Raw genomic sequence first — 41,298 nt, forward strand, 5'->3', positions numbered from 1 at the left:
ATCCGGCCTAGTTTCTACGTTTTTATTACTCTTTCGGATCTTTGCCCGCCAGCAGCTTATCCAGTTCATCTCCACCTACGTGACGGAAATCTTGTCCCTTCACGAAGTAGAAGATGTATTCGCAGATATTCTGGCAACGGTCACCGATACGCTCGATGGAACGGGCGCAAAACAGCGCGGTCAGCACGCTTGGGATAGTACGCGGATCTTCCATCATATAAGTCATCAGCTGACGCACGATGCCTTCATATTCCTGGTCAACTTTCTTATCTTCACGATAAATACGTACCGCTTCGTCCAGATCCATACGCGCAAACGCATCCAGCACGTCATGCAGCATCTGCACAGTGTGGCGGCCCAGTGATTCCAGGCTGACCAGCAGCGGCTGATGCTGATGCGAGAATTTCTCCAGCGCGGTGCGACAAATTTTGTCCGCCACGTCGCCAATACGCTCCAGCTCGGCGATGGTTTTGATAATCGCCATCACCAGGCGCAGGTCGCTGGCGGTCGGCTGACGTTTGGCAATGATACGCACACAGGCTTCGTCGATCGCCACTTCCATCATGTTGACGTTCTTATCGCCTTCAATGACGCGCTTCGCCAGTTCGCTGTCCTGGTTATGCATGGCGGTAATCGCATCAGAAAGCTGCTGCTCGACCATGCCGCCCATGGTCATCACCTGGGTACGGATGCTTTCCAGTTCGGCATTGAACTGGCCGGAAATATGTTTATTTAGGTTAAGGTTATCCACAACAAGCTCCTGAATCAGCCGTAACGACCGGTGATGTAGTCTTCAGTTTGTTTCTTCGCGGGCTTGGTGAACAGATCGTCCGTGTTGCTGAACTCAATCAACTCGCCCAGGTACATAAATGCCGTGTGATCGGAACAACGTGCCGCCTGCTGCATGTTGTGGGTCACGATAACAACGGTGTAATCCTCTTTCAGTTCCGTGATCAGCTCTTCGATACGCCCGGTAGAGATCGGGTCGAGCGCTGAACATGGCTCATCCAGCAGAAGCACTTCCGGGCGAATGGCGATGCCACGCGCAATGCACAGACGCTGCTGCTGACCACCAGAGAGAGAGTACCCACTCTGATGTAATTTATCTTTGGTTTCGTTCCACAATGCGGCCTTGGTCAATGCCCACTGCACACGCTCGTCCATATCCGCACGAGAGAGCTTCTCAAACAGACGCACGCCAAACGCGATGTTGTCGTAGATGGACATCGGGAACGGCGTCGGCTTCTGGAATACCATCCCCACTTTGGCACGAAGCAGCGCGATATCCTGGGTATTGGTGAGAATATTGTCGCCATCCAGCAGGATTTCACCTTCCGCACGTTGTTCCGGGTACAGCTCAAACATTTTGTTGAACGTACGAAGCAGCGTCGATTTACCACAGCCTGACGGCCCGATAAACGCCGTAACCTGGTTTTTAGCAATATCCAGGTTGATGTTCTTCAGGGCATGGAATTTGCCATAGTAGAAGTTCAAATCACGAACCTGAATCTTACCCGGAGCAGTATCAACCATACTCATTTCAATCTATTCCTCATCCGGCGCCGCATCAGCCACGCCGTAAAAATTAACCGTGTTTCTTCTTCGCGAAAATGACGCGCGCCAGAATGTTCAGCAGCAGTACGCACAGGGTAATAATCAGTACCCCAGCCCAGGCCAGTTGCTGCCACTCAGCAAACGGGCTCATCGCAAACTTAAAGATAGTGACCGGCAGGTTGGCGATAGGCTGCATCATGTCGGTGCTCCAGAACTGATTGGAGAGCGATGTAAACAGCAGCGGAGCAGTTTCACCGGCAATACGCGCAATGGCCAGCAGGACACCTGTAATAATGCCCGAGACAGATGCCTTCAGGGTGATCGCAGAAATCATCTTCCACTTCGGTGTACCCAGCGCATAGGCAGCTTCACGCAAGCTGTCCGGCACCAGTTTGAGCATGTTCTCCGTGGTACGAATCACAATGGGCACCTGCAGCAGCGCCAGCGCGATAACGCCCGCCCAGCCGGAGAAGTGTTCCATTTTTGCGACCACAATGGTGTAAACGAACAGACCGACCACAATTGATGGCGCAGAAAGCAGGATGTCATTGATAAAGCGGATGACCTCAGCCAGCCAGGACTTACGCCCGTACTCAGCCAGGTAGATGCCCGCCATAATACCCAGCGGGGTGCCAAACACGGTCGCCCACAGGATCAACAGTCCGCTACCGGCCAGAGCGTTCGCCAGACCACCACCAGCCGTATTCGGCGGCGGCGTCATTTCGGTGAACAGCGCCAGAGACATACCGTCAATACCACGGGTAATCGTGGACATCAGGATCCAGATCAGCCAGAACAGACCGAACGCCATGGTCGCCATAGAGAGCGTCAGGGCGATACGGTTCTTCAGGCGGCGACGCGCCTGCATTTTACGGCGGGATTCCGCAAGCGCAGTGGTGTTTTGCATTTCAAGCGTAGCCATTAGCGTGCCCCCTCGTTCTTCGCAAGGCGCATGATCATGAACTTAGACGCAGCCAGTACGATGAAGGTGATCACAAACAGAATCAGCCCCAACTCCATCAACGCAGCAACGTGCAGCCCTGATTCCGCTTCGGCAAATTCATTCGCCAACGCAGAGGTAATACTGTTGCCCGGCATATACAGCGATGCACTGTCGAGCTGATAGGTGTTACCGATGATAAAGGTCACCGCCATGGTCTCACCAAGTGCGCGGCCCAGACCCAACATCACGCCGCCGATCACGCCATTTTTGGTGAACGGGAGGACGATGCGCCAGATAACTTCCCAGGTGGTACAACCGATGCCGTAGGCTGACTCTTTCATCAACACTGGCGTTTGTTCGAACACATCGCGCATAACCGCCGCAATGTAAGGAATAATCATGATGGCGAGGATCACACCCGCAGCCAGAATCCCAATACCAAACGCCGGACCAGCAAACAGCGCGCCAACAAACGGAATGTTGGAAAGGATGTTCCCGACCGGCTCCTGGAAATAAGTCGCAAACAACGGAGCAAAGATAAACAGGCCCCACATGCCGTACACGATACTTGGAATTGCCGCCAGCAGCTCAATGGCGATCCCCAGCGGGCGACGCAGCCAGCCGGGCGCAAGTTCAGTCAGGAACAAGGCAATGCCGAAACTCACCGGAACGGCAATCAGCAGTGCGATAAGCGAGGTGACCAGCGTACCGTAAATCGGTACTAATGCACCGTAGATATCATTTGGCGCATCCCATTCTTTGGTCCACAGGAAGGAGAAACCAAATTTCTGAATGCTTGGCCAGGAGGAGATAACCAGAGAGACAATAATGCCACCCAACATCAATAGCACAATCAGCGCAGCCAGTTTTACCAGCGCACTGAATATCATGTCACCCTTTTTACCCGGTGGGTTAAAAGCAGGCTTTGTTGCAGCCATAAATCACTCTTTAAGTTTGGGCCAGGAAGCACGCATTTTATCGTGCTTCCCCGCTAACGTAATGCCATACCCTAAATAATCCGAGTTGCAGCAAGGCGGCAAGCTTGTGAATCCCCAGGAACATAGGTTCACTATGTGACTGGGGTGAACAAGCACAGCCAACACAGCTGCGGCTTGAAGTATGACGGGTATTTAGTACAGCGCTTTACCGCTGCTGTCTTTCACGTTGGTTTTCCATGCGGCACGAACCTGCTCAACCACGCTGTCCGGCAGGCTGGCATAATCCAGGTCATTAGCCTGTTTGCCGCCATTTTTGTACGCCCAGTCGAAGAACTTCAGCACTTCAGCACCCTGCTCAGGTTTCTTCTGCTCTTTATGCACCAGGATGAAGGTGGTGGAAGTGATTGGCCACGCATCGTCACCTTTCTGGTTGGTTAGATCCTGAGCGAAGGTTTTGCTCCAGTCAGCACCTTTCGCAGCGTTAGCAAAGTTCTCTTCGGTCGGGCTTACCGGTTTGCCATCGGCAGAAACCAGTTTGGTGTAAGCCAGGTTGTTCTGCTTAGCGTAAGCGTACTCAACGTAGCCGATAGAGCCAGGCAGACGTTGTACGAATGCGGCGATACCGTCATTCCCTTTACCGCCCAGGCCGGTCGGCCAGTTAACGGTAGAACCGGAACCAATTTTCGATTTCCACTCTTCATTCACTTTTGCCAGGTAGCTGGTGAAAACGAAGGAAGTACCTGAACCGTCAGCACGGCGCACAACGGCGATATTCTGCGAAGGCAGCTTCAGACCCGGGTTCAGTTTGGTGATGGCTTCATCATCCCACTTCTTAATTTTGCCGAGGTAGATGTCACCCAGCGTTTTGCCGTCAAGCACCAGCTCGCCGGATTTCAGGCCAGGGATATTCACCGCCAGCACTACACCGCCGATCACGGTCGGGAACTGGAACAGGCCTTCTTGATTGAGTTTTTCGTCAGACAGCGGCGCATCTGAGGCACCAAAATCAACGGTATTCGCAGTGATTTGTTTTACACCACCGGAGGAGCCGATACCCTGGTAGTTTACTTTGCTACCGGTCTCTTTCTGATAGGTATCTGCCCATTTGGCATACACTGGCGCAGGAAAAGTTGCACCTGCACCCGTCAGGCTCGCTGCGGCAAAGGCAGAGAACGCGCTCATGGATAAGGTCGCGGCGACAACAGTTGCGACAGTGGTACGCATAACTTTCATAATGTCTCCTGCACGGTTTTCGTAAATTGTTGTTTGAGTTGCTACTGTGAGCAAAATAGGACAAACAGGTGACAGTTAAATGTACGAAATATGACAGTTTTATGACAGATAAAATTAACTTACAACCATTTGAATTTTAAAGATATTTTTAAACATGAAAAACAGAGATGTTAAAGACGTATGACAGCGACTGTCACAAAACAGTCGCCAGGAGATCGGTGTGTGAACGCAATTGTTATTTTGTATATTCAATCGTAAATTCGGAGTCAGCGTTGGCGGTGCCCGGCATGATGGTATCGCTGATAGCAATGTAGCGAGCCATAAATTGCATATCTGCCGTTCCGGCAACAGGATCAATATCAGCGCTCTTAGACGTTGTGTACAATGGCACCTGTGAACCATCGCCCAGATTATAAATGCGGATAGCCACCCCCGACGCGGCAACGGCCTGGCCAGTCCCCGTATAATCGCCAGGGCTTGCCCCAGCAACCGGAGTACCAATCGCCAGATCGCCATTACCGTTAGCCGCTTCTGTACCGTCAAAACGAACCGCCGCTTTACTATAGGTATCAGGGCATTTCTCAAGACGGATATGAAATTCGGTCTGCATCGCGGTAGAACCTATACCTGAAAATGCGGTTCTGTTGACTTTACCTAATGCCACATTCTGATTAGCGGTATCTGCAGTTACTTCACAGGCGCTGTCAATAACTTCACCGAGAAAATGTACGGTGCCATCAGAAGCCAGCGTATTTCCTGCCATAAAAAATGAAGATACCACTAGCGTCGTTTTTAGTATTCCTTTCATCATGTTGATTCCCGTTATTAATAAAATAGGATTAGATTAGTTCGTTATTTCCAGCGTGATCGTTGCGTAGGCTTCAAATGTACCAGGTTGAGGCCGTGCTCCCGTCGCGCTGGCAGGCGCGGCAGAAAAAGTCAAAGAGTTAGTCTCGGCGCCGGCATTATTGACGCCCATATCCATATCCATTTTTCCGCCTGTCACCTTAACCATCTGATCCCATTTGTCATAAATCATAATTCCGACATCATCATTACCCAGGACTTTCATCATATTTGCGCTGGAATCAACGGGATCCGCATTAAATGTTGAATAGACGATATTCTCATCCAACATTCCGGTACATTTCACCTGAACCGTTTTGGTCACTTTATGGCCTGCAGCAGCGGTGCCTTGCGTTGTCGAAAAATCCGCTACGGGGATCTTACCGAAATTCACCTCTATCACCTGGCCGGAATCAATTTCACAACTCTGCGGCGCCACGATATCGCCAACAATTCTGATTTCTGCCAGTTTGTCGGTGCTGGCAACGGAGGAGCTAGCATCAAGCCCCCCGTATAAATCAGCCACAATAGAGCCAGGAATGGCGACCTGACCAACAAACGGTTTATTAATAAGGAAAGAGACTTTGACTTCAGACCCGGTATCCAGCGTTGCAGCATCGCCCTCAACGGTATCGGTATAACAACCGGTCCCCTCGATGACCACATTAGGTTCAGCCTCAAAGGGAACCGCAATAAGGCCTCGCCCATGAACCTTAATCGACGTTGCAATACTCAGGTTATCGTTGAGCGTATAGTACGTGTAACCGTTTTTAGTGGTATCAATACTCAAAGGCGAACGGGCGGTATAATAAATATTACGAAATATCGATGAAAAGTGGGTCAGACAGCTACAGCTAACCAAATACGATTGTGACGATGTTAATGTCTCCAGATCCCTGACTTCTGTTCCGGCTTTATTTTTTTCTGCAGGAATCTTGGCGTTATTGAGATTAAGGTCATAAATATAAGTCCCTTTGTCCGTATGACAAATACCATCGCCAGCCCGGCAAACAGGTGAAATCAGAACCATAAAGCAAGAAGATAATATTATTGTCCATAAACGCATAATTAAATTCCTTATTGGCAAGTGACGGCTTGCTGCACCAGTTCAGCATTCTCTGGTTTATTACCCAGCGTATAATTAACAGCACATGTTGTTGCTTTATCACCGCCCCAGCTTAGGGTGAAACGACCGTTTTCCGGCATCCCCGACAAATAGAGTTCGCCGTTATCGCCGACAATCCCGGTTACCGTTCCAGAATCCAGCTCCGCCGACGCCATCGCGCCAAACGGCGCAGGTTTGCCATTCGACTGCATCACATTAAACAACACGCGATAACCGACATGCGTTACAAACGCTGCTTTCACCACGGCGCCGCGCGTTGGCACCAGATTGACTACAGTGCTATCCAGCTCAATATTGGCTTTGGCAAAATAGTTGCTGTCAATTGCCACGCGGTTTTCGTCGTACGGGTTAAGCTGCGTTTTCACCGTATAGCCCCGCCAGTCTGTAGCAACCCCGGTCGTGTTTTCTACGGTAAGGCCATCAGCGCCCGGCGCTTCCACCAGCGCGACGGTTTCCCCCAACTCCTGCGAGAAGGTCACACCGCCGCTGTGAACCAGGATGCCGCCGCGCGCACCATAGTTCAGCGTCTGTGAATCACGGCTCCAGGCATAACCGCCGTTTACTGAACCATAAGTACCGTCATATCCCATGCTGGCATTCCCGCCATAGGTATCTTCCGGTGAGCTGGTCCAGGATTCCTGCACGTTATAGGAAAGATTGTGGCCCTCCAGCAATGTGCCGCCAACGCCAGCCTGCATTGTGCTGTCGTTATGATTATTTTGCGTCATCGAGTAGTTAACGTAGCTGCTCTCCATCGCCCCTGAAAGCGGGATGGAAACCGTCAGCATGAATATCTGTTCGTGATCGCTGTCATCGTTGTCGTTTTTATTATTGCTACCGGAAGAACGATTCGCAGAGTCGGTATAGTTCCACGACGCGTTCCACGAAATTCGCCGCCAGCTGTTGCTATAGCCAAACTGCACCAGGCGCTCGACTTCATCCGTTTGCCAGTATTGCTGACGGCTTAATGTCAGATAAATATTGCCAAAACCGGGGCCAAATGATTGCGTCCAGGTTCCTTCCACGCGGCTACGGCGGTTGCCCGTCTCCCAGAAATCAGAGCTGTTGTCCTGCCGCGATGCCCACTCGCCGAGGGTGTAATAGCCTTCCGTGGAATAACGGTACCCCACCAGACGGAAACTGGTGTCGGTATCATCAAAACGTTTGGAGTAGAGAAAACGCCAGGACTGGCCGCTTTCATTATCACCATCGTCAAAGTGTGAACGGGCGTGGGTCACATCAAACGATACGGCCCCGATCGACCCCATATCTTTACCCATACCAAGCGCGGCGGAAGCATAATCTTCCGCAACCTGCGTGCCGCCATAGAGCGTTAATCCCCATGGCAGGCCATGCAACACCTGCGCCTGAACGACGTTAGGGGTAAATCCGCTTTCATCGCGCATTTCACCGACGCTAATATCAAAATCGGTCTGGCCTTCACGCTTCAGTATCGCCAGCGACGCGTACGGCTGGGTAAAGTGCTGCTCGCTACCGTCTTCTTCTTTTATGGTGACATCAAGATCGCCGCCGCCGCTGGTGGTGTTCAGGTCGGTGATCTCGAAAGCGCCCTGCGGCACGGCTGACTGATAAATGACATATTTATTCTGCCGGATGATAACAGTGGCGTTACTTTTCGCCACCCCGCGAACCACTGGCGCAAACCCGTTCTGGCTCGACGGTAGCATGTCATCGTCGGTATAGAGTCTGACCCCGCGGATCTGGGCGCTGTCAAAGACATCACTCGCCGTCCAGGTGTCGCCGACCATAATCTGGCTGCGCAGCGCGGCGATATCGCGCTGGACATAGCTACTGATGGAGTGATATTCCGTGTCGCTGCCAGTAGCGCTTAGCGTACTGTAGTTACGCAACCGCCATGCCCCCAGGTTAATCCCATTACGCAGGTTCAGATAATAAGAGTCATCGTTCCCATTGTCGTAATTAGACTTTACCGTGTGCGATCCGGAAAAATCATAATTGACCATCATCGCATTGATGCCCTCATCCCAGCGTGATGGGCTGATATAGTCATAGGCCGCCGTGTTCAGATAGATCTGTGGAACAGATATATTTAACGCCAGCTTATTTGCATCTAATAACCAGGTAGAGCCACCAATTAACGGAACGGGATTCACGCAGGCTGTATTATCGACATCCTGCAAACCTTTCACTGCGTCTACCTTGACACCATACGACGACAATACCTCCTTAACCGCGACAAAGCAGGGATGCAGGTCTGCATCCGGTTGATCCTGCACAAAGGTCACATCCCGTCGTTCAAACAGTTTCCCGTTAATGACGATATCGACCTTATAATCGCCCGGCGGCAACGCGTTGGAACGGTTAAACTGATGAATATCCACGTCCACGGGGTGATCTATTTCCAGCAAACCAGGGTTAAACAGCGTTTCACTGGCCATTGTCGGGAAAGCGATACTTATATATGCACCTGAAATCAAGACGAGGCAAAGACGAGGGTGAATCATCAAGATATCCTTATCGCAAAACTAAAGCGCTTGCTTAACAGGGCTACTAATCGCGCCATAATCATTAATAAAACGCCAGACTAAAGAGTGACCCGCAACACCAGCAGGTAAATCCAGCGTTAATTTTTCAAAAGGCTTTATCATATTCAATGGAATATCTTTACCATCTACAGAGACATCCATGATATTCATATGAATAGGACTATTATTTTCTACAACCAGTTTACTTCCCTGCCGATACCATTTGACTTTAGCTACCGCTTTTTCAGGGATAAGCGTAATAGAGGCCGGGCGCCAGAATAACTTGATACGCGTTTTAATTGCGATCTCAAGCGTACTGCTATCTTTATTTTTACTGGATGGCGGAATGTTTTTCACGTTAAACCAAAAAACAGATTCACGATCCTTTGGCAACTCACCTGCTGTTTTAATAATGCGCAGCACTTTTTCCTGACTCGGCTCAAGACGAGAAACAGGCGGAATTACGGTAAAAGGTGGTTTGCTCTTATCATCCTTACTGAAAGGATCAACCCATACTTGTATTAGATAAGGCAAATCAACTTCTTTATTGTAAATAGAAATAGTAGAGTCAGGCTCGCTGCCATGAAAGATGACGCGAGTTCCACCGACAACAATACCTGCCAAAGCAGAGGGAAGATTAAGGCACAGGAGTGCCAGAATAAATATTTTTATTCCACGAGCAAACATAAACATACTCATCCCTGGATAAAAAAGACGCCAGACATTTATACAACCACAGTTGTTCATAATGACAGGCGTCAATAAATTAATAAAAGACGATTAAAAAGAACGAATCTTATTTTTGATATTCAACCGTAAACTGAGAATCTGCGTTAGCAGTACCCGCTGTGACGGTTGCGTTAGTGGCAATATAACGAGCGATAAACTTCATGGAAGCCGTACCCGCTGTGGTATCAATCGTGCTGTATGCAGAATCGTTGTACAGTTTAACCTGAGAGTTATCCGCGCGGTTGTAAATACGGATCGCTACGCCAGATGCCGCGATGGCTGCGCCAGTACCTGTGTAATCACCAGGGGTAGAGCCATTAGCTGGGTTACCGATAGCCAGGTCGCCATTACCGTCAGAAGCTTCATTACCATCAAAACGAACGGCAGCCTTGGTATACGTGGCCGGGCACCCGGTCAGATCGATATGGAATTCGGTAGGTGCAGCGGTACTTCCCACGCCAGCAAATGCCGTTTTGTTAACTTTGCCTAAATTAACGTTTTGATCAGCAGTTTGTGGCGTGACCTGACAGGTGCTGTCAACTACTTCGCCAAGGAAGTGAACGGTACCGTCAGATGCAAGAACATTACCAGCAAATACTGTGGAAGACAGAACCAGCGCACCTGCAATTAAATTAAGTTTCATTATAACCCCATTAACAATATTATATCCCTGTGCTTTACTTATATTTCAATAATAAAACACACCATCCTTACGGCGGCGAAGATTACACTTAAGAATAAGGATTACAATAAATTTATTATCAATCCGGGCTGTTATAAATCAATAAATAAATATAAACAATACATCATTTATTAAATATTATTTTTCATGATATACAAAAATGGCTATTTTAAATACATCAGTCTATAAAATTAAGAATTCATCAATATCATTATTCTGCAACAACCTAAAAATGATTATTTCTTGCGCACTTTAACAAATAAAATACATTCACCAGATAAACGCAATTAAGTATAAAGTTATCTAGGCAAATAAATATAAAAAACAGGATGTTTGTAACAAAAAATGACAGGGGAGACAAAGAAATATGACAGACAGATATAAAAAAAGCTGCTGATTTCTCAGCAGCTTTTGTTGGTGAACAATTACTCTACGGTAACCGACTTCGCCAGGTTACGCGGCTGGTCCACATCTGTACCTTTAATCAGCGCCACGTGATACGCCAGCAGTTGCAGTGGAACGGTGTAGAAGATCGGCGCAATTACCTCTTCCACATGCGGCATCTCGATGATGTGCATGTTTTCGCTACTGGTAAAGCCAGCATCCTGATCGGCAAAGACGTACAGCTGACCGCCGCGGGCACGAACTTCTTCAATGTTGGATTTCAGTTTTTCCAGCAGTTCGTTGTTCGGCGCGACCACGATAACCGGCATATCTGCATCGATCAGCGCCAGCGGACCATGCTTCAGTTCGCCTGCGGCATAAGCTTCAGCGTGAATATAAGAGATCTCTTTCAGCTTCAGCGCGCCTTCCAGCGCAATCGGATACTGATCGCCACGGCCCAGGAACAGCGCATGGTGTTTGTCAGAGAAACCTTCCGCCAGAGCGGCAATGCGTTTGTCCTGGGACAGCATCTGCTCAATACGGCTCGGCAGCGCCTGCAGACCGTGAACAATCTCCTGCTCAATAGACGCATCCAGGCCTTTCAGACGAGACAGTTTCGCCACCAGCATCAGCAGAACGGTCAACTGTGTGGTAAAGGCTTTCGTGGAGGCCACACCGATTTCGGTACCGGCATTGGTCATCATCGCCAGGTCGGATTCGCGCACCAGAGAAGATCCCGGTACGTTACAGATTGCCAGCGAGCCCAGATAGCCCAGCTCTTTAGACAAACGCAGACCCGCCAGGGTATCCGCCGTTTCACCAGACTGGGAAAGGGTGATCATCAGGCTGTTACGACGCACGGCAGATTTGCGATAGCGGAATTCAGAGGCGATTTCGACATCACAAGGAATACCCGCCAGCGATTCAAACCAATAGCGGGACACCATACCGGAGTTGTATGACGTACCACAGGCGATAATCTGGATATGCTCAACCTGAGACAGCAGCTCATTAGCACGCGAACCCAGCTCGCTTAAATCCACTTCACCGTGGCTAATGCGCCCGGTCAGCGTATTTTTAATCGCGTTCGGCTGTTCGTAGATCTCTTTCTGCATGTAGTGGCGATAAATACCTTTTTCGCCCGCGTCATATTGCAGGTTCGATTCGATATCCTGACGTTTCACTTCCGCGCCAGACTTGTCGAAAATAGAAACCGAACGACGGGTCACTTCCGCGATGTCACCCTCTTCCAGGAAGATAAAGCGACGGGTTACCGGCAGCAGCGCCAGCTGATCGGAAGCGATAAAGTTTTCACCCATACCCAGACCAATCACCAGCGGGCTACCTGAACGGGCCGCCAGCAGCGTTTCCGGGCTACGGGTATCCATGATCACCGTGCCGTAGGCACCACGCAGTTGCGGAATAGTACGCAGTACGGCTTCACGCAGCGTACCACCCTGTTCCAGCTCCCAGTGCACCAGGTGAGCAATCACTTCGGTGTCGGTTTCAGAAACAAAGGTGTAACCACGCGTTTTCAGCAGTTCACGCAGCGGTTCATGGTTTTCAATGATGCCGTTATGCACCACGACAATGTGTTCAGAAACATGGGGATGCGCGTTCGCTTCTGAAGGTTCTCCGTGGGTCGCCCAACGGGTATGAGCGATACCGGTACCGCCATGCAGCGGATGTTCTTCCGCCGCTGCAGTCAGCATCTGCACTTTACCCAGACGACGCAGGCGAGTCATATTGCCTTCAGCATCGACAACGGCCAGACCAGCAGAGTCATAACCACGATATTCCAGACGACGTAAACCTTCGAGAAGGATTTCAGCTACATCACGCTGCGCGATAGCGCCAACAATTCCACACATATTTTTTGATTCCGAATTTAGGCATTAGCCTGTCGTTGTCGCTGACCTGTTTCCCCTTCGTCTTTCACTCCGTAGCTACGTTGGCTACGCTTGCTCACTACGGTCACTTACTTTAGTAAGCTCCCGTAGATTCCCAAGCTTGCCGCCTTGCTACAGCGCGAAATACTTTGGGTAATACCCGTATTCCGGGCGCCCCGAGCCTTGTAGAGAGTGGGGTTATTTTTATGGTACTGCTTGTTGAGCGGAGGATTATGTTATCCCCTCGTCTCTTGTCTGCCTGATGGCGCTCACGCTTATCAGGCCTACAGAACGTCACCGCACGCAGGCCACCATCCGGCAAAAACTGAATTACTTTTTCTTCACCGGGCGCTGCCAGCCTTGTTTATGAACCTGAGGCACACGGCTTAATACCAGTTCGTTATCGGCAACATCGCGCGTTACGGTCGTCCCCGCCGCGATGGTGGCACCTTTACCCACGGTGACAGGTGCCACCAGCTGAGTATCGGAACCGACAAACACATCATCGCCAATAATGGTTTTAAATTTATTCGCGCCATCGTAATTGCAGGTGATCGTACCCGCGCCGATGTTCACGTTATCGCCAATTTCCGCATCGCCCAGATAGGTCAGGTGACCTGCTTTAGAGCCTTTACCCAGACGCGCTTTTTTCATTTCGACGAAGTTACCCACGTGTGCGCCTTCCTGCAGCTCTGCACCAGGGCGCAGACGCGCGAAAGGACCGATGGTGCATGCTGCTTCCAGATGCGCATCTTCCACCACGCTGTACGGACTTAGCTCACAACCATCACCAATCACGCTGTTTTTGATGATGCAGCCAGCGCCAATCTTGACGCGATCCCCAACGGTTACGTTACCTTCAATGATAACGTTAGTATCAATTTCGACATCGCGCCCGTGAATAAGCGTACCGCGAAGATCAAAACGTGCCGGATCGCGCAGCATCACGCCCGCCAGCAGCAGTTTTTCTGCCTGCTCGGATTGATAAACACGCTCCAGACGAGAGAGCTGAAGACGGTTGTTCACCCCTTCCGTTTCACTGATTCGTGCCGGATGTACCGCAGCAATTTCGCGCCCTTCCTGATACGCCATCGCAATGATATCGGTGATGTAGTATTCACCCTGTACGTTGTTGTTGGTCAGTTTGGACAGCCAGCGCTTCAGGTCTGCGCCGTTGGCAATCAGGATGCCGGTGTTGATTTCCTGGATTTGACGCTGCTCGTCAGTGGCATCCTTATGTTCAACAATGCCTGTGACTTTACCGTTATCACGCGTAATTCGCCCATAACCCGATGGGTCGTCCAGGTTTACCGTTAACAAGCCGATTCCCCCCTGCGGTTTAGCATCACGCAGGCGACGTAGTGTTTCGGTGGAGATCAGCGGCACATCGCCATAGAGCATTAAAATGTCTTCGTCATCACTAAAGAATGGTGCCGCCTGTTGCATAGCATGACCGGTACCCAACTGCTCGGCCTGCAGGACCCAGTTCAGGTTGCCATCTTTCAGCGTCTGCTTAAGCAAATCACCACCGTGTCCGTAGACCAGATGTACGTGAGTCGCGCCTAATTCATTAGCGGCATCAATGACATGCTGCACCATCGGTTTTCCTGCGAGGGTATGCAGCACTTTAGGGAGATCGGAATACATACGCGTGCCTTTGCCTGCGGCAAGGATCACGACGCTCATAGCATTATTCAACATACACGTCCTGACTGTAATTTGAGAACGAATTTATACCGTTTCACATTGAAAATACTACATTTTTTTCATCGTGAAATGGACCGAAGATAAAACGTTCAATCGAGGAAATTCCCCATCTGATAACTGTCTATTTTCGTCTATATCTACGTCTTTTGTCTCCCCAAAACCAGCAGTCTGCTCTTATTAAAGCCTTAGGTGGATGTTTTTGCTATTTTTTTGCCGCATAAATAAAGAATGACATTAGCGAAGGTATGATTTTAGGCATGCGATTCAGTGGGAAGCACAAAAGGCAAACACGACAATAACGATGTGAGAGAAAAGAGCAGGGGGGGAAATTTAACAAATGGCGCTAGCTGATAAACTGCATTACGCATCGCGCCACAGAGCAGGCAGGGAAAGACTAAAAACTCATATTGCTGAACAGGGCGATGATTTTGTTGATCAATTTCATATTGGTATCTCTTTTTTATCTGATTTTATTATGTGATATACATCACAAAAAAAAGAGTCTACGCCTCATTTTTTAACCAATCAATATTTTTTTGATCTAAATCACGAAATAATAAAACTGCTTTTTATTTTCATTTTTGCTGAAACAAAGCCATAAAAAAAGCCAGCCTGGAAACCAGACTGGCCTTGTGTTTTTCAAGCCGGTGTTACATCGCTTTTTTGGTCAACTCGATAACGCGCAGTTTCGCGATCGCTTTGGCCAGTTCCGCAGATGCCTGAGCGTAATCCACGTCACCATGAGAGCTCTTGATATGCTCTTCAGCCTTACGCTTCGCTTCCAGGGCTCTCGCTTCATCGAGATCCTGTCCGCGAATCGCGGTATCAGCCAGTACGGTCACGCTGCCAGGCTGCACTTCGAGAATGCCGCCGGACAGATAGATAAACTCTTCATGACCGAACTGTTTAACGATGCGGATCATACCAGGCTTAATGGCGGTGAGCAGCGGAGCGTGACCCGGGAAAATACCCAGTTCACCTTCACTACCCGTTACCTGGATTTTTTCGACCAGACCAGAGAACATTTGTTGCTCTGCGCTGACGACGTCCAGGTGGTAAGTCATTGCCATATCACCCTCCGATTAAGGCGTTAAAGTTTTTTGGCTTTTTCCACAGCTTCTTCGATGGAACCAACCATGTAGAACGCCTGCTCTGGCAGGTGGTCGTATTCGCCTTCCATGATGCCTTTAAAGCCACGGATGGTGTCTTTCAGGGAAACGTATTTACCTGGAGAACCGGTGAATACTTCCGCAACGAAGAACGGCTGGGACAGGAAGCGCTGGATCTTACGCGCACGTGCTACCACCAGTTTATCTTCTTCAGACAGTTCATCCATACCCAGGATGGCGATGATGTCTTTCAGTTCCTGATAACGCTGCAGCAGGGACTGTACGCCACGCGCGGTGTCGTAGTGTTCCTGACCAACAACCAGCGGATCCAGCTGACGGCTGGTGGAATCCAGCGGGTCAACGGCCGGGTAGATACCCAGGGATGCGATCTGACGGCTCAGTACCACGGTTGCATCTAAGTGCGCAAAGGTGGTTGCTGGCGATGGGTCAGTCAAGTCATCCGCAGGTACGTATACCGCCTGAACGGAAGTGATAGAACCGGTTTTGGTAGAGGTGATACGTTCCTGCAGAACACCCATCTCTTCCGCCAGGGTTGGCTGGTAGCCTACCGCTGATGGCATACGACCCAGCAGTGCAGATACTTCAGTACCGGCCAGGGTGTAACGGTAGATGTTGTCAACGAACAGCAGAACGTCACGACCTTCGTCACGGAACTTCTCAGCCATGGTCAGACCGGTCAGCGCAACGCGCAGACGGTTTCCCGGCGGCTCGTTCATCTGGCCATATACCAGGGATACTTTGTCCAGAACGTTGGAGTCGGTCATTTCGTGGTAGAAGTCGTTACCCTCACGAGTACGTTCACCAACGCCCGCAAACACTGAGTAACCGGAGTGTTCGATCGCGATGTTACGGATCAGCTCCATCATGTTTACGGTTTTACCTACACCCGCACCACCGAACAGACCAACTTTACCGCCCTTCGCGAACGGACACATCAGGTCGATAACTTTGATGCCGGTTTCCAGCAGTTCCTGAGAACTGGACAGTTCTTCATAGGTAGGTGCTGCGCGGTGGATAGCCCAACGCTCTTCTTCACCGATATCGCCTTTCATGTCGATCGGGTGACCCAGGACGTTCATGATACGCCCCAGGGTTGCTTTACCTACCGGGACTTCGATCGGGTGCTCAAGGTCTTTAACTTCCAGACCACGACGCAGACCGTCGGAAGAACCCATGGCGATGGTACGTACGATACCGCCGCCGAGCTGCTGCTGAACTTCCAGCACCAGGCTCTCTTTACCATTCATAACCTCAAGAGCATCGTACACGCGCGGTACGGCATCCTGAGGGAATTCGACGTCAACCACGGCGCCGATTACCTGGACAATTTTTCCAGTAGCCATCTTGAATCCTCTACGAATTAACCTGGTTATACCGCGGATGCACCACCGACGATCTCGGTGAGTTCCTGAGTAATGCTGGCCTGACGAGCTTTGTTGTATACCAACTGCAGCTCTTTAATCAGGCTGCCGCCATTGTCGGTCGCGGCTTTCATCGCCACCATACGTGCGGCCTGCTCGCTGGCCAGGTTTTCTACCACGCCCTGATAAACCTGAGACTCGACATAACGACGCAGCAAGGTATCCAGCAGCGCTTTCGGGTCTGGCTCATACAGGTAATCCCAGGATTTACGCTTCAATTCATCATCATCTGATGCCGGCAGAGGCAGCAGTTGAGTGATGGTTGGCGTCTGAGACATGGTGTTAATAAATTTGTTGCTGACAACGTACAGTTTGTCCAGACGACCTTCGTCGTAGGCCTGCAGCATCACTTTAACCGGACCGATCAGTTCGGACAGGGAAGGGTTATCCCCCATACCGGTTACCTGAGCAATCACGTTACCACCGACGGAATTAAAGAAAGACACGCCCTTAGAGCCGATCATTGCGATATCGCACTGAACGCCTTTATCGGACCATGTTTTCATATCCGCCAGCAGCTTTTTGAACAGGTTAATGTTCAAGCCGCCGCACAGACCACGGTCGGTCGACACCACCAGGTAGCCCACGCGCTTAACGTCGCGTTCTTCCAGGTAAGGGTGCTTATATTCCAGATTACCGTTCGCAAGGTGACCAATCACTTTGCGCATGGTCTCTGCATAAGGACGGCTGGCCGCCATGCGATCCTGCGATTTACGCATTTTGGAAGCGGCGACCATCTCCATCGCTTTAGTGATCTTCTGCGTGTTCTGGACGCTTGCGATCTTACTACGTATCTCTTTTGCGCCGGCCATGAGCTTCTCCTCAATGCCTTGCGGTCCGCCCTAGGACAGACCGCCAGACGTTACCAGGACTGGGTTGCCTTGAAGGAATCGAGGATAGCTTTCAGCTTGCCTTCGATTTCATCGTTATAGCCACCGGACTGGTTGATCTCTTGCATCAGCGGAGCGTGGTCACGGTCGACGTAAGCCAGCAGAGCGGCTTCGAAGCTACCGATTTTCGCCAGTTCCACATCTTCGAGGTAACCGCGTTCAGCCGCAAACAGCACCACACCCTGCTGTGCAACAGACATTGGCGCATACTGTTTCTGCTTCAGCAGTTCAGTTACTTTCTGACCGTGGCTCAGCTGCTTACGCGTAGCTTCATCCAGGTCGGAAGCGAACTGAGAAAACGCTGCCAGTTCACGATACTGCGCCAGCGCGGTACGAATACCACCGGACAGTTTCTTGATGATCTTGGTCTGCGCTGCGCCACCTACACGAGATACGGAGATACCCGGGTTAACTGCCGGACGAATACCGGAGTTAAACAGGTTGGTTTCCAGGAAGATCTGACCATCGGTAATGGAGATTACGTTGGTCGGAACGAACGCAGAAACGTCACCCGCCTGGGTTTCGATAATCGGCAGAGCGGTCAGGGAGCCGGTTTTACCTTTAACTTCACCGTTGGTGAACTTCTCTACGTATTCCGCGTTTACGCGGGATGCGCGTTCCAGCAGACGGGAGTGGAGGTAAAATACGTCGCCCGGGAATGCTTCACGTCCTGGCGGACGACGGAGCAGCAGGGAAACCTGACGATAAGCAACAGCCTGTTTAGACAGGTCATCGTAAACAATCAGTGCATCTTCACCGCGGTCACGGAAGTATTCGCCCATTGCGCAACCAGCATATGGCGCCAGGTATTGCAGTGCAGCAGATTCAGACGCGGTCGCCACAACAACGATGGTGTTGGACAGTGCGCCGTGTTCTTCCAGTTTACGAACCACGTTAGAAATGGTGGACGCTTTCTGGCCGATAGCCACGTACACACATTTGATGCCGGAATCACGCTGGTTGATGATGGCATCGATTGCCATCGCGGTTTTACCTGTCTGACGGTCACCGATGATCAGCTCACGCTGGCCACGACCGATTGGGATCATGGCATCAACAGATTTATAACCGGTCTGCACTGGCTGGTCGACGGACTGACGTTCGATTACGCCCGGTGCGATAACTTCGATTGGCGAGAAGCCATCGTTATCAACCGGACCTTTACCGTCGATCGGGGAACCCAGAGTGTTCACCACACGACCCAGCAGGCCACGGCCAACCGGAACTTCCAGAATACGACCCGTACACTTAACCTTCATGCCTTCGGCGAGGTCAGCGTATGGACCCATCACAACAGCACCTACAGAGTCGCGCTCCAGGTTCAGTGCGATAGCGTAACGGTTACCCGGCAGGGAAATCATCTCACCCTGCATACAATCGGCCAGGCCGTGAATGCGGATAACACCGTCACTTACAGAAACAATAGTACCTTCGTTGTGAGCTTCGCTCACAACATTGAACTGAGCAATGCGCTGCTTGATCAGTTCGCTGATTTCGGTGGAATTCAGTTGCATGCTCCAGTCCCCTTAAGACTGCAAGACGTCTGCAAGGCGCTCAAGACGGCCGCGTACGCTGCCATCAATGACCATATCACCCGCTCGGATGATTACGCCTGCCATTACAGACTTATCGATTTTGCAATTCAGCTTAACTTTGCGTGACAGACGTTTTTCCATCGCTGCACTAATCTTCGTAAGCTGTTCATCACTCAGTGCATTGGCAGAAGTGACTTCTACCTCAGAGATAGCCTCACTGGCTGCACGCAGATGAATAAACTGCTCAAGAACATCCGGGAGCGCATTCAGACGGTTATTTTCAGCCATTACCCTAATCAGGTTTTGGCCGCTTTCGTCCAGCTGCTCACCGCACACGGCGATAAACGACTCAGCGAGCGTTTCTGGCGCCAACGCGCCAGAGAGAAGCTCTGCCATTTGTTCGTTTTTCGTCACCTCAGCGGCGAAAGTCAGCATATCCTGCCAACGGTCAACGCTTTGGTGCTCAACGGCAAAGTCAAAAGCTGCTTTGGCGTAGGGGCGAGCTACCGTAATAAATTCAGACATCAGCCCCTCCCTCCTTACAGTTCAGCGACAAGTTTGTCCACGATGTCGCTATTAGCAGCTTCATCCACGGAACGTTCGATGATCTTCTCGGCGCCAGCAACAGCCAGGATAGCAACTTGCTTACGCAGCTCTTCGCGAGCACGTTTACGCTCGGCTTCAATTTCCGCCTGCGCCTGTGCCACGATTTTAGTACGTTCCTGCTCTGCTTCAGTTTTAGCTTCGTCCAGGATCTGAGCACGGCGTTTGTTCGCCTGCTCGATGATTACCTGAGCTTCCGCCTTCGCTTTTTTCAGCTGGTCGGTCGCGCTGGCCTTTGCAAGGTCAAGATCCTTATGTGCTCGTTCTGCAGAAGCAAGGCCGTCAGCAATTTCTTTTTGACGTTTTTCGATGGCAGCCATTAACGGCGGCCATACATACTTCATGCAGAACAGAACGAACAGGACAAACGCGATGGCCTGGCCGAGGATTGTTGCGTTAAGATTCACAGCACAATGCCTCTATCTAGTTAACGTTCTGATATTGCTCTTAATTCAAGCAACGCTTACTACGCGACAGCAAACATCACGTACAGACCCAGACCTACAGCGATCATTGGGATTGCATCCACCAGACCCATAACGATAAAGAACTGAGTACGCAGCAGAGGAATCAGATCCGGTTGACGCGCTGCGCCTTCCAGGAATTTACCCCCGAGGATGCCGATACCGATCGCAGCACCGATTGCCGCCAGACCCATCATCACAGCGGCAGCAATGTACAGCAGATCCATATTCAGGTTTTCCATGACAGTCTCCAGTTTGTTTCAGTTAAAACGTAGTAGTGTTGGTAAATTAATGCTCTTCAGATGCCATCGACAGATAGACAATCGTCAGAACCATAAATATGAAGGCTTGCAGCGTGATAATCAGTATGTGGAAAATGGCCCACGGCACATTCAGAATCCACTGTGACCACCACGGCAACAGACCAGCAATCAGAATGAAAATCAGCTCACCAGCGTACATGTTACCGAACAGTCGCAGACCAAGAGAGATTGGTTTGGACAGCAGGCTTACCCCTTCAAGGATTAAGTTGATAGGGATGAACGCCCAGTGATTGAACGGCTGCAGCGTCAACTCTTTCGCGAAGCCACCGATGCCTTTCATTTTGATGCTGTAGAACAGAATAAGGATAAATACGCCCAGCGCCATCGACAGGGTGATGTTCACGTCAGCGGACGGAACCACACGCAGAGCCGGCAGGCCAAAGATATGCTCACCGATGTACGGCAGCAGGTCGATAGGCAGCAAATCCATAAAGTTCATCAGGAATACCCAGACGAAAATCGTCAGGGCCAGCGGAGCAATCAGCTTGCTTTTGCCATGGTACATGTCTTTCACGCTACCATGCACAAAGCCGATTATCAGCTCAATCGCAGTCTGAAATTTACCTGGTACGCCACTGGTCGCCTTTTTGGCAACGCTACGGAACATTAACAGGAACAACAGACCCAGAACCACCGAGAAGAAAATGGAGTCAATATTGAGCGTCCAGAAGGTGGCTGGGGGGTTGTGCGGATCCACCAGCGAGAATGTACGTAGGTCCAACTGAAGGTTATTCAGATGGTGTCCTATGTAATCCTGCGGCGTCATATTTTCTGAAGCCATGATGCCTTTACCCTTTGTTGTTAATTACAGCCGGCGCCAGTATCTGAACCACCAGCACCAAAACCCACGTAACGATCAGCGGCACGAATACCGCTTTCAAAACAGCCAACGCCACCACCAGCAACACCAGCATCGCTAACACCTTGAAGGCTTCGCCGAAAGCGAACGTCCAGGCTACCCGACCTTTCGCTGGTGTATGCACCTGGTGACGCCAGGCGAATATCATAAACAACACGTTGGGCAGTAACACTGCCAATCCCCCGCACAGTGCGGAGATGCCCCAGAAGGGGTCTTTGAGGCTAAACAGCAATCCACTTGCTATTACCGCCAGAAGTTGTGTGAGCAAAAGCTTACGAGCAACGTTTCGACTCAAGAGCGACATAGACATCACGTGTTTACTCCTGCTCCCTTCGAGGTATGCCGCGTGTCGTATAAAACGTTCTTTATGGCTTAGAGTCAAGCATCAAAAAGCGGTCAAATTATACGGTGCGCCTTCGTGATTTCAAACAATAAGTAGCTAAAAAGTGAATAAATGTTTAAATATTTTTCGCTGCGCCACATTTATTACTTTTTGGCAAACTGTGAACGATCATGCAAAACTGCAAATGCCGCGAAAACACTGGTGTTAAAGCGTGCACCAGATCACATATTGAACATATTCCCCTTCGCATAATTTATTTACGTGGCAAATGGTGCCATTTCATCTTTTTGATATTTAAGCGTAAAAAGCGACACTATTTCAAAAACAACGCCTAACAACAAAAGAACCACTGATTGACATTTATAATAAAAAATTAACACAAGCGGTGGTTCTTAGGTTCTATTTTTAGCAGACTGATATTTTCATAGTTGACTTGTTTCGCTTTTAACAAAAAACGGTACGTTATAGTTATGATGCAAAACCGTAAGGTAGAGGTGAAATGTGACAGCATTTCGCCACACTACCCTCTATAACTTTTAACACCTGAATAGCCGTTTTTTCTCTATTTTTTTTGATAAAAATTAAATTTTGTTTGGCTTAATAACCACCAAATGACGTTCGCCATCCAGTTGCGGAACGCGCAATTTTTCAACTGACTCGACGCAAAATTCTGCAGGCAACGAGGCTATTTCATCTTCAGGCAACTGCCCTTTGAGTGCATAAAAGCGTCCGTTCTGGCCAGGCAAGTGATGACACCAGCTCACCATATCATTGAGGGACGCGAAAGCACGGCTAATCACCCCATCAAATGGCGGCTCTGAAGGAAATTCTTCAACCCGACTTTGCACAGGCGTGATGTTAGTAAGACCAAGCTCATGCTGCACCTGACGTAAGAAACGGACCCGTTTTCCCAGGCTATCCAACAGTGTGAAATGCGCTTCAGGCCGCACGATAGAGAGTGGAATTCCCGGCAGACCCGGTCCTGTGCCAACATCAATAAAGCGCTCACCTTTCAGATAAGGCGCAACAACAATACTGTCCAGAATATGGCGCACCAACATTTCGTTGGGATCCCGCACCGACGTCAGGTTGTATGCTTTATTCCATTTATGCAGCATATCGACATACGCAATCAGCTGATTTTTCTGGTGATCGGTAAGAGAAATACCGGCATCAGCCAGCAGACGAGAGAGTTTGTTGAGCACGGTCATTACCTGTTAATAATCAAATGCCCGATGCGCTTTCGCTTATCGGGCCTACAAATTTGTAGGGCGGGTAAGCGAAGCGCCCCCGCCAAATTAGTGTTATCAAGCGCTGCGACGCAGCATGCCTTGTTTTTTCAGCCATACCAGCAGAATGGAAATGGCGGCAGGCGTTACGCCAGAAATGCGCGATGCCTGGCCGATCGATACCGGTTTGTGATCGTTCAGTTTGGCGATGACTTCATTCGACAAGCCCGAGACCTGGCGATAATCCAGCGTTGCAGGCAACAGGGTATTCTCATTACGCTGTTGTCTTTCGATTTCTTCCTGCTGACGGGCGATATACCCTTCGTATTTCACCTGAATCTCAACCTGTTCTGCGGCCTGAGCATCGTCAAGCGCCGGTGCGAATGCAGATAAAGAGGTCAACTGAGCATAGGTCATATCCGGACGACGCAACAGATCCTCACCACTGGCCTCACGAGATAAAGGTGTTGCCAGGTGAGCGTTCACTTCTGCTGCAGATTCCGCTAATGGGTTTACCCAGGTTGATTTGAGACGCTGGCGTTCCTGTTCGATGCGCTCCAGCTTCTCGTTGAAGCGAGCCCAACGCTCATCGTCCACCAGACCGAGTTCACGGCCAATTTCGGTCAGACGCAGGTCGGCGTTATCTTCACGCAGCATCAAGCGATATTCAGCACGTGAGGTAAACATGCGGTACGGTTCTTTGGTTCCCAGGGTGCAGAGATCGTCAACCAGCACGCCAAGGTAAGCCTGATCGCGACGCGGCGCCCAGCCGTCTTTCTCAGCAGACAAGCGTGCGGCATTGAGACCTGCCAGCATGCCTTGCGCGGCGGCTTCTTCGTAACCGGTTGTACCGTTGATCTGGCCTGCAAAGAACAGACCGTGGATGAATTTGCTTTCCAGCGTCGGTTTCAGGTCGCGCGGATCGAAGAAATCGTACTCAATCGCATAGCCAGGACGGACGATTTTCGCGTTTTCCATCCCCTCCATTGAACGAACAATTTGCATCTGCACATCGAACGGCAGGCTGGTGGATATACCGTTCGGGTAAATTTCGTTAGAAGTTAGCCCTTCCGGTTCGAGGAAGATCTGATGCTGGTTGCGATCGGCAAAGCGCATTACTTTGTCTTCGATCGACGGACAGTAGCGCGGGCCGATGCCTTCGATCACACCAGCGTACATTGGGCTACGATCGAGGTTATTGCGGATCACGTCGTGGGTTTTCTCATTGGTATGCGTGATGTAACACGGCATCTGGCGCGGATGCTGAGAAGCGTCGCCCAGGAATGAGAAGACCGGCATCGGGTTATCGCTGTTTTGCTGACCCAGAACGCTGAAATCAATCGTGCGTGCATCAATACGCGGTGGCGTACCGGTTTTCAGACGGCTGACGCGCAGCGGCAGTTCACGCAGACGGCGTGACAGAGGAATAGACGGCGGATCGCCAGCACGGCCGCCGCTGTAGTTGTCCAGACCAATATGAATTTTGCCGTCGAGGAAAGTCCCCACGGTTAATACGACCGCTTTGGCACGGAACTTCAGTCCCATTTGGGTTACGGCACCCACAACACGATCGTTTTCAACAATCAGATCTTCAACCGCCTGTTGGAAGATCATCAGGTTGGGTTGATTCTCCAGCGCGGTGCGTACCGCCTGACGATAGAGCACACGATCGGCCTGAGCTCGGGTAGCGCGAACGGCTGGCCCTTTGCTTGCGTTTAGTATCCTAAACTGAATACCGGCATGGTCGATCGCTTTTGCCATCAATCCACCAAGCGCATCCACTTCTTTTACCAGGTGTCCCTTCCCAATACCGCCAATCGCCGGGTTGCAGCTCATCTGCCCCAGAGTATCGATATTGTGTGTCAAAAGCAGGGTTTGTTGTCCCATTCGCGCCGCGGCCATTGCGGCCTCGGTGCCTGCATGACCCCCGCCAATGATGATGACGTCAAAAGGATCCTGATAAAACATGGTAATTGCCTCGCATAACGCGGTGTGAAAATGGATTGAAGCCCGGGCCGTGGATTCTACTCAACTTTAGTCGATCGAGAAAGACCTGGGATCCTGGGTATTAAAAAGAAGATCTTTTTATTTAGAGATCTGTTTTATTGTGATCTCTTATTAGGATCGCCACTCTCTGTGGATAAGAGCGATCCTTTGAATAAGATCAACAGGTTGCTGAGGATCATTAGCTGTGAATGATCGGTGATCCTGGTCCGTATAAGCTGGGATCAGAATGAAGGGTTATACACAACTCAAAAACTGAACAGCCGTTATTCTTTGGATAACTACCGGTTGATCCAAGCTTTTAACCAGAGTTATCCACATAAAAAAGTGCGATCTTTACAAATCTCTGAGCAATGGATACCAAGATCCCAACCAAATTTCAGCCGGATCTTCCGGAATTTCATGTTCCAGCACGTTGATCTTCAGCGTTTCGCCGATCTGTTTTGCCCCACAGGCTTTCAGTTCTGCTTCCAGCTTGTCGATTGCGCCGCAAAAGGTGTCATATTCACGACTGCCGATGCCGATTGCGCCAAAGTGTACTTGTGACAGGTCCGGTTTTTGCTCGCGTAATGCTTCATATAAAGGTTGCAGGTTGTCAGGAATGTCTCCGGCACCGTGTGTGGAGCTGATCACCAGCCAGATCCCTTCAGCCGGAACCTCATCCAGCATTGGGCCGTGCAGTATTTCGCTGGAAAAACCGGCGTCGTCCAGCTTTTCTGCCAGATGTTCTGCTACATATTCCGCACTGCCAAGCGTGCTGCCGCTGATAAGAGTGATGTCTGCCATGCTCGCCCACCTTTATAAAGAAGGCGCATTGTACGCTGTGAGCGAGCTGGGATCTACCTGTGGAAAAATATGGGATTAAAAAAAACGATCACGGCTTGATGGTACGCATGATCGGGTTCTGCAGGACGATCAGGGTTTCAGTGGACTGAATTTCATCAATTGTTTGGATCTTGTTGATAAGTACCTGTTGCAGCGCGTCGATCGACTTGCACATCACCTTAATAAAGATGCTGTAGTGTCCGGTGGTGTAATACGCTTCGGTCACTTCATCAAGACTTTCCAGCCTGGCCAGCGCTGACGGATAGTCCTTCGCGCTTTTCAGGATGATGCCGATAAAGCAGCCGACGTCATAACCCAACTGTTTGGGACTGACATCAATACGCGCACCGGTGATGATCCCGGCCTGCTTCATCTTCTCTACGCGAACGTGAATTGTCCCCGGACTAACGCCAAACTGTTTGGCCAATTCGGCGTAGGCGGTGCGGGCATTTTCCATCAGGGCATCAAGAATGCCGCGGTCCAGATTGTCGATCTGATAATTTTCCATAGGTTTTTCTTATGTAGATTAATGATTCCTTCTATTTTAGACGCTAATTTTAACGAATCAAAATCGAAGTTGGCTTTTTGTTTGTTGATTATTGAATATTACCTCCATTCTGTTGCTTAATCATAGGCAACAGGACACAGGAGTACACATAATGAAAACCGCTTACATTGCCAAACAACGTCAAATTAGCTTCGTAAAATCTCATTTTTCTCGCCAGCTGGAAGAGCGTTTAGGTCTGATCGAAGTTCAGGCTCCGATCCTCAGCCGCGTAGGAGATGGCACGCAGGATAACTTGTCTGGCTGTGAAAAAGCGGTGCAGGTGAAGGTTAAAGCATTGCCAGACGCTCAATTCGAAGTGGTTCATTCACTGGCGAAGTGGAAGCGTCAAACGTTAGGACAACACGACTTTAGCGCAGGCGAAGGGCTGTACACGCACATGAAGGCCCTGCGTCCCGATGAAGATCGCCTCTCCCCACTGCACTCAGTGTATGTTGACCAGTGGGACTGGGAGCGCGTGATGGGCGACGGTGAGCGTCAATTCTCCACTCTGAAAAGCACGGTAGAGGCTATCTGGGCGGGAATTAAGGCCACCGAGGCTGCGGTTAGCAAAGAGTTTGGTCTGGCACCGTTCCTGCCAGAGCAGATCCACTTTGTTCATAGCCAGGAGCTGTTATCTCGTTATCCGGATCTTGACGCGAAAGGTCGTGAACGTGCGATCGCAAAAGAACTGGGCGCAGTATTCCTGGTAGGGATCGGCGGCAAGCTCAGTGACGGTCACCGTCATGATGTACGCGCGCCGGATTATGACGACTGGAGTTCGTCCTCCGAGCTGGGTCATGCCGGGCTGAACGGTGATATTCTGGTGTGGAACCCGGTTCTGGAAGATGCGTTTGAACTGTCTTCTATGGGGATTCGTGTGGATGCCGACACCCTGAAACACCAGCTTTCTTTGACCGGTGATGAAGATCGCCTGAGTCTGGAATGGCACCAGGCGCTGCTGCGCGGTGAAATGCCACAGACAATTGGCGGCGGGATTGGGCAGTCGCGTCTGACCATGCTGTTGTTGCAATTACCACATATCGGTCAGGTTCAGTGTGGTGTATGGCCGGCACAGGTACGTGAAAGCGTTTCTTCCCTGTTGTAAGAATTAACGCCGCCAGCGTCTGAGCAGGCGGCTTCGCATCCCGGTATCAAAGCGCCAGATATGATCGAAAATGCGCATGATGCCGGGTTTGCCGTGTGCTGACATCGCCACCGCATGAAAACGATGCTGGTGCAATCGCTGTAATTCCCCCACTTTATTGACGACCTCATCGGGCAATCGCTGAGCGATAAAATCAGAGATCACCACCGCATCGGCATCAAACCATTCCCGGCCCTGCATGCGCTCAATAATGGCGCGAAAGCAGCTGGCAATATCGGTACCGCCGCGAAAACGCTGGCTTAAAAAACGGATCGCTTGTTCAATACCTTTCGGGCCAGACAGCTCATAGCGGACCACTTCTGTTGAAAACAGCATAATGAAACAGCGCCGGTTATCGGCCAGGGCGACGCGCATTAGCGCCAGGCAAAAGGCTTTCGCACACTGCTCATTAAACCCGCCCATTGATCCAGACGTATCTACGCAAACAATAAAAGGTCCGCGCGGCTGCTCATCAAAATCCTGATGCACCACCGGACGTTCCGTTACTTTCTCGCGCCATGCCTCGCCGTGCAGACGATAGGTCAACAGCTGCTTTTCCACCAGCCGTCGGTAGAATTCGTATTCCAGTTCAGTAATACCCAGTGTGGCCAGTTCCGGCGGCAACAGGCGCAGGATGTCATCGCTTTGCTGGATGCCATCCACCTGTTCCGGGACGGTGGCGGGTTCCCGCACAAGGGTACGGAAGGTCTCCATGGGCGCATCTTTACGCGGCACTGATTTCGCTTCTCTGGAACGGCCTAACTGTTCAGCCAGACGCTGGAGTTCGGGTTGTTGCGTCAGGAATTCGCCATATTTCACCATCAGTTGATAATCGCCGCGCTTGATTTGACCTGCGCTCATATCCCATAACCGGCCTGCGGCGTTGTCGTTTTCTGCCAGAACGGGTTCCAGTTGCCCGCTGAGAGTCATCCGCTCCTGGACTTCACTAAGTAAATGTTCACGCTCATCTTCCAGCAGTTGCTGATTTAGCGTTGTGGTTTGCACTACCAGACTCAGGCGCCAGCGCTGGAGAAAAAGCGTATGCAGGGCGGGCGTAAAGGTACTGTTGTCATCAACCAGTTGCTGAGCTTGCCCGGCCCACGGCGAATGGAGGCGGTGTAATAGCGCCAATATTTGCGGGAGCTGGACTATAAACTGCGCATGTGAGAGGAGCTGGCTTTGTTGGTAACAAATGACCTCTTCCATCAACTCCGGCGGTACATGGGTATCTTTGAGACGACTGCGCAATGATTCACGCCAACGGGGGATATCGTCAGTAATCGCTTTTTTAAGGCGAGGAAACTTTTTAAAAAACACCACCATCTTTGGAGAAGCCAGCAGGGCGACGATCATCTCTTCGATCATCGCCTCTTCACTGACTGCCAGCATGATATTGAGCGTATCAAGGGTTAGCATTGTTGCGCCTGGCGGATTTGTGCCCCGACATCCTGCAGGCTGGCCTCAATGCGGGCTAACCAGTCGCTATGAATAAACAGACATTTCTGCTGGTCGCTGAATGCGCTGTGCTGCTGGTGCCACTCGTTATCAAGTGCTTCAAGCTGCTGTTTTATCTCATCAGGCATACTCTCTTGCGATGCACCGGGCAGCGCCAGACGAGAGCCTTGCAAACTGACGTCGCGCACAACCAGATGCTGTGCGCTATCGACTTCCATGTTCAGCGTTTGGGCGAAGCCGATCCCGTTTAATTTTCCGCGGATCTCACCGCCTTTGGTCAGCCACATTTCCAGCGCACTACGTTCAAAAGCAATATGGATAACTTCCATATCATGCAGCTTTAAAGGCTTTTGCAGCAGTAATGTTACGACTGAAGATGTGGCTTCCGGGGGTAAATCATAATGAGGACGACGGCTGAACATGCCGCCCTGACGGATCACCGTGAATGCCGTTTTGTCGCTTTGCTGCTGCTGGAGCTGGATGCGGCGCTGCACAATGCTGGCCAGACGCGTCAGCATGGCTTGCTGCTGCCAGGCGTGTCCGGTCATCAAAATTTCGAGCTGCTGTTGCATCAGATTCAGGCTTTGCGCGTCGTACCACAGGCAATCTTTCAGCAGGATCAGGTCGATAGGCACGACCGCATCACGTCCGCTGAAGAAGGCGCTGGCCTGAAGTAAGCGGATAGCTTTTTTCCAGCGACGATCGGAGACATAGGGGGCATTCGGTAATGCGTCTAACTGCTGGCGCAGCGTGAAAATAAGCTCAAAGACGCGATCGGGCAGCTTGATGGCGCCAATGTCCTTTTGCCACTGGTAATACTCTTCATCCGTCACCTGTAACGACGCCGGGACCGGGTTGTCACTTTCATCCTGCTGGCTTAACAACATGGAGCGGAAGTTGGCCTTGTCCTGAACTTTATCCAGCCACAGACGGATTAACATACGGTCGTACAGGGCTTCCAGACTGCTGTCTGCTTCAGGCAGTTCGTTGGAGGCGGCCACCAGCAGACGCATCGGGATTTTCTCTTCGTGCGCGCCGTTACGAAAATGCCGTTCGTTAATGGCGGTCAGCAGGGTGTTGAGAATGGCCGGGCCTGCTTTCCAGATTTCATCGAGAAAGACAATTTCAGCTTCGGGTAAGTAGCCCGCCGTTAAGCGTTCATAGCGACCTTCGTCTTTCAGCGCCTGGATTGACAGTGGGCCAAACACCTCTTCTGGCGTAGAGAAGCGCGTCATCAGATATTCGAAAGCACGGGCGTTTTGAAAGGCGAACTTCAGTCGACGGGCGATTAAGCTTTTTGCGATCCCTGGAGGACCTAATAAGAATACGCTCTCGCCGCTTAGAGCAGCCAGCAGGCAAAGGCGAATGGCGTGGCTACGTTCATAAAGTCCCTTTTCCAGCGCATTGCTCAGACGGGAAATTCTTTCCGCTAATAAATGTGGGTGAGCCATAATGAAGTGGCGTCCTTTCGCCAAATGTACTGCGTAAACTGCGAGTATAGATGCTTCACACCAGTGCAGTAATAGACTGAAGGTGCGCTTATTTTTCTTTGAGCCAGATTAATCTGGTCTCATTTAGGGGTACGATTTTATGATTAATCGTGCATACTGTGCGCCTTTTTGTGGGCCAAGGGACGACGCACACATTTCTTATATATACACCATATCAATCATACTGCACCAAGGCGGCAATGGAGTTTTCTTCTGGGATGGGGGGAATAACGAATGCAGCCCACACGGAGTGGCTTGAGTGATGATGTGTATAAACGAAAGACGAGTCTATGAGCACTGATAATAAACAATCATTGTCTGCGATTACCCTTGCGGCCATTGGGGTTGTCTACGGTGATATTGGTACCAGCCCACTTTATACGCTTCGTGAATGTTTGTCTGGCCAGTTTGGTTTTGGCGTTGAACGTGATGCTGTGTTTGGTTTTCTCTCGCTGATTTTCTGGCTGCTGATCTTTGTTGTCTCCATTAAATATCTGACGTTTGTCATGCGTGCGGATAACGCCGGGGAAGGTGGGATCCTGACGTTGATGTCATTGGCCGGGCGCAATACCTCGGCACGAACAACCTCGATGCTGGTTATCATGGGGTTGATTGGCGGCAGCTTCTTCTATGGTGAAGTGGTGATTACGCCAGCCATTTCAGTGATGTCGGCGATTGAAGGTCTGGAGATCGTTGCTCCGCAACTGGATACCTGGATTGTTCCGCTCTCGATTATCGTGCTGACCCTGCTGTTTATGATTCAAAAACACGGTACCGGCATGGTTGGTAAACTGTTTGCGCCGATTATGCTGCTGTGGTTCCTGACGCTCGCGGTATTAGGCGTGCGCAGTATTATTGGTAATCCGGAGGTACTGCAGGCGCTCAATCCGTATTGGGCGGTGCATTTCTTCCTCGAATTCAAAACGCTGTCCTTTATAGCGCTGGGTGCGGTGGTGCTATCGATTACCGGTGTTGAAGCGCTGTATGCGGATATGGGCCACTTCGGTAAATTGCCGATTCGTCTGGCGTGGTTCTCCGTGGTATTGCCTTCGCTGGTACTGAACTATTTTGGGCAGGGCGCGTTGCTGTTAAAGCATCCTGAAGCGATCAAAAACCCGTTTTTCCTGCTGGCGCCGGACTGGGCATTAATTCCACTCCTGATCCTCGCCGCACTGGCAACGGTTATCGCTTCGCAGGCGGTTATTTCCGGTGTCTTCTCGCTGACGCGTCAGGCCGTGCGTCTGGGGTATTTGTCGCCGATGCGGATCATTCATACTTCGGAAATGGAATCGGGTCAGATCTACATCCCCTTCGTTAACTGGATGCTCTATTTTGCGGTAGTTATCGTGATTGTGAGCTTTGAACACTCCAGTAATCTGGCCGCGGCGTACGGGATTGCGGTTACGGGGACGATGGTACTGACGTCTATTCTGTCTACCACCGTGGCGCGCAAAAACTGGCACTGGAATAAATACTTCGTTTTCCTGATCCTGGTGGCGTTCTTATGCGTCGATGTTCCGCTGTTCTCCGCGAACCTCGATAAACTGATTTCCGGCGGTTGGCTGCCGCTGACGCTGGGTCTGGTGATGTTCACCATCATGACCACGTGGAAAAGCGAACGTTTCCGTCTGCTGCGTCGCATGCATGAGCACGGCAACTCTCTGGAGGCGATGATTGCCTCTCTGGAGAAATCCCCACCGGTACGCGTGCCGGGAACGGCGGTATATATGTCGCGTGCGCTGAACGTCATCCCGTTTGCGCTTCTGCATAACCTCAAGCATAACAAGGTGCTGCATGAACGTGTGATTCTGCTGACGCTGCGTACGGAAGATGCGCCATACGTGCACAACGTGCGTAGGGTGCAGATTGAGCAGTTATCGCCCACCTTCTGGCGCGTAGTGGCCAGCTACGGCTGGCGTGAAACGCCGAACGTTGAGGAAGTGTTCCATCGCTGCGGTCTGGAAGGCTTAAGCTGTCGAATGATGGAAACCTCTTTCTTTATGTCGCACGAGTCGCTGATTGTCGGCAAACGACCATGGTATTTGCGTCTGCGCGGCAAGCTATATCTGCTGCTCCAGCGCAATGCGCTGCGCGCGCCGGACCAGTTTGAAATCCCGCCAAATCGGGTTATTGAGCTCGGTACTCAGGTAGAGATTTAAGGTAATCGACGCCCTCTTTCATCACGAAAGGGGGCGTTTTGTTTTGTCCCTCCCAGTTTTCATTTCATCGAATGATAATCCTTGCGAAACGTTTCGATGGCGATCACATTTTCGTAACGTCGCGGTGGTTTTCTGTCCACTCTTCGCACTACACTTATCGTCAGCGAAACGTTTCGCTAGTGGGGAAAGAAAATGAAGAAAGGCACGGTACTCAACTCTGAAATTTCAACGGTGATCTCCCGTCTGGGGCATACCGATACGCTGGTGGTGTGTGATGCAGGTTTACCCATCCCGAACAGCACAACGCGTATTGATATGGCATTAACCCAGGGCGTACCTTCTTTTATGCAGGTACTGGATGTGGTTACACGTGAAATGCAGGTCGAGGCGGCCATTCTCGCGACGGAAATTAAACAACATAATCCGCAACTCCACGAAACGTTGCTCAGCCACATTGAGCAACTGCAACAACACCAGGGAAACACCATAGAAATTCGTTACACCACGCATGAACAATTCAAAAAACAAACCGCAGACAGTCAGGCGGTAATTCGCAGCGGAGAGTGTTCTCCGTATGCGAATATTATTCTCTGTGCTGGCGTCACGTTCTGAGGCCATCATGAACGCATTACTGCAACTCAAAGGGATCGATAAAGCGTTCCCGGGCGTAAAAGCGCTATCCGGCGCTGCGCTGAATGTCTATCCAGGCCGCGTAATGGCGCTGGTGGGCGAAAACGGCGCGGGCAAATCAACCATGATGAAAGTGCTGACCGGGATCTACACCCGTGATGCTGGCTCTTTATTGTGGCTGGGGAAAGAGACCACCTTTAACGGTCCAAAATCCTCTCAGGAAGCCGGCATTGGTATCATCCACCAGGAACTTAACTTGATCCCGCAACTCACTATCGCTGAGAACATTTTTCTTGGCCGTGAGTTTGTGAATCGCTTTGGCAAAATTGACTGGAAGAAGATGTACGCCGAAGCCGATCTGCTGCTCGCCAAACTCAATCTACGCTTTAAAAGCGACAGGCTGGTCGGTGAGCTGTCGATTGGCGATCAGCAAATGGTCGAAATTGCTAAAGTGCTGAGCTTTGAATCGAAGGTCATCATTATGGATGAGCCGACGGATGCGCTCACCGATACCGAAACCGAATCTCTGTTCCGAGTTATCCGCGAGCTGAAATCGCAGGGGCGCGGCATTGTCTATATCTCCCACCGTATGAAAGAGATCTTCGAAATCTGTGATGACGTGACCGTCTTCCGTGACGGGCAGTTTATTGCCGAGCGTGAAGTCGCAACGCTGACCGAAGACTCGCTGATTGAAATGATGGTGGGACGTAAGCTGGAAGATCAGTACCCGCGTCTGGAAAAAGCGCCGGGTGATATCCGTCTGAAGGTTGATAATCTGTGCGGCCCTGGGGTAAACGATGTTTCGTTCACGCTGCGTAAAGGCGAGATCCTTGGCGTATCGGGGCTGATGGGCGCCGGACGTACCGAGCTGATGAAAGTGTTGTATGGCGCATTGCCGCGCACCAGCGGCTACGTCACGCTTGATGGGCATGAAGTTGTCACCCGTTCGCCACAAGATGGCCTTGCAAACGGCATCGTCTATATTTCTGAAGACCGTAAACGTGATGGCTTAGTGCTGGGCATGTCGGTGAAAGAGAATATGTCACTGACCGCGCTGCGCTATTTCAGCCGCGCCGGTGGAAGCCTGAAGCATAAAGATGAGCAGCAGGCGGTAGGTGATTTTATTCGTCTGTTCAATGTTAAAACGCCATCGATGGAACAGGCTATCGGCCTGCTCTCAGGCGGTAATCAGCAGAAAGTGGCCATTGCGCGCGGTCTGATGACCCGGCCAAAAGTCCTGATCCTCGATGAGCCAACGCGCGGCGTCGACGTTGGGGCTAAGAAAGAAATTTATCAGCTTATCAACCAGTTTAAGGCCGATGGGCTGAGCATCATTCTGGTCTCCTCTGAGATGCCAGAAGTATTGGGCATGAGCGATCGTATTATCGTTATGCATGAAGGGCATCTCGGCGGTGAATTCTCTCGCGAGCAGGCCACTCAGGAAGTATTAATGGCTGCCGCTGTGGGCAAGCTTAATCGCGTGAATCAGGAGTAAAAAAGATGACTACCCAGGCTGTTTCTGGTCGCCGTTATTTCACTAAAGCATGGCTTCTGGAGCAAAAGTCGCTCATCGCTCTGTTAGTGCTGATCGCGATTGTTTCCACCATGAGCCCCAACTTTTTTACCGTTAATAACCTGTTCAACATTCTCCAGCAAACGTCGGTAAACGCCATCATGGCCGTCGGCATGACGCTGGTCATCCTGACGTCGGGTATCGATCTGTCCGTCGGTTCCTTGCTGGCGCTTACCGGTGCGGTTGCAGCGTCCATTGTCGGTATTGAAGTCAATGCGCTGGTAGCCGTTGCCGCTGCTCTGGCGCTCGGCGCTGCCATTGGCGCAGTAACCGGGGTCATTGTCGCGAAAGGCCGCGTGCAGGCGTTTATCGCCACGCTGGTGATGATGCTGCTACTGCGTGGTGTGACCATGGTGTACACCAACGGCAGTCCGGTAAATACCGGGTTTACTGACAATGCCGATCTGTTTGGTTGGTTTGGTATTGGTCGTCCGTTAGGCGTCCCTACGCCTGTGTGGATCATGGGGATTGTCTTCCTGGCGGCGTGGTACATGCTGCATCATACGCGTCTGGGTCGTTATATCTACGCGTTGGGCGGTAACGAAGCGGCGACGCGTTTGTCCGGTATCAGCGTGAGTAAAATCAAAATTATCGTTTACTCCCTGTGCGGTCTGCTGGCATCGCTGGCGGGTATCATTGAAGTGGCTCGCCTCTCCTCAGCGCAGCCGACGGCAGGTACTGGCTATGAGCTGGATGCTATCGCCGCGGTGGTGTTAGGCGGTACCAGCCTGGCGGGCGGTAAAGGACGTATTGTTGGGACGCTGATCGGCGCATTGATTCTTGGTTTCCTCAATAATGGTTTGAATTTGTTAGGTGTATCCTCCTATTACCAGATGATCGTCAAAGCGGTGGTGATTTTGCTGGCGGTACTGGTAGACAACAAAAAGCAGTAACAACGATTACAGGACATCTTAAATATGAACATGAAAAAACTGGCTACCCTGGTTTCTGCTGTTGCGCTGAGCGCCACCGTGAGCGCGAATGCGATGGCGAAAGATACCATTGCGCTGGTGGTCTCCACCCTCAATAACCCGTTCTTTGTGTCGCTGAAGGATGGCGCGCAAAAAGAGGCGGATAAACTGGGCTATAACCTGGTGATTCTGGATTCACAGAACAACCCGGCGAAAGAGCTGGCTAACGTTCAGGACTTAACGGTTCGTGGAACTAAAATTCTGCTGATTAACCCGACTGACTCTGATGCCGTGGGTAACGCCGTGAAGATGGCAAACCAGGCGAAGATCCCGGTTATTACACTGGATCGTCAGGCTACAAAAGGTGATGTGGTGAGCCACATTGCGTCTGATAACGTGCTGGGCGGTAAAATTGCGGGGGATTACATCGCGAAGAAAGCAGGTGAAGGCGCGAAGGTTATCGAACTGCAGGGGATTGCCGGTACTTCAGCGGCGCGTGAGCGTGGCGAAGGTTTCCAGCAGGCCGTTGCGGCACATAAATTTAACGTACTGGCCAGCCAGCCGGCAGACTTCGACCGCACCAAAGGTCTGAACGTCATGCAGAACCTGCTGACCGCGCATCCTGACGTGCAGGCCGTATTTGCCCAGAACGATGAAATGGCGCTGGGTGCGCTGCGCGCACTGCAAACCGCAGGTAAATCTGATGTGATGGTGGTTGGATTTGACGGCACGCCAGATGGCGAAAAAGCAGTAAATGATGGCAAACTGGCTGCGACCATTGCTCAGTTGCCGGATCAGATCGGCGCGAAAGGCGTGGAAACTGCGGATAAGGTTCTGAAAGGCGAGAAGGTTCAGGCTAAATATCCGGTTGATCTGAAGCTGGTCATCAAGCAGTAATACCGATTCAGGTCGCTCGCGGCCTGATGGAGACATAAATACGCCATCCCTGGGCCTGGTTCTAAGGATGAAAGCGTAAAAAGAAAAGCAGGGCACGCGCCACCCTAACCCGGTGGCGCACTTTACTGGACACTCTGAACATGAAAACCGCAGGCAACCTCGTCGTTCTTGGCAGCATCAATGCCGATCACATCCTCAACCTTAAATCCTTCCCAACGCCTGGTGAAACCGTAACCGGTAGCCATTATCAGGTCGCATTTGGCGGAAAAGGCGCTAATCAGGCTGTTGCTGCGGGTCGTAGTGGCGCGAACATCGCGTTCATTGCCTGTACGGGGGATGACGATATTGGCGAAAGTGTGCGTAAACAGTTGGCCAAAGATAATATCGATATTGCGCCGATCAGCGTCATTTCGGGGGAATCGACCGGTGTGGCACTGATTTTTGTTAATGGTGATGGCGAGAACGTCATTGGCATTCACGCCGGTGCAAACGCAACCCTTTCTCCTGCGCTGGTGGAAGCACAGCGCGATCGCATTGCGCAGGCCTCCGCCTTACTGATGCAGTTAGAGTCGCCGATCGAAAGCGTGCTGGCTGCGGCAAAAATTGCCCAGCAAAATAAGACCACGGTCGCCCTTAACCCGGCTCCGGCGCGTGAACTTTCTGACGAGCTGTTGGCGCTGGTGGATATTATTACCCCGAATGAAACCGAGGCTGAGAAGCTGACGGGGATCCGGGTAGAAAACGATGAAGATGCGGCCAAAGCAGCGCAGGCATTACACGCGAAAGGGATCCATACTGTACTGATTACTTTAGGTAGTCGCGGAGTGTGGGCCAGCGTGAATGGTGAAGGTCATCGAGTGCCTGGTTTTAAAGTGGACGCCGTTGATACCATCGCTGCCGGGGATACCTTTAACGGCGCATTAATTACAGCGTTACTGGAAGAGACACCGCTGCCTGAAGCGATCCGTTTTGCCCATGCAGCTGCGGCGATTGCGGTCACCCGTAAAGGTGCGCAGCCTTCCGTTCCATGGCGCGAAGAAATAGAAGCGTTTTTAAGTCAACAGAGGTAACGCTTGGCTACAATGAAGGACGTCGCCCGCCTGGCGGGTGTTTCTACGTCGACGGTTTCTCACGTCATCAATAAAGATCGCTTTGTCAGTGAGTCTGTCACTGACAAAGTTGAAGCGGCAATTAAAGAGCTTAACTACGCGCCTTCCGCGCTGGCGCGTAGCCTCAAGTTAAACCAGACCCGCACCATTGGTATGTTAATCACTGCCAGTACCAATCCTTTTTATTCCGAGCTGGTTCGCGGCGTTGAACGTAGCTGTTTTGAACGTGGCTACAGCCTGGTGTTATGCAATACCGAAGGCGATGAACAGCGCATGAACCGCAATCTGGAAACGTTGATGCAAAAACGGGTGGATGGCTTGCTGCTGCTTTGCACGGAAACGCATCAGCCTTCCAGAGAGATTATGCAACGCTATCCTTCTATCCCTACCGTGATGATGGACTGGTCGCCCTTTGATGGTGAAAGCGATTTGATTCAGGATAACTCCCTGTTAGGCGGGGACTTAGCCACTCAGCATCTTATCGATAAAGGTTTTACCCGCATTGCCTGTATTACCGGGCCGCTGGATAAAACACCGGCGCGTTTACGTCTTGAAGGATATCGGGCGGCCATGAAGCGAGCGGGCTTGCCGGTCCCGGAAGGTTACGAGATCACTGGTGACTTTGAGTTCGGTGGTGGTTTTGAAGCTATGCAAACGTTGTTATCACATAAACAGCGACCGCAGGCCGTTTTCACCGGGAACGACGCAATGGCCGTCGGCGCGTATCAGGCATTGTATCAGTCAGGATTGCGCATTCCGCAGGATATGGCGGTGGTGGGTTATGATGATATCGAACTGGCACGCTATATGACGCCACCGCTGACGACCATCCATCAACCCAAAGATGAATTGGGCGAACTGGCCATCGATGTGTTAATCCACCGGATGGCGCAGCCCGCATTGCAACAGCAACGCCTGCAACTTACTCCTGTTTTGATGGCGCGGGGGTCGGTTTAGGCTTGTGCCGATCTTTGATCAGGTTACGTCCATCTTTGGCTTTTAGCAGCATAAACATCAGCGCAGAGACAATAGTGATCGCGCCCATGGTTATGAAGGTGTAATGGAACTGTTCAACCGTATTGGTACCTTCCATGCCTTCATAGATACGCAGGACGGCGGCGCTGATAGCGACCCCTAAACTGATCGACAGTTGCTGCGTAACGGCCAGCACGCTGTTACCGCTGCTGGCGTTCTCATCGGTCAGGTCCGCCAGAGTGATGGTATTCATTGAGGTAAACTGGGTGGACATCGCCATACCTAAAATAAACAACGGTAGGATCAGCATCCAGACCGGCATGGCAGGAGATTGCAAAGCGAATTGCGCAATCATCAGGCCGATAAACACCGTAACACCCACCAGTGTCGTTCTGTAGCCGAGTCGGCGTAGTACCTGTGTCACCATTGATTTTGCCAGTATTGATCCCAGCGCCGTTGGTGCCATCATGCAACCAGCAATTAGCGCCGGATATCCAAAGCCTACCTGCAGCATCAGCGGCATTAAGAACGGCACACATCCTGTACCCAGACGCGTGGCAAGGTTTCCAGCGATCCCGACGGAAAAGGTTCTGGTCTTAAATATTGGAAGCGATATAAGCGGCGTTGGGTGACGACGCGCGTGACGAATGTAGGCAAGCAGCAACAGAATACTGGTCACAATAATGCTGAGTGCGACCCAGGTAGCGACAAGCTTCTCACCAAACAGCTCAACACCACTGGAAAACAACACCAGACTCAGGCCAAAGAGGAAGAAACCTGTCATATCAAAGCCGCGGCGCGGCGTGGTGAAGTTCGGCATATATTTGCGTGCATAGAAGATACCCGCCACGCCAATGGGAATATTAATCAGGAAGATCCAGTGCCAACTGGCCCACGTGACCAGAACACCGCCCAATACCGGACCTAAAATTGGGCCCACAAGACCCGGCATGGTCACGAAGTTAAGCACTGGGAGTAGTTCGCTGCGTGGGTAAGCTCGCAATAAAGCCAGACGGGCAACAGGCATCATCATCGCGCCGCCGATGCCCTGGATGACGCGGAAAACTACCAGTTCACTTAAGGAACTGGATAGCGCGCAGGCCAGCGATCCCAGCGTAAACAGGCTCACGGCAATCATAAAGACGCGTCGGGTACCGAACCTGTCTGCCAGCCATCCACTCACCGGGATCAGCATGGCGACCGTCAGGGTATAACTGATAATAGCCGACTGCATGGCGAGTGGAGAGCGGTTAAGGCTGTGCGCTATTGCGGGTAAGGCGGTATTGAGGATAGTGGCGTCTAATGCCTGCATAAAAAAGGCCATGGCTGCTATCCATGGCAGCCCGGCCATACTGCGAGATTTCTTTTCTGACATATTATTTATCCGGTAGCACGTTCGGTGCTATCAGCAATGCCTGACAGGCGGTGAAGGCGCGATCGCCATCGCTATCCTCTATTGCATCGACAATAGCCTGGTGCAAATCCAGCTTCACCACATCGTTATAGGTAATAGAGGTAAAGTAGGTCTGGTAGACGGAATGGAACAGTGATGCAAAGGAGATAAGGAACGGATTCGCACTCATTTCATAGATGTGCTCATGCCAGGCGATATCAACTTCTATCCAACGGTCGCGCCGGAAATTTCTTTTCAGCTCGACCATCTCTTCCATCAGTGTATTGAGATGCGCTTTCTGTTCTGCCGTCCCGATAGTCGCCGCCAGCAAACAGGCTTGTGGCTCCAGGCTGATACGCATCACCAGAAAATGTTTTATGACCTGAGGGAAATTATCTTCCGTCATCCACCAGGTAAGCAGCTCCTGGTCGAGGAAGTTCCAGTTTGCCTGAGGCATGACGCGAGTGCCAATACGCGGGCGTGGTAATACCATACCTTTTGCCGTTAACGTTTTTACCGCTTCTCTTACTGCGGTACGACTCACGCCAAACTGATCGCCCAGCTCTATTTCTCCGGGCAGGATAGCACCCGGTGCGTATTCACCTTTTAAGATTCGCTGAGCCAACTTTTCGGCCAGAACGTAGGACAGATTCTTCTGTGCGGCTAGTTGTTGGGCATTTAAAGGCATGAATATTCTTCCTTACTCTTTTTCTTATTCATTAGTATGCCACCAGGAAGTGTGATTGCGGCTGCAAAAACGGCAAATTGCTTATTTTATGGCATGTTAATGGTGTTTTTGGTGAAAAAATACGCACTCGGAAAGTTATTTTAAATTTCCCCTTGTCAGCCTG

At 51.0% G+C, this 41,298-nt stretch carries 38 protein-coding genes; 9 read left to right on the plus strand and 29 right to left on the minus strand.

The annotated features are described in order from the left end of the window. Nucleotides 1-25: 25 nt before the first annotated feature. The 12 genes from phoU to glmU all read right to left on the minus strand — a co-directional run bounded on the left by phoU (nucleotide 26) and on the right by glmU (nucleotide 14,532). Nucleotides 26-751, minus strand: coding sequence for a phosphate signaling complex protein PhoU (gene phoU, locus FDX14_RS05880; RefSeq protein ID WP_038635754.1), 726 nt, complete (start codon nucleotides 749-751; stop codon nucleotides 26-28). Between the two features lie 14 nt (nucleotides 752-765). After that, complete coding sequence (gene pstB / locus FDX14_RS05885) at nucleotides 766-1,539, minus strand: phosphate ABC transporter ATP-binding protein PstB (RefSeq protein ID WP_003023821.1); 774 nt, start codon at nucleotides 1,537-1,539, stop codon at nucleotides 766-768. 46 nt (nucleotides 1,540-1,585) lie between these two features. Then, nucleotides 1,586-2,476: a phosphate ABC transporter permease PstA gene (pstA, locus tag FDX14_RS05890; protein WP_003827037.1), complete on the minus strand. Its 891-nt coding sequence runs from the start codon at nucleotides 2,474-2,476 to the stop codon at nucleotides 1,586-1,588. Further along, the gene (pstC, locus tag FDX14_RS05895; RefSeq protein ID WP_038635761.1) at nucleotides 2,476-3,435 is read right to left on the minus strand and encodes a phosphate ABC transporter permease PstC; all 960 of its coding nucleotides are present in this window, start codon (nucleotides 3,433-3,435) and stop codon (nucleotides 2,476-2,478) included. Before pstC ends, pstA begins: the two co-directional genes overlap by 1 nt. Before the next feature lie 192 nt (nucleotides 3,436-3,627). Further along, nucleotides 3,628-4,668 (minus strand): phosphate ABC transporter substrate-binding protein PstS, encoded by a 1,041-nt coding sequence (gene pstS / locus FDX14_RS05900; protein WP_042311421.1) that lies wholly within the window; start codon nucleotides 4,666-4,668, stop codon nucleotides 3,628-3,630. A gap of 235 nt (nucleotides 4,669-4,903) precedes the next feature. Next, nucleotides 4,904-5,479 carry a chaperone-usher fimbrial major subunit gene (locus FDX14_RS05905; protein WP_137349177.1) on the minus strand — a complete coding sequence of 192 codons (576 nt, stop codon included), beginning with the start codon at nucleotides 5,477-5,479 and terminating at the stop codon, nucleotides 4,904-4,906. 33 nt (nucleotides 5,480-5,512) lie between these two features. Beyond that, nucleotides 5,513-6,580: a fimbrial protein StgD gene (gene stgD, locus FDX14_RS05910; protein WP_137349178.1), complete on the minus strand. Its 1,068-nt coding sequence runs from the start codon at nucleotides 6,578-6,580 to the stop codon at nucleotides 5,513-5,515. 11 nt (nucleotides 6,581-6,591) lie between these two features. Beyond that, nucleotides 6,592-9,126, minus strand: coding sequence for a fimbria/pilus outer membrane usher protein (locus FDX14_RS05915; RefSeq protein WP_137349179.1), 2,535 nt, complete (start codon nucleotides 9,124-9,126; stop codon nucleotides 6,592-6,594). A 21-nt stretch (nucleotides 9,127-9,147) separates the two neighbouring features. Next, on the minus strand, nucleotides 9,148-9,834 hold the full coding sequence (locus tag FDX14_RS05920; RefSeq protein WP_077949306.1) for a fimbrial chaperone: 687 nt from the start codon (nucleotides 9,832-9,834) through the stop codon (nucleotides 9,148-9,150). 109 nt (nucleotides 9,835-9,943) lie between these two features. Then, on the minus strand, nucleotides 9,944-10,519 hold the full coding sequence (locus FDX14_RS05925; protein ID WP_042311410.1) for a chaperone-usher fimbrial major subunit: 576 nt from the start codon (nucleotides 10,517-10,519) through the stop codon (nucleotides 9,944-9,946). Between the two features lie 464 nt (nucleotides 10,520-10,983). Then, nucleotides 10,984-12,813 carry a glutamine--fructose-6-phosphate transaminase (isomerizing) gene (glmS, locus tag FDX14_RS05930; protein ID WP_038635767.1) on the minus strand — a complete coding sequence of 610 codons (1,830 nt, stop codon included), beginning with the start codon at nucleotides 12,811-12,813 and terminating at the stop codon, nucleotides 10,984-10,986. Between the two features lie 348 nt (nucleotides 12,814-13,161). Then, the gene (glmU, locus tag FDX14_RS05935) at nucleotides 13,162-14,532 is read right to left on the minus strand and encodes a bifunctional UDP-N-acetylglucosamine diphosphorylase/glucosamine-1-phosphate N-acetyltransferase GlmU (protein WP_038635769.1); all 1,371 of its coding nucleotides are present in this window, start codon (nucleotides 14,530-14,532) and stop codon (nucleotides 13,162-13,164) included. Nucleotides 14,533-14,875: 343 nt separating this feature from the next. On the opposite strand from glmU, the gene FDX14_RS25135 reads away from it, so the two are divergent. Further along, the gene (locus FDX14_RS25135) at nucleotides 14,876-15,019 is read left to right on the plus strand and encodes a hypothetical protein (protein ID WP_170973572.1); all 144 of its coding nucleotides are present in this window, start codon (nucleotides 14,876-14,878) and stop codon (nucleotides 15,017-15,019) included. Between the two features lie 169 nt (nucleotides 15,020-15,188). Here the strand turns inward: FDX14_RS25135 and FDX14_RS05940 are convergent, their stop codons facing one another. The 13 genes from FDX14_RS05940 to asnC form a co-directional block, all read right to left on the minus strand. Then, complete coding sequence (locus FDX14_RS05940; RefSeq protein WP_003023809.1) at nucleotides 15,189-15,608, minus strand: F0F1 ATP synthase subunit epsilon; 420 nt, start codon at nucleotides 15,606-15,608, stop codon at nucleotides 15,189-15,191. Nucleotides 15,609-15,628: 20 nt separating this feature from the next. Further along, a complete protein-coding gene (gene atpD, locus FDX14_RS05945; RefSeq protein WP_006687764.1) occupies nucleotides 15,629-17,011 on the minus strand; it encodes a F0F1 ATP synthase subunit beta in 1,383 nt (460 codons plus the stop codon). Nucleotides 17,012-17,037: 26 nt separating this feature from the next. Further along, nucleotides 17,038-17,901: a F0F1 ATP synthase subunit gamma gene (gene atpG / locus FDX14_RS05950; RefSeq protein WP_006687765.1), complete on the minus strand. Its 864-nt coding sequence runs from the start codon at nucleotides 17,899-17,901 to the stop codon at nucleotides 17,038-17,040. Nucleotides 17,902-17,951: 50 nt separating this feature from the next. After that, nucleotides 17,952-19,493, minus strand: a complete 1,542-nt coding sequence (gene atpA, locus FDX14_RS05955; RefSeq protein WP_003023802.1) for a F0F1 ATP synthase subunit alpha — start codon at nucleotides 19,491-19,493, stop codon at nucleotides 17,952-17,954. Nucleotides 19,494-19,505: 12 nt separating this feature from the next. Continuing rightward, entirely contained in the window at nucleotides 19,506-20,039 is a 534-nt protein-coding gene (gene atpH, locus FDX14_RS05960; protein WP_006687767.1) for a F0F1 ATP synthase subunit delta, read from the minus strand. A 14-nt stretch (nucleotides 20,040-20,053) separates the two neighbouring features. Further along, the gene (atpF, locus tag FDX14_RS05965) at nucleotides 20,054-20,524 is read right to left on the minus strand and encodes a F0F1 ATP synthase subunit B (protein ID WP_003023796.1); all 471 of its coding nucleotides are present in this window, start codon (nucleotides 20,522-20,524) and stop codon (nucleotides 20,054-20,056) included. Nucleotides 20,525-20,583: 59 nt separating this feature from the next. Then, complete coding sequence (atpE, locus tag FDX14_RS05970; RefSeq protein WP_003023794.1) at nucleotides 20,584-20,823, minus strand: F0F1 ATP synthase subunit C; 240 nt, start codon at nucleotides 20,821-20,823, stop codon at nucleotides 20,584-20,586. 46 nt (nucleotides 20,824-20,869) lie between these two features. After that, entirely contained in the window at nucleotides 20,870-21,685 is an 816-nt protein-coding gene (gene atpB, locus FDX14_RS05975; protein WP_042311404.1) for a F0F1 ATP synthase subunit A, read from the minus strand. A gap of 7 nt (nucleotides 21,686-21,692) precedes the next feature. Further along, a complete protein-coding gene (atpI, locus tag FDX14_RS05980) occupies nucleotides 21,693-22,073 on the minus strand; it encodes a F0F1 ATP synthase subunit I (protein WP_042311402.1) in 381 nt (126 codons plus the stop codon). A gap of 614 nt (nucleotides 22,074-22,687) precedes the next feature. Then, nucleotides 22,688-23,311 (minus strand): 16S rRNA (guanine(527)-N(7))-methyltransferase RsmG, encoded by a 624-nt coding sequence (rsmG, locus tag FDX14_RS05985; RefSeq protein WP_042311979.1) that lies wholly within the window; start codon nucleotides 23,309-23,311, stop codon nucleotides 22,688-22,690. A 102-nt stretch (nucleotides 23,312-23,413) separates the two neighbouring features. Then, complete coding sequence (gene mnmG, locus FDX14_RS05990) at nucleotides 23,414-25,303, minus strand: tRNA uridine-5-carboxymethylaminomethyl(34) synthesis enzyme MnmG (protein WP_061380856.1); 1,890 nt, start codon at nucleotides 25,301-25,303, stop codon at nucleotides 23,414-23,416. A 372-nt stretch (nucleotides 25,304-25,675) separates the two neighbouring features. Beyond that, the gene (gene mioC / locus FDX14_RS05995) at nucleotides 25,676-26,125 is read right to left on the minus strand and encodes an FMN-binding protein MioC (RefSeq protein WP_042311398.1); all 450 of its coding nucleotides are present in this window, start codon (nucleotides 26,123-26,125) and stop codon (nucleotides 25,676-25,678) included. 88 nt (nucleotides 26,126-26,213) lie between these two features. Next, nucleotides 26,214-26,672, minus strand: a complete 459-nt coding sequence (gene asnC / locus FDX14_RS06000) for a transcriptional regulator AsnC (RefSeq protein ID WP_003023780.1) — start codon at nucleotides 26,670-26,672, stop codon at nucleotides 26,214-26,216. Nucleotides 26,673-26,823: 151 nt separating this feature from the next. Between asnC and asnA the strand changes: the two genes are divergently transcribed. Continuing rightward, the gene (gene asnA / locus FDX14_RS06005) at nucleotides 26,824-27,816 is read left to right on the plus strand and encodes an aspartate--ammonia ligase (protein ID WP_042311395.1); all 993 of its coding nucleotides are present in this window, start codon (nucleotides 26,824-26,826) and stop codon (nucleotides 27,814-27,816) included. A gap of 3 nt (nucleotides 27,817-27,819) precedes the next feature. Here asnA and viaA read toward each other — a convergent pair whose 3' ends face one another. Together viaA and ravA are read right to left on the minus strand one after the other, a co-directional pair. Then, nucleotides 27,820-29,271: an ATPase RavA stimulator ViaA gene (gene viaA, locus FDX14_RS06010; RefSeq protein WP_137349180.1), complete on the minus strand. Its 1,452-nt coding sequence runs from the start codon at nucleotides 29,269-29,271 to the stop codon at nucleotides 27,820-27,822. After that, a complete protein-coding gene (gene ravA, locus FDX14_RS06015; RefSeq protein ID WP_137349181.1) occupies nucleotides 29,265-30,761 on the minus strand; it encodes an ATPase RavA in 1,497 nt (498 codons plus the stop codon). Before ravA ends, viaA begins: the two co-directional genes overlap by 7 nt. Nucleotides 30,762-31,090: 329 nt before the next feature. On the opposite strand from ravA, the gene kup reads away from it, so the two are divergent. The 7 genes from kup (at nucleotide 31,091) to rbsR (ending at nucleotide 39,036) form a co-directional block, all read left to right on the plus strand. Further along, on the plus strand, nucleotides 31,091-32,959 hold the full coding sequence (gene kup, locus FDX14_RS06020; RefSeq protein ID WP_042311390.1) for a low affinity potassium transporter Kup: 1,869 nt from the start codon (nucleotides 31,091-31,093) through the stop codon (nucleotides 32,957-32,959). A 192-nt stretch (nucleotides 32,960-33,151) separates the two neighbouring features. After that, nucleotides 33,152-33,571, plus strand: coding sequence for a D-ribose pyranase (gene rbsD, locus FDX14_RS06025; protein WP_038635798.1), 420 nt, complete (start codon nucleotides 33,152-33,154; stop codon nucleotides 33,569-33,571). A 7-nt stretch (nucleotides 33,572-33,578) separates the two neighbouring features. After that, the gene (gene rbsA / locus FDX14_RS06030; RefSeq protein WP_079226197.1) at nucleotides 33,579-35,084 is read left to right on the plus strand and encodes a ribose ABC transporter ATP-binding protein RbsA; all 1,506 of its coding nucleotides are present in this window, start codon (nucleotides 33,579-33,581) and stop codon (nucleotides 35,082-35,084) included. 5 nt (nucleotides 35,085-35,089) lie between these two features. Beyond that, complete coding sequence (gene rbsC, locus FDX14_RS06035; RefSeq protein ID WP_003023762.1) at nucleotides 35,090-36,055, plus strand: ribose ABC transporter permease; 966 nt, start codon at nucleotides 35,090-35,092, stop codon at nucleotides 36,053-36,055. Nucleotides 36,056-36,079: 24 nt separating this feature from the next. Continuing rightward, on the plus strand, nucleotides 36,080-36,970 hold the full coding sequence (gene rbsB, locus FDX14_RS06040; RefSeq protein ID WP_006687780.1) for a ribose ABC transporter substrate-binding protein RbsB: 891 nt from the start codon (nucleotides 36,080-36,082) through the stop codon (nucleotides 36,968-36,970). A 140-nt stretch (nucleotides 36,971-37,110) separates the two neighbouring features. Beyond that, entirely contained in the window at nucleotides 37,111-38,040 is a 930-nt protein-coding gene (rbsK, locus tag FDX14_RS06045; protein ID WP_137349182.1) for a ribokinase, read from the plus strand. 3 nt (nucleotides 38,041-38,043) lie between these two features. After that, on the plus strand, nucleotides 38,044-39,036 hold the full coding sequence (rbsR, locus tag FDX14_RS06050; protein ID WP_087857265.1) for a ribose operon transcriptional repressor RbsR: 993 nt from the start codon (nucleotides 38,044-38,046) through the stop codon (nucleotides 39,034-39,036). Here rbsR and mdtD read toward each other — a convergent pair. Both mdtD and FDX14_RS06060 read right to left on the minus strand, forming a co-directional pair. Next, complete coding sequence (gene mdtD / locus FDX14_RS06055; RefSeq protein ID WP_038635809.1) at nucleotides 39,002-40,429, minus strand: multidrug transporter subunit MdtD; 1,428 nt, start codon at nucleotides 40,427-40,429, stop codon at nucleotides 39,002-39,004. The genes rbsR and mdtD overlap by 35 nt on opposite strands. Nucleotide 40,430: 1 nt before the next feature. After that, entirely contained in the window at nucleotides 40,431-41,135 is a 705-nt protein-coding gene (locus tag FDX14_RS06060; protein ID WP_042311382.1) for a FadR/GntR family transcriptional regulator, read from the minus strand. Nucleotides 41,136-41,298: the final 163 nt, after the last annotated feature.

The organism is Citrobacter sp. wls710 (assembly GCF_005281115.1).
In the GTDB taxonomy this organism is placed as follows: domain Bacteria; phylum Pseudomonadota; class Gammaproteobacteria; order Enterobacterales; family Enterobacteriaceae; genus Citrobacter; species Citrobacter werkmanii.

Excerpts from the sequence above, each read along its gene's own strand:
- pstB (WP_003023821.1), bottom strand. The coding sequence starts at position 1,539 with ATGAGTATGGTTGATACTGCTCCGGGTAAGATTCAGGTTCGTGATTTG.
- pstA (WP_003827037.1), bottom strand. The coding sequence starts at position 2,476 with ATGGCTACGCTTGAAATGCAAAACACCACTGCGCTTGCGGAATCCCGC.
- pstC (WP_038635761.1), bottom strand. The coding sequence starts at position 3,435 with ATGGCTGCAACAAAGCCTGCTTTTAACCCACCGGGTAAAAAGGGTGAC.
- pstS (WP_042311421.1), bottom strand. The coding sequence starts at position 4,668 with ATGAAAGTTATGCGTACCACTGTCGCAACTGTTGTCGCCGCGACCTTA.
- FDX14_RS05905 (WP_137349177.1), bottom strand. The coding sequence starts at position 5,479 with ATGATGAAAGGAATACTAAAAACGACGCTAGTGGTATCTTCATTTTTT.
- stgD (WP_137349178.1), bottom strand. The coding sequence starts at position 6,580 with ATGCGTTTATGGACAATAATATTATCTTCTTGCTTTATGGTTCTGATT.
- FDX14_RS05915 (WP_137349179.1), bottom strand. The coding sequence starts at position 9,126 with ATGATTCACCCTCGTCTTTGCCTCGTCTTGATTTCAGGTGCATATATA.
- FDX14_RS05920 (WP_077949306.1), bottom strand. The coding sequence starts at position 9,834 with ATGTTTGCTCGTGGAATAAAAATATTTATTCTGGCACTCCTGTGCCTT.
- FDX14_RS05925 (WP_042311410.1), bottom strand. The coding sequence starts at position 10,519 with ATGAAACTTAATTTAATTGCAGGTGCGCTGGTTCTGTCTTCCACAGTA.
- glmS (WP_038635767.1), bottom strand. The coding sequence starts at position 12,813 with ATGTGTGGAATTGTTGGCGCTATCGCGCAGCGTGATGTAGCTGAAATC.
- glmU (WP_038635769.1), bottom strand. The coding sequence starts at position 14,532 with ATGTTGAATAATGCTATGAGCGTCGTGATCCTTGCCGCAGGCAAAGGC.
- FDX14_RS25135 (WP_170973572.1), top strand. The coding sequence starts at position 14,876 with ATGGCGCTAGCTGATAAACTGCATTACGCATCGCGCCACAGAGCAGGC.
- FDX14_RS05940 (WP_003023809.1), bottom strand. The coding sequence starts at position 15,608 with ATGGCAATGACTTACCACCTGGACGTCGTCAGCGCAGAGCAACAAATG.
- atpD (WP_006687764.1), bottom strand. The coding sequence starts at position 17,011 with ATGGCTACTGGAAAAATTGTCCAGGTAATCGGCGCCGTGGTTGACGTC.
- atpG (WP_006687765.1), bottom strand. The coding sequence starts at position 17,901 with ATGGCCGGCGCAAAAGAGATACGTAGTAAGATCGCAAGCGTCCAGAAC.
- atpA (WP_003023802.1), bottom strand. The coding sequence starts at position 19,493 with ATGCAACTGAATTCCACCGAAATCAGCGAACTGATCAAGCAGCGCATT.
- atpH (WP_006687767.1), bottom strand. The coding sequence starts at position 20,039 with ATGTCTGAATTTATTACGGTAGCTCGCCCCTACGCCAAAGCAGCTTTT.
- atpE (WP_003023794.1), bottom strand. The coding sequence starts at position 20,823 with ATGGAAAACCTGAATATGGATCTGCTGTACATTGCTGCCGCTGTGATG.
- atpB (WP_042311404.1), bottom strand. The coding sequence starts at position 21,685 with ATGGCTTCAGAAAATATGACGCCGCAGGATTACATAGGACACCATCTG.
- atpI (WP_042311402.1), bottom strand. The coding sequence starts at position 22,073 with ATGTCTATGTCGCTCTTGAGTCGAAACGTTGCTCGTAAGCTTTTGCTC.
- mnmG (WP_061380856.1), bottom strand. The coding sequence starts at position 25,303 with ATGTTTTATCAGGATCCTTTTGACGTCATCATCATTGGCGGGGGTCAT.
- mioC (WP_042311398.1), bottom strand. The coding sequence starts at position 26,125 with ATGGCAGACATCACTCTTATCAGCGGCAGCACGCTTGGCAGTGCGGAA.
- asnC (WP_003023780.1), bottom strand. The coding sequence starts at position 26,672 with ATGGAAAATTATCAGATCGACAATCTGGACCGCGGCATTCTTGATGCC.
- asnA (WP_042311395.1), top strand. The coding sequence starts at position 26,824 with ATGAAAACCGCTTACATTGCCAAACAACGTCAAATTAGCTTCGTAAAA.
- viaA (WP_137349180.1), bottom strand. The coding sequence starts at position 29,271 with ATGCTAACCCTTGATACGCTCAATATCATGCTGGCAGTCAGTGAAGAG.
- ravA (WP_137349181.1), bottom strand. The coding sequence starts at position 30,761 with ATGGCTCACCCACATTTATTAGCGGAAAGAATTTCCCGTCTGAGCAAT.
- kup (WP_042311390.1), top strand. The coding sequence starts at position 31,091 with ATGAGCACTGATAATAAACAATCATTGTCTGCGATTACCCTTGCGGCC.
- rbsD (WP_038635798.1), top strand. The coding sequence starts at position 33,152 with ATGAAGAAAGGCACGGTACTCAACTCTGAAATTTCAACGGTGATCTCC.
- rbsA (WP_079226197.1), top strand. The coding sequence starts at position 33,579 with ATGAACGCATTACTGCAACTCAAAGGGATCGATAAAGCGTTCCCGGGC.
- rbsC (WP_003023762.1), top strand. The coding sequence starts at position 35,090 with ATGACTACCCAGGCTGTTTCTGGTCGCCGTTATTTCACTAAAGCATGG.
- rbsB (WP_006687780.1), top strand. The coding sequence starts at position 36,080 with ATGAACATGAAAAAACTGGCTACCCTGGTTTCTGCTGTTGCGCTGAGC.
- rbsK (WP_137349182.1), top strand. The coding sequence starts at position 37,111 with ATGAAAACCGCAGGCAACCTCGTCGTTCTTGGCAGCATCAATGCCGAT.
- mdtD (WP_038635809.1), bottom strand. The coding sequence starts at position 40,429 with ATGTCAGAAAAGAAATCTCGCAGTATGGCCGGGCTGCCATGGATAGCA.
- FDX14_RS06060 (WP_042311382.1), bottom strand. The coding sequence starts at position 41,135 with ATGCCTTTAAATGCCCAACAACTAGCCGCACAGAAGAATCTGTCCTAC.